The organism is Kitasatospora fiedleri (assembly GCF_948472415.1).
Taxonomy (GTDB): Bacteria; Actinomycetota; Actinomycetes; order Streptomycetales; family Streptomycetaceae; genus Kitasatospora; species Kitasatospora fiedleri.
Genome location: NZ_OX419519.1, coordinates 2105516 through 2161971 on the forward strand (window position 1 = coordinate 2105516; position 56456 = coordinate 2161971).

The window sequence follows — 56456 nt, forward strand, 5'->3', positions numbered from 1 at the left end:
GGGAACGGGCCGTAGATGTCGTTCGTCATGAGTGTGTGGGCCCCAGCCAGACGTAGCTCGCGAGCCGGCCGGTGCGCTGCTCCCCGCGGTAGGAGTAGTGGTCGGCGGACTCGAGGGTGCAGACGGATGATCGGACCACATCCTGCACGCCCGCCTCGGCGAGCTGTGCGGCGACCCCCGCCGGGACGTCCAGCGCGGGGGTGCCCCAGGAGGTCTCGGCGTGCGCGGCCGGGACGAGCGCGGCGACCTCGGCGCGCAGCGCCGCCGGCACCTCGTAGCAGCGGCCGCAGACCGCGGGGCCGATCGCGGCGAGCATCCGCTCGGGCGGGCGCCCAGTTCGCGCATCGCGGCGACCGCGGCGGGGACCACCCCGGCGGCCAGGCCCGGGCGCCCGGCGTGCGCCGCGCCGACCACTCCGGCGGCCGGGTCGGCCAGCAGCACCGGGGCGCAGTCGGCGGTCAGCACGGCCAGCGCCAGCGGGCGGTCGGTGACCACCGCGTCCACGGTCGGGGCGGTGCCCTCGGGCTGGCGCTCCGTCACCACCGCGACCTCGGCACCGTGCACCTGGTTCATCCAGACCACGTCGGCCGGATCGAGGCCGAGTTCCCGGGCCGCGAGGAAACGGTTCTGCTTGACGGATTCAGGCGAATCGCCCACTGCACCGCCGAGGTTGAGCTCCCCGTACGGCGCGGTGCTCACCCCGCCCCACCGGGTGGTGGAGGCGAAGTGAGCACCGTGTCGGGAGACCGTATGGATCACTTGAGGAAGTCCGGCACGTCGAGCTCCTCGGCGGGGCTCTCGACGTACGGCTGCCGGACCGGCTGCACCTGCGGCGGCACCGGCGGGGCGGTGGCCGTCGCCGGGGCCGGGGCCTCGGCGGCCCGGGCCGGCTCCTCGGCGCGGGTGACCGAGCCGATCGAGCCGTAGGACGGGCGGGAGGCCGGGCGCTCCGGGGCGGCGGCCGGGGTCGCGGACGAGGCGGAGGACGACGAGGAGGTCGACTTCACCACCGGCTCGCGGACGATGGCGGGCGGCTGGCCGCCGTCGAACCCGGCCGCGATCACGGTGACCCGGACCTCGTCGCCGAGCGCGTCGTCGATCACCGCGCCGAAGATGATGTTGGCCTCCGGGTGGGCGGCCTCGCTGACCAGCTGGGCGGCCTCGTTGATCTCGAACAGGCCGAGGTCGGAGCCGCCGGAGATGGAGAGCAGCACGCCGCGGGCGCCGTCGATGGACGCCTCCAGCAGCGGCGAGGAGATCGCCATCACGGCGGCGGCCTTGGCGCGGTCCTCGCCGCGGGCCGAGCCGATGCCCATCAGCGCCGAACCGGCGTCCGACATGACCGACTTGACGTCGGCGAAGTCCAGGTTGATCAGGCCGGGGGTGGTGATCAGGTCGGTGATGCCCTGCACGCCGGAGAGCAGCACCTGGTCGGCGGAGCGGAACGCGTCCAGCACCGAGACCTGGCGGTCGGAGATCGACAGCAGCCGGTCGTTGGGGATGACGATCAGGGTGTCCACCTGCTCGCGCAGGCTGGCGATGCCGTCCTCGGCCTGGTTGGCGCGGCGGCGGCCCTCGAAGGTGAACGGGCGGGTGACCACGCCGATGGTCAGGGCGCCGAGCGAGCGGGCGATGTTGGCCACCACGGGCGCGCCGCCGGTGCCGGTGCCGCCGCCCTCGCCGGCCGTCACGAAGACCATGTCGGCCCCCTTGAGGACCTCCTCGATCTCCTCGCGGTGGTCCTCGGCGGCCTTCCGGCCGACCTCGGGGTTGGCGCCGGCGCCGAGACCGCGGGTGAGCTCGCGGCCGACGTCGAGCTTCACGTCGGCGTCGCTCATCAGCAGCGCCTGGGCGTCGGTGTTGATCGCGATGAACTCGACGCCCTTGAGCCCGACCTCGATCATCCGGTTGATGGCGTTGACTCCGCCGCCGCCGATGCCGACGACCTTGATGACCGCGAGGTAATTCTGGGGTGCTGCCACGTCGGGGCCTCTCGCCTCGAATTTCCGGGTCGGCTCCCCTGGATTGTGAAGGCCGACGGATGTCGATGGGTGGGAAGCACGTGGTTCCAACCCGAACCCTAAACTTGAGGTTGAGGGTTATGGCTGTGCCCGTGTCACCTCGGTGTCGAGCACAGCTCGTTGACACAGGACAGTAGGTCGCAACCGGCGCGTGTTTCAACGAACACGCCGAGCTTCCCTTTTTCTTTTGAGCCTATGTGATCATCGACCCCGCGGTGAAACCGGGGTGACCACCAAGGGTCGGACCGGAGCCGTGGCCCCGTCAATACCGCCCCCGGGCACAGAACTTACCGGATCAACCCGACACCGCCGGGGCATCCGGCGCACTCACGTCGTAATTCGACGCCTTCTGACCGAGCAGGGCGGTCAGCACCTTCGCCTTCCGGCCGGTGTCCTCCGCACTGCCCCAGCGCACGGTCGCGCCGGAGGCCAGCTTCAGCCGGATGTCGTCGTAGGAGTAGACCGTGAGCGAACCGGCCTGCTGCGCCACCTCCGGCGGGAGGCCCGCGGCCACCGTGATCGCCGAGCGGACCAGGGTCGGGCGGTCGATCACGCCCACCGCGTCCTGGGCCGGCCGGCTCAGTTCGAGCGCCACCACCGGGACGCCGGCCGGGGGCTGCGGCTCGGTGGCGAACTCCACACCGTCCGCGTCGACCTGGACGAAGCCGCCGCCCTCGTGCTGGATCGCCGCCACCGGGCGGCGCTCGGTGACCTTCACCCGCAGGGTGTGCGGCCAGCCGCGCCAGACCTCGGCGTCGGCCACCCGGGGCACCTTCGCCACCTCGGCCCGGGCCTCGTCCAGGTCGACCCGGGCCAGCGGGCCGCGGGCCGTGCCGCCGAGCGCCCGCTCGACGTCCTGCTGGGTCAACCGGCCCGAGTCCAGGCCCTGGACGGCCACCCCGCGGACGTCCAGCGCGGAGGAGAAGAACACCGTCCAGCCGAGCGCCCCGGCCACCAGCGCGCCCAGCGCGACCAGCACCGCGACGCCCCGGCGGGAGAGTCGGAGCCGGGGCGGGCGGGCCGGGCCGCCCTCCTCCAGCTCCTCCTCGTACTCCTCGTCAGCCACGGCGGCGGCCGCCGCGGGCGGCCTCGATCGCCTCGTACACCATCTGCACCAGCAGGTCGTCGGCGTCCCGGCGGCCGAACTCGGCGGCGGAGCGCGACATCTCCCACAGCTTGGCCGGGTCGGTCAGCACCGGCAGCACGTTCTTCAGCACCCAGTCCGGGGTCAGCTCGGCGTCGTCGACCAGCAGACCGCCGCCCGCCTTGACCATCGGCTGGGCGTTCAGCCGCTGCTCGCCGTTGCCGATCGGCAGCGGCACGAACGCGGCCGGCAGGCCCACCGCGGCCAGCTCGGCCACCGTCATCGCACCGGCCCGGCAGAGCATCATGTCGGCCGCCGCGTACGCCAGGTCCATCCGGTCCAGGTAGGGCAGCACCCGGTACGGCGGCATGCCCGGGATGTCGTCGATGGTCGGCAGCTCGTTCTTCGGACCGACCGCGTGCAGGATCTGCACCCCGTACTGCTGGAGCCGGGGCGCGATCGCCTGCACCGTCTCGTTCAGACGCCGGGCGCCCTGCGAGCCGCCGGAGACCAGCAGGGTGGGCAGCCGCTGGTCGAGGCCGAAGTAGTGCCGGGCCTCCGGGCGGACGGTGCCGCGGTCCAGGGTGGCGATGGTGCGGCGCAGCGGGATGCCGATGTACCGGGAGTCGCGCAGCTTGGAGTCCGGGGTGGAGACCGCGACGAAGTCGCTGTAGCGGGCGCCGATCTTGTTGGCCAGGCCGGGGCGGGCGTTGGCCTCGTGCACCACGATCGGCACGCCGGCCCGCTTGGCCGCCAGGTAGGCGGGCATCGCCACGTAGCCGCCGAAGCCGACCACCGCGTCCGCGTTGACCCGCTCGATCACCTCCTGGGCGGCGCGCACGGTGCCGCGCAGCCGGCCCGGGACGGTGATCAGCTCCGGGGTGGGCTTGCGGGGCAGCGGCACGGCCGGGATCAGCGCCAGCTCGTAGCCGCGCTCCGGGACCAGCCGGGTCTCCAGGCCGCGCTCGGTGCCGAGAGCGGTGATCCCGACGGACGGGTCGTGCCTGCGCAGCGCGTCCGCGAGCGCCATGGCCGGCTCGATGTGACCGGCGGTCCCGCCGCCGGCGAGTACGACATGCACCGAAATTCACCGCTCCCTGCGCGGCGGCCGGGGGGCCTTGCGCGCTGTGGTTTTCCTACCTGGCAGCACCCGGTCCAGGACTGGCCCGAACCGGGAGTTGGCCCCTTTTCGCCATCTGCGGGGCCGGGCAGCCAGCGCTGCCTTCGCCGCCGGGGAGCTGCGTGCGAAGCACAGCAGCAGCCCGACGGCGCACATGGCCGACAGCATCGCGGAGCCGCCGTACGAGAACAGCGGCAGCGGGACGCCCGCGATGGGCAGGAGTCCCAGCGCCGACCCCAGGTTGACCACGGCCTGAGCCATGATCCACGTGGTGGCGGCGCCCGCCGCGTACCGCACGAACGGGTCCGTGGTGCCGAGGGCCACTCGGATACCCGCGTAGCCTAGTGCCGCGAAGAGGCCGAGTACCGACAGCGTCCCCACCAGTCCGAGTTCCTCGCCGGTCGCGGCGAAGATGAAGTCGGTGTGGGCCTCCGGCAGTTGCCCCCACTTCTCCACCCCGGCACCCAGTCCGGACCCGAACGGTCCGCCCGCGGCCAGGGCGTACAGGCCGTGCAGGGCCTGGAAGCAGTCCATCGAGGGGTCGGGCTTGGTGACGCCGACGCAGGAGAGCCGGCCGAGGCGGTGCGGCACGGTGATGATCAGCGCGGTGCAGGCGACCACCGCGATGCCCAGGGTGGCGGCGAACAGCCGCAGCGGGGCGCCGACCATCCACAGCAGGCCGAACAGCATGGCGATCAGCACCATGGTGGTGCCCATGTCGCCGCCGATCATGATCAGCATCATCAGCACGACGGTGCCGGGCACCAGCGGGACCAGCAGGTGCTTCCACCGGTCCAGCAGGTGGGTGCGCTGCTTGCGGGCCAGCAGGTCGGCCGCCCAGAGCAGCAGGGCGAGCTTGGCGAACTCGGAGGGCTGGATCTGGAAGAAGCCCAGGCTGATCCAGTTCCGGTTGCCGTTGATCCGCACGCCGACCCCGGGGATGGCCACCAGCACCAGCGCGCCCACCACCCCGAACAGCAGCGGGTAGGCGGCGGTGCGCAGCACCCGGACCGGGGCCCGGGTCAGCACCACGGCGATCGCCCCGCCCAGCAGCAGGGCGATCAGCTGCTTGCGGAAGAAGAACGTCATCGGCAGGCCGTACTCGACCACCACGCTCTGCGAGGCGGAGAACACCATCACCAGGCCCAGCACCACCAGCAGCAGCGCCGCGCCCAGGATCAGGTAGTACGGGGTCAGCGGGCGGGCCATCAGGTAGCCGAACCGCTCCCGGGCGGCCCGGAAGCGGGCCAACGGGCCGGCCGACTTGAAGGTGGTGGTGGTCGCCGAGATCAACTGGAGGCCCCGGGGCGGCTCCTTCTCCCTGGTCGGCACCACGGGCTCCTCACGGTTCGGGTCACGGACGGGAACGCGCCGGGGGTCCTCCGACGGCGAGGCCGCGCCCAGGCGGCGGACTGCCCGCGGGCGCGACCTCGTGGTGCGTGCTTCAGGGCCGCAGGGCCCGGACGGCGGCGGCGAACGCGTCCCCGCGCTCACCGTAGTTGGTGAACATGTCCATCGACGCGCAGGCCGGTGCCAGCAGGACGGTGTCGCCCTTCTCGGCGGCGGCGGCCGCGGCCGCGACGATCGCGGTCATCGCCTCGGCGCCAGTCTGGCCCGGGGCCGGCTCGAAGACCGGGACCTGCGGGGCGTGTCGCTCCAGCGCCTCGCGGATCAGCTGCCGGTCCTGGCCGATCAGCACGGCGGCCCGCAGCCGGGGGGCGGCGGCGGCGACCAGCTCGTCGAAGGTGGCGCCCTTGGCCAGGCCGCCGGCGATCCAGACCACCGGCCGGTAGGCGGCCAGCGAGGCGGCGGCGGCGTGGGTGTTGGTGGCCTTGGAGTCGTCGACGTAGCCGACGCCGTCGATCTCGGCGACGTGCGCGATCCGGTGCGCGTCGGGCGTGAAGGCGCGCAGCCCGTCCCGGACGGCCTTGGCGTCCACGCCGTAGGCGCGGGCCAGCGCGGCGGCGGCCAGCGCGTTGGCGACGTTGTGCGGGGCGGGCGGGCGCACGTCGGCGACGGCGCCGAGTTCGGCGGCGGCGTTGGCCCGGTCGGCGACGAAGGCCCGGTCGACCAGCAGGCCGTCGACCACGCCGAGGTGGGAGACGGCGGGGGCGTCCAGGCCGAAGCCGATCGCCCGGCAGCCCTCCTCGACGTCGGCCTCGCGGACCAGCGCCTCGGTGGCCGGGTCGGCCAGGTTGTACACGCAGGCGACCTGGTTGCCCTGGTAGATCCGGCCCTTGTCGGCGGCGTACGCCTCCATCGAGCCGTGCCAGTCGAGGTGGTCGGGCGCCAGGTTGAGCACCGCGCCGGAGTGCACCCGCAGCGAGGGCGCCCAGTGCAGCTGGTAGCTGGAGAGCTCGACGGCCAGCACGTCGTACGGCTCCGCGGCGAGCACCGCGTCCAGCACCGAGACGCCGACGTTGCCGACGGCGGCGGTGCGCTTGCCCGCGGCGGTGAGGATCGAGGCCAGCATCTGGACGGTGGTGGTCTTGCCGTTGGTGCCGGTGACGGCCAGCCAGGGGGCGGGCTCGCCGGTGGCGGGGTGCGGGGTGCGCAGCCGCCAGGCGAGTTCGACGTCGCCCCAGACCGGGACGCCGGCCGCGGCGGCGGCGGTGAACAGCGGGCTGTCGGGGGCCCAGCCGGGCGAGGTGACGATCAGGGCGGTGCCGTCCGGCAGGCTCGCGCCGTCGCCGAGGCGGACGGCGACGCCCTGCTCGGTGAGGGCGGCGGCCTTGGCGGCGAGGCCCGGGCCGTCGCCGCCGTCCACCACGGTGACGTGCGCGCCGAGCCCGTGCAGGACGCGGGCGGCGCTGACCCCGGAGAGGCCGAGTCCTGCGACGACGACCGGAAGGCCGGCCCACTCCGGGTTGTTCATCCGGTCACCCACCCCGCGTAGAAGAGTCCGAGTCCGACGGCGACGCACAGGCCCTGGATGATCCAGAACCGGACCACGATCAGGACTTCGCTCCAGCCCTTGAGTTCGAAGTGGTGCTGGAGCGGCGCCATCTTGAAAACGCGCTTGCCGGTCATCCGGAACGACCCGACCTGGATGATCACCGAAAGGGTGATGATCACGAACAGGCCGCCGAGGATGGCGAGCAGCAGCTCGGTGTGCGAGACGATGGCCAGGCCGGCCAGCGCGCCGCCGAGGGCCAGCGAGCCGGTGTCGCCCATGAAGATCTTCGCGGGCGAGGTGTTCCACCACAGGAAGCCGAAGCAGGAGCCCATCAGCGCGGCGGCGACCACGGCGAGGTCCAGCGGGTCGCGGACGTCGTAGCAGGAGGCGGTGGCCTTGAGCGCGTAGGCGCAGTTCTGGCCGTGCTCCCACAGACCGATGAAGGTGTACGCGCCGAAGACCATCACCGAGGCGCCGGTGGCGAGGCCGTCCAGGCCGTCGGTGAGGTTCACGCCGTTCGACATCGCGGCGATCATGAAGTAGGCCCAGATGACGAACAGCACCGGGCCGATCGCCCACTTGAAGTCCTGCACGAAGGACAGGTGGTCGGAGGCCGGGGTCAGGCCCCGGCTGTCGCTGAACTGCATGGCCAGGATCGCGAAGGCCAGGGCGACGAAGGACTGGCCGAGCAGCTTCGCCTTGGCCCGCAGGCCCAGCGAGCGGCGCTTGACCACCTTGATGTAGTCGTCCAGGAAGCCGACCAGGCCCAGGCCCGTGGTCAGGAACAGCACCAGCAGGCCGGAGGCGGTGGGGATCTCGCCCGTTATCGCCTTGGTCCCGAAGTAGGCGATCAGTGTCGCCAGGATGAAGGCGATGCCGCCCATGGTGGGCGTGCCGCGCTTGCTGTGGTGCGCCTTGGGGCCGTCGTCGCGGATGTACTGGCCGTAGCCGTGCTTGGCGAGCAGCTTGATCAGGGCGGGGGTGCCGAGCAGGGTCAGCACCAGGCCGATCATGCCGGAGAAGAGGATCTGCTTCACTTCGCGGCACCGTCCGCGAGCAGCGCCTCGGCGACCTTCTCCAGACCCACCGAACGGGATGCCTTCACCAGGACCACGTCCCCCGGCCGCACCTGACTGCGCAGCAGCTCGATCGCCGCGTCCGCGTCGGACACCAGCACCGACTCCTCACCCCACGAACCTTCGTTCCTCGCGCCCAGTTCCATCCGGGCCGCCTCGCGTCCGCCGACCGCCACCAGCTTGGTGATGTCGAGCCGTACCACGAGCCTTCCGATGGTGTCGTGCTCGTCGAGGCTGTCCTCGCCGAGCTCCCGCATCTCACCGAGCACCGCCCAGGTGCGGCGGCGCTCCGGGCCGGTGCCCGCCATCGTCGCGAGGGTCCGCAGCGCGGCCCGCACGGACTCCGGGTTCGCGTTGTAGGCGTCGTTGACGACGGTGAGGCCATCGGCCCGGTCGACCACCTCCATGCGCCAGCGGGACAGCGCACCCGCCTCGCTGAGTGCTTCGGCGACGCGGTCGACGGGCATCCCGAGCTCCACCGCCACCGCTGCGGCGGCGAGGGCGTTCGAGACGTGGTGCTCACCGTACAGGCGCAGCCGCACGGGTGCGGAACCGGCCGGGGTGCTGAGCGTGAACTGCGGCCTGCCGGTGGCGTCCAGGCGAACGTCGGTGGCCCGGACGTGGGCGTCCGGGGACTCGCCGAACAGCACGACGCGGGCCTTGGTGCGGCTGCTCATCGCGCGCACCAGCGGGTCGTCGGCGTTGAGGACGGCGACGCCCTCGGGCGAAAGGGCCTCCACCATCTCGCCCTTGGCCTCGGCGATCGCCTCGCGGGAGCCGAACTCGCCGAGGTGGGCGGTGCCGATGTTGAGGACGAGTCCGACGGTGGGCGGGGTGATGCCGGTCAGGTACTCGATGTCGCCCTTGTGCCGGGCGCCCATCTCCATCACCAGGTGACGGGTGGTCGGGGCGATCCGCAGCGCGGTCAGCGGGTGGCCGATCTCGTTGTTGTGCGAACCGGCCGGGAAGACCGTCTCGCCGTGGCCGGAGAGCAGTTGGCCGATCAGGTCCTTGGTGGAGGTCTTGCCGGCCGAGCCGGTCAGGCCGACGATCCGCACCTCGTCGGCGCGGGCCACCACGGCGCGGGCGAGCCGGCCGAGCGCGACCACCACGTCGTCCACCAGGATCGCGGGCACGCCGACGGGCCGGGTGGCGAGCACCGCGACCGCGCCGTCGGCGACGGCCTTCGCGGCGAAGTCGTGGCCGTCGACGCGCTCGCCGGCCACGCACACGAACAGCCCGCCGGGCTCGATCTGCCGGTTGTCGGTGACCACCGCGCCGGTGATGGACGCCTGCGGGTCCGCGCCGTCGAGCGTCCCGCCGACGGCGTGCGCGGCCTCGGCCAGGGTGAGAGAGATCATCGCTCCGCCTCCATCAGCTGCTCAATCGCGACCCGCAACACCTGGCGGTCGTCGAACGGGCGGACCTCGCCCTTCACGTACTGGCCCAGTTCGTGGCCCTTGCCGGCCACCAGCACGGTGTCCCCGGTGTGGGCCCGGGCGACGGCCAGGGCGATCGCCTCGCCCCGGTCGGGGACGGCGAGCACCTCGCCGCGCTCCTCCTCGGACACCTCGGCGGCGCCGGCCAGCATGGTGGCCAGGATCGCCAGCGCGTCCTCGGAGCGCGGGTTGTCGCTGGTGAGGACGGCGGTGTCGGCGAGCCGGGCGGCGATCGCGCCCATCGGCCCGCGCTTGTACGGGTCGCGGTCGCCGCCGCAGCCGACCACCACGTGCAGCCGGCCCTTGGTGACCTCGCGCAGCGAGGCGAGCACGGCGCTGAGCGCGTCCGGCTTGTGGGCGTAGTCGACCACGGCGACGTAGTCCTGCCCGGCCTCGACCTTTTCCAGCCGGCCGGGCACCCCGGCCACCGCGGCCACGCCCGCCACCGCGGCGTCCAGGTCGATCCCGGCGGTGACCAGCGCGGTGATCGCGCCCAGCGCGTTGGCGACGTTGAACGGGCCGGGCAGCGGCACCGCGGCGTCGGCCTGCTCGCCGTTCGGGCCGAGCACCCGGAACGTCGAGCCGGACGGGCCGAGTTGGACGTCGACGGCGCGCCAGTCGGCGGCCGGGTCGCCGGACGCGGAGAAGGTGGTCATCGGGATGCGGGCCTCGCCGGCCAGCCGGCGGCCGTAGGAGTCGTCCCGGTTGGCGACGCCCCGGCGGGACTTGCCCTCCTGGAAGAGCCGGGCCTTGGCCCGGTAGTAGTCCTCCATGTCGGGGTGGAAGTCGAGGTGCTCGGGCGTCAGGTTGTTGAACAGCGCCACGTCGTAGACCACGCCGTCGGTGCGGCCGTACACCAGCGCGTGGCTGGAGACCTCCATCACCACCGCGTCGGCCCCGGCCTCGCGCATCACGCCGAGCACGGCGTGCAGTTCGGTGGCCTCGGGGTGGTGCGCTCGGACTTGATCCGCTCCTCGCCGACCCGCATCTCGACGGTGCCGATCACGCCGGGCAGCCGGCCGGCCCCGCGCAGGCCGCCCTCCACCAGGTAGGAGGTGGTGGTCTTGCCGTTGGTGCCGGTCAGACCGATCATCAGCATGCTCTCGCTGGGCGCCCCGTAGACCGCGGCGGCCAGCGGGCCCATCGCCTCGCGCGGGCTGTCCACCACCAGCAGCGGGACGCCGGCGCCGGCGGCCAGTTCGGCCCCGGCCGGGTCGGTGAGCACCGCGACCGCGCCGGACGCCGCCGCGCCGGCGGCGAACGCCGCGCCGTGGTGGTTGGCCCCGGGGAAGGCCACGTAGACGTCGCCGGGGCGCACCGCCCGGGAGTCGTGGGTGACGCCGGTGACCTCGGGGCCCTCCTGGGGGCCAGGCCGAGCAGCCGGGCCGCCTCGGCGAGGGGCAGCGCCGCGGTGCGGCGGGGGCGGGGCGGGCTCGCGGGGGTTTGATCGGGTTTCGGCACGGCCGGAAGGCTATCGGCCCCGCGCCCCCCGGGGCCAAACCGGGCCTGCTCCGTGACGTTGCTCACAGGGCGCTGCGCGCGCCGGGGGGTGTCGCTCATCTCAGGGTTTCCAGTCGACGGGCAGGTTCGGCGCCTCGCTGCCGCTCGGCGGGACCTGGAGGGTCTTGAGGGTGAACTCCATCACCTGCTTGAAGACGGGCCCGCACAGCTGCCCGCCGAAGTGCCCGTTGACCGGGTCCTGGATGACGCAGGAGACCGTCACCCGGGGCTGGTCGGCGGGCGCGAAGCCGATGAAGGAGGCGGTGTACCCGGAGTACTTGCCGGTCTTCGGGTCCACCCGGTTGGCGGTGCCGGTCTTGCCCGCCACCCGGTAGCCGGGAATCTTCGCGGTGGTGCCGGTGCCCTGCTCGTCGGTGACGACGGACTCCAGCATCTCGGTCAGCGTCTTGGCGGTGCCCTCCGAGACCACCCGGTTCTGCGCCCCGGCCGCCGCGGGCGTGAAGGCGCCGTCCGGGCCGGTGGTCCCGGCCAGCAGGCTGGGGGCGACCCGGACGCCGCCGTTGGCGATGGTGGAGAACACCGAGGTGGCCTGCAGGGCGTTCACCGACAGGCCCTGGCCGAACGGGATGGTGTACTGCTGCGAGCCGCTCCAGTCCTCGGGCTTGGCCAGGATGCCGCGGGTCTCGCCGGGGAAGCCCAGGCCGCTGGGCTTGCCGATGCCGAACCGGTCCAGGTAGTCGGCCAGCACCTTGTTGGACTCGGCCTGGGTGGCGCCCAGGTGCTCGGCCGCCTCGATGGTGCCGATGTTGGAGGACTTGGCGAGCACGCCCGCCAGGGTCAGGTACCAGGTCTCGTGGTCCACGTCGTCGTGGAACACCCGGTCCGAGCGCTGGAGCGTGTTGGGCACCTCGACGTGGGTGTCCCAGTCGGCCTTGCCGGTGTCCAGCACCGCCGCCATGGTCATCAGCTTCGCGGTCGAGCCGGGCTCGTACGCGTCCTGGAGGGCCGGGTTGCCGAGCTGGTCGGCGCGGGCCGAGGAGAGGTCGTTCGGGTCGAAGCCGGGCGAGGAGGCCATCGCCAGCACCTGCCCGGACTTCACGTCCTGGACGATCACGTAGCCCTTCTCCGCCCCGGCGTTGGCGACCTGGTCGGTGATGGCCCGCTGGGCGGCCCACTGGACGTCGGGGTTCACGGTCAGCCGCAGGTCGGTGCCGGGCACCGGGTCCTGCCGGGCGCCGCCCGCGGTGGCGACCCGGTTGCCGCCCGCCGAGGCGTACGTGGAGTGGCCGTCCTGCCCGGCCAGCAGCTGCTGGTACTGGAGCTCCAGGCCGCCGGTGCCGACGCCCTCCGCGTTGACGAAGCCGACCAGGTTGGCGCCCAGGCCGCCCGCCGGGTAGCTGCGCCGGGTCGACTGCTCCCAGAACATCCCGGCCAGCGGGTTGACGCAGGCCGCGTCCAGGAACTGCCGGCCGCCCTTGTCGGCGGGCTTCTTGAGCAGTTGGACCTGGGCGCGGCAGGCCGCGGTGTCCACCTGCTTGGTGAGCGAGGACTTCAGGTCGGCGATCTGGTTCTTCGCCTCCGGGGTCTGCCGGGCCATCACCAGCGCGTACTGGCTCTTCGGGTTCTTGCTGTTCAGGTGCAGCTTCTCGGCGAGCTTCTCCTTCGGCTGCCCGAGGATCGGCGCGAGCAGCGCCGCGGCCTGCTCCGGCGCGTCCGGCAGGTGGGTGACCTCCGGGGTGAACATGGTCGGGTCGGCGGTGATGTCGTACGCGTCGACCGAGGTGGCCAGCACGGTGCCGTCCGCGGCGGTGATCGAGCCGCGCTCGGCGGGCAGCGCCACCCGCACGTACTTGTTGGCGCCCGCGGCGGCGGCCAGCGCGTCGGAGTCCAGCAGCTGCAACTGCACCAGCCGGCCCGCGAAGATCGCGAACACCAGCAGCAGGGAGACCGTCACCAGCCGCAGCCGGCGCCGCGGATCGGCCAGCTTGATGGTCCGCGCCCCGGACGGGGCGGGGCGGCGCGGCGCCGCCGGGCGGCGGGCCGGGCGGGTGCCCGGGCGCGGCGGGGCGACCTCGCGGTGTCCGGCGGCGGCGCGCGGCCGGGCCGGGCGGGCCGGGGCGCCGTCGGCGGCGCGGCGCGGTTCGGCGACCCGGCGGCGCGACGGCGGCGGCTCGGTGGGGCGGCGGCGCGGCGACTGTTCGGCGGGGCGGCCCGAGCCGGCCCGACCGGCGGCGGAGCGGCCCGAGCCGGAGCCCGAGCCGGACGGGGTGCGGCGCGGGCGGGGCGCGTCCCCGGGCGGGCGGCTCACCGCTGCGCCCCGGCGGACGGGCTGCCCGAGGGGCTGCCGGACGGGCTGCCCGAGGGGCTGCCGGACGGGCTGCCGGACGCGGCACCGGCCGGCGGGGCGGGCGCGAGGTCGATGCCCGGGTCGCCGGGGCTCGGGCTCGCGCCGGGCGAGGCGGCCGGGTCGGAGGGCGCGGCGCTGCTGGGGCGCGGCACCGGCGGCTTGTCCTCGGCGGCCCTGGCCTTGCCGGTGACCGAGCCGTCCGGGTTGAGGAAGACCGGGTCGCCGCCGGCCACCATGCCGAGCTCGCGGGCCCGCCGCTCCAGCGCGTCGGGCGCGGACTGCTCGGCGATCTGCTGCTGCAGGGTCTGCTGCTGGTCGGTGGCCTCGGTGGTCTGCCGCTTGAGCCGGGAGAGGGTGAACGATCCTTCGTTCAGGGCGGTGTTGAGCATCAGCAGGCCGAGCAGCCCGGCCGACAGCAGGGTGACCACCAGCACCGCGAACGGGGTGCGCCCCCGCATCGAGCGCGCCCCGGGCCGGACGGTGATCCGCGCCCTGCCCCCCTGCCCGGGGACGCTCCCCCGGGTCCGCTCGCCGGCCACCGGCACCGCTCCACTCCCCTTCGCTCCGCTGCTCCCGGCGGCTGGCTACCTCCGGGTCCGTCTGATCCTCTCCGCCACGCGCAGCCGCACGGGCGCGGCGCGCCGGTTCTCCTCGATCTCCTCCTCGGTGGCCAGTTCGGCACCGCGGGTGAGCAGTTTCAGCCAGGGCTGGAGCTCCTCGGGGATCACCGGCAGGCCCGGCGGGGCGGTGGAGGTCGCGCCCGCCTGGAGGTACTGCTTGACCAGGCGGTCCTCCAGCGACTGGTAGGACATCACCACGATCCGGCCGCCCACCGCCAGGGCGTCCAGCGCGCCGGGGACGGCCCGGTCCAGCACCTCCAGCTCGCCGTTGACCTCGATCCGCAGCGCCTGGAAGGTCCGCTTGGCCGGGTTGCCGCCGGTGCGCCGGGTGGCGGCCGGGATGGCGTTGCGGACCAACTCCACAAGACGAGCGCTGGTGGTGAACGGTTCCCGCTCGCGTTCCCGCAGAACGGCGGAGGCAATCCTCCCGGCGAACCGCTCCTCGCCGTACACCTTGAGGATGCGGGCCAGGTCGCCGTGGCCGTAGGTGTTGAGCACCTCGGCGGCGGAGATGCCGCGGGTCTGGTCCATCCGCATGTCCAGCGGGGCGTCCTGGGCGTAGGCGAAGCCGCGGTCGGCCTCGTCCAGCTGCATCGAGGAGACGCCGAGGTCGAACAGCACGCCCTGCACCTCGGGGACGTCCAACTCGTCCAGGACGCGCGGGATCTCGTCGTACACGGCGTGCACCAGGGTGGCCCGGTCGCCGAACCGGGCCAGCCGGGCGGCGGAGAGCTCCAGGGCGCGCGGGTCGCGGTCGACGGCGATCAGGCGGACGTCCGGGAAGCGGGTCAGCAGGGCCTCGCTGTGGCCGCCCAGGCCCAGGGTGGCGTCCACCACGACGGAGCCGGGCGCCGAGATCGCCGGGGCCAGGGCGTCCAGGCAGCGCTCCAGCATCACCGGGATGTGCCGGGGGGCGGGGCTGTCGGTACTCATACGGGGGCGGGGCCCTTCCTCAGGTGCGGTGTGGCCGGGCCATTCTCGCGCACCGGGCCGGCCGCGCCGCACACCGCCCGTGGTCCCCGCCCGCTCGCTCGGGGGAAGGAGCGACCGCCCGGCACCGGGGAAGGTGCGCCAGGTGGGCACGGAGCGGGAGGAGGCCGCGGGCTGCGTGCGGGACGGCCGGCCCGGCGCGGAGAGCGGCCCGCCCGCCCGTCCGCCGGGCGCCGTCCGCCGTGCTCCACTGCGCCTGCAGCCTATCGCCCGCGCCCCGCCAGTCAACGTTCCGCTCCGGCGCACCACCCGGCCGGCGGTATCGGTTCGCGCAGGTCGGACGGGTGGCCGGGCCGCCCGGGGGCCGGGGCGCGGGGCCGGGCCCCCGCGCCGGGCGAACCGGGGCGAAGCCGTCCGGACGGGCCCGGGGCCGGGAGCGCGGCAGCGCACCGCCCCCGGGCACCCGCACCGCGGTGGACGCCGACGTCCGGCGGGGGCGCGCCCCGCCGTTCCCGCCGCGCACCGGCGGCGTCCGGGGCTCCGGGTCCGACGTGCGCACCGGCCCGCCGCGGGAGATCCGCCGGGGCGGGCCGAAACCGCCCGGGCCGGTCCCTCGTCCCAAACCGGGACAGCCTTCGCGTCTCGCCCGGCCGGGTGACTTCTGGCCGTGGGACAGGGAAGAATGCGCCAGGTATTCGGGGTGGGCCGGGCTCGAACCAGCCGCCCGGCGACTGTGCAACATGGGAGCGTACGGGTGACGACGATCAGCGGGCAGGGCACGGACCAGCCGGAGCCGGACCGGTACGACCGGCGGGAACCGACCGGTCTGGCGGAGCTGGCGGCGGTGGTCGACCGGGTCCGGAAGTCCGTGGAGAGCGTGATCGAGGGCAAGCCGGAGGCGATCCGGATCGCCCTGACGGTGCTGCTCGCCGAGGGCCACCTGCTGCTGGAGGACGTGCCCGGCGTCGGCAAGACCATGCTCGCCAAGGCCCTGGCCCGTTCGGTGGACTGCACGGTGCGCCGCATTCAGTTCACCCCGGACCTGCTGCCCTCCGACGTCACCGGCACCAACGTGTTCGACCAGCACCAGCGGGACTTCGAGTTCCGGCCCGGCGCGATCTTCGCCCAGATCGTGGTCGGCGACGAGATCAACCGGGCCTCGCCGAAGACCCAGTCCGCGCTGCTGGAGTCGATGGAGGAGCGCCAGGTCACCATCGACGGCACCACCCACGAGCTGCCCTCGCCGTTCATGGTGATCGCCACCCAGAACCCGGTCGAGATGGAGGGCACCTACGCCCTGCCCGAGGCCCAGCGGGACCGCTTCATGGCCCGGATCTCGATCGGCTACCCCAGCGCCGACGCCGAGTTCGCGATGCTCGACCTGCACTCCGCGGCCAACCCGCTGGACGACCTCCAGCCGGTCGCGCACGCCGCCGACCTGCTCAAGCTGATCGACCTGGTGAAGACCGTCTACGTGGCCGACCCGGTCCGCCGCTACGCCGTCGACCTGGTCGCCGCCACCCGCACCACCTCCGAACTGCGGCTCGGCGCCTCCCCCGGGCCACCCTGCACCTGGTCCGGGCGGCCCGCGCGCACGCCGCCCTGGACGGCCGCGACTACGTGCTCCCGGACGACATCCAGGCGCTCGCCGTCCCGGTGCTGGCCCACCGCCTGCTGCCCACCTCGGAGACCCAGCTGAGCCGCCGCACGGTCGAGCAGGTGGTGCTCGACCTGGTGGCCCGACTGCCCATCCCGCGCCCGCAGGGCCGCTGAGGTGGCGCGCCCCGCCCGCGCCTCCGGGGTGCGCGCCGCGCTGCGCGGACTGACCACCCGGGGGCGCTCCTTCCTCGCGGCCGGCGCGACCGCCGCGGTCTGCGCGTTCGTGTTCGGCCAGACCGCGCTGCTCCAGGTCGGCGTGCTGCTGGCGGCGCTCCCGCTGGCCGCCGCCGCGCTGCTGGTGCGCACCCGCTACCGGGTGGCCTCCGGCCGCCGGCTCAGCCCGCAGCGGGCCGCGGCCGGCCAGGAGGCCCGGGTGCACCTGCGGCTGGACAACGTCTCCCGGGTGCCCACCGGCCTGCTGCTGCTGGAGGACAAGGTCCCGTACGTGCTGGGCCCGCGCCCGCGCTTCGTGCTGGACCGGGTCGAGCCGCGCGGCTTCCGCGAGGTGTCCTACCGGGTCCGCTCCGACCTGCGCGGGCGCTACCCGCTGGGCCCGCTCCAGCTGCGGCTGTCCGACCCGTTCGGGATGTGCGAGCTGACCCGCGCGTTCAGCGCCGCCGACGTGCTGACCGTCGTCCCGCAGGTCCAGGACCTGCCGCCGGTCCGGCTGCCCGGCGAGTCCGGCGGGCAGGGCGACTCCACCACCCACACCCTGGCGCTGGCCGGCGACGACGACGTCATCCCGCGCGAGTACCGGCACGGCGACGACCTGCGCCGGGTGCACTGGAAGTCCACCGCCCGGTACGGCGAACTGATGGTCCGGCGCGAGGAGCAGCCGCTGCAGGCCCGCGCCACCGTGCTGCTGGACACCCGGGAGGCCGCGCACCGCGGCTCCGGCCCGGCCTCCTCGTTCGAGTGGGCGGTGTCCTGCGCCGCCTCGGTCGCCGTCGACCTGGTGCAGCGCGGCTACCGCACCCGGCTGCTCACCGACACCGGCTTCTCGGTGCCCGGCCAGGGCGTCGGCGGCGGGGCGGGCGCCGCCGAGTCCGTCGGCCTGCTGCTGGACGCGCTGGCCGTGGTCGAGCACTCCGACGGCGGCACCCTGGCCCGCGCCGAGGAGGTGCTCCGGCTGGGCGGCGAGGGCCTGCTGGTGGCGGTGGTCGGCGAGCTCGACGAGGAGCAGGTCGAACGGCTGGCCCGGCTGCGCCGCCGCACCGGCGGCGCCGTCGTCCTGCTGCTGGACACCGGCACCTGGTCGGGCCTGCGGCACCTCTTCCCGGAGAGCGCGGACGAACCGGCCGACGCCCGGGTCGCCCGGCTGCGCGAGTCCGGCTGGACGGTGCTCCCGGTCCGGGCCGGGGACTCGCTGCCCGCGCTGTGGCGGGCCGCGGACCGCACCCAGAACACCACCGTTCCCTACCGAGACGAGGTCGGCGCGTGACCACCCGGGCCAAGTTGACGCTCTGCGCGGCCCTGGCCACCGCCCTGGCGGCGCTGTGCCTGTCCCCGCTGTTCCAGGACCCGTTCGCGCTCGCCCCGCACGGCCTGCTGCTGATCGCCGTCACGGCCGGCGCCGGGGCCGGGCTGCGCGCCCTGCCGCTGCCCCGGGCCCTGGTGCCGCCGCTGCAGCTGCTGGTGGTGCTGTACGTGCTGATGCTCACCACCGTGCAGTCCTCGATGAGCTTCGGCGTGCTGCCCGGCCCGGGCGCCCTGGACGCGGTCTCGACGCTGCTGAGCAGCGGCGGCAACGACATCCAGGCGTACGCGATCCCGGCCCCGGCCAGCGACGGCCTGCGGCTGATCGTGGTCGGCTCGGTCGCCCTGGTGGCCGTCCTGGTCGACACCCTGGCGGTCACCTACCGCCGGGCCGCCGCCGCGGGCCTGCCGCTGCTGGCCCTGTACTCGGTCTCCGGCGGCCTGGCCGACTCGCCCGGCGGCATGTGGCTGTGGTTCCTGTTCGGCGCCGCGGGCTTCCTGGCCCTGCTCTACACCGAGGGCCAGGACCGGCTCACCCGCTGGGGCCGGGTCTTCCACGGCGCCGGCCGCTCCGCCACCGCGCTGTCCAACGGCGGCCGCCGGATCGGCGTGATCGCGCTGGCCGCCGCCGTGCTGGTGCCGGTGTTCGCCCCGCGGTCGGCCCCGGCCTGTTCGGCGGCCTGTTCGGCCACGACGGCGAGGGCCGCGGCAGCGGGAGCGGCAAGGGCGACGAGCGCTCGCTCAACCTGGTCGTCGCGCTCACCGCCAACCTGCGCTCCAACGACGACACCCCGCTGCTGAGCTTCTCCACCGACGCGCCCGACGCCGACCAGCTCTACCTGCGGATCGCCGCGCTCAGCGAGTTCAACGGCCAGGAGTGGCTGCCCGGCCAGCAGAGCCCCCAGGCGCTGCCCACCACCGTGCCCGCCCCCGAGGGCCTGGCCCCGAACCTGCCCACCACCTCGGTCCGCACCAAGGTCACCGTCTCCGAGCAGCTGAGCACCGCCTGGCTGCCGATGCCGTACCCGATGTCCTGGCTGGAGCTGCCGAACACCGCGGACTGGCGCTTCGACCCGCAGGGGCGCACCGTCAGCGGCATCAACGGCCAGAAGAGCAAGGGCCTGACCTACTCGGTCGGCTCGGTCGACGTCAACGCCACCGCCGCCCAGCTGCGCTCCGCCGGCCCGGCGCCCGACGACATCGCCAAGCGCTACCTGGACCTGCCCGCCAACCTGCCGTCCGTGGTGGCCGACACCGCCCGGGACGTCACCAGGGGCAAGGACACCCCGTACGACCGGGCCGTCGCCCTCCAGCAGTACTTCACCAGCGGCGGCTTCACCTACAACACCAAGATCGACGCCCGCACCGGGCCGGACGCCATCGCCAAGTTCCTCCAGGACAAGGAGGGCTTCTGCGTGCACTTCGCCGCCACCATGGCCGCGATGTCCCGCTCGCTGGGCATCCCCGCCCGGGTCGCGATCGGCTTCACCCCGGGCACCGGCAACGGCACCGACCGGGTGGTCCGCAGCTCCAACTACCACGCCTGGCCCGAGCTGTACTTCAGCGGCTACGGCTGGATGCGCTTCGAGCCCACCCCGAACCGGGGCAGCACCCCGCTGTACTCCGTCCAGCAGGCCGCCCCCACCAACACCCCCAGCGCCGCCCCCAGCAGCGCCGCGCCGACCGGGCAGCCCTCCGCCCAGCCGTCCGCCTCCAGCAGCTGCCCCCGCAGCAGCAGCACCGGATCGGCGACTGCGCCGACGAGGCCGCGCTGACCGCGCACCGGGACACCGCGGCGCCCTGGTGGCGGAGCTGGCCGGCCCTGCTCACCGCCGCCGTCGTCCTGCTGCTGCTGGCCGCGCTGGCCTTCCCGATGCTCTGGCGCACCAGGCTGCGCCGACGCCGCCTCGGCGCCGGCCGCCACCTGGCCGGCGCGGACGGGCCGCGGCTCACCGACGAACAGGTGCTCGCCGCCTGGGCCGAACTCGTCGACTCCGCCTGGGACCTGGGCATCCCCCCGGACGAGGCCCGCACCCCGCGCAGCGCCGCCCGCCGGCTCGCCGAGGACGCCCGCCTCGACCCCGACGCCGCGGCCGCCGCGGGCCGGGTCGCCCTCGCCACCGAGCGCGTCATGTACGCCCGCGAGTCCGACGCGCCCGCCCACCTCGGCGGCGACGTCCGCACCGCCCGCGAGGCCCTGCTGGTCCGGGCCACCCGCGCCCGCCGGCTGCGCGCCCTGCTGCTGCCCGCCTCCGCGGTGCGCCTGTGGTGGCGCGCCCAGGACCGCGCGGCGGCCCGCCGGGAGCGCACCGCCGAACGGGTGGCCGCGCTCCGGGCGGCCGTGACCGGGCCGTTCCGGCGCCTCGGCCGGAACGGCGGGAGCGGCGGGAACGGCGGGAGCAGCGGGAACGACAAGAGCGGCAAGCGCGGCAAGGGCAGCGGCGGGAACGCGAACGGCTGAGCGCCGGAGGGCGCACGCGCAAGGGTCCGCCCCGGGAGAGGAGCTCTCCCGGGGCGGACCCTTTCACGTTGCGTTTCCGGTCGCTGCTACAGGCCGCTCTGTTCGTCGCGGCGCCGCTGCCAGCGCTGTTCCATTCGGTCCATGACGCCGGTCTTCCGGCGTGGCGGTGGCGCCTGCCGTGGACCGTGCCCGGCCGGGCCGCGCCGCCACGCGGTGACCGCGAGGACCGCACAGCCAAGCATGACCAGGAACCCGACGACACTGACCCAGATGACCTGCGTGACCAGGCCGCCCATGAGCAGCGCGATGCCCGCCACGAACCCCGCCACGGCCAGGTAGACCCGCCGACGGGTGTAGGTGCGCAGGCCGGTTCCCTCGAGCGCTGACGCGAACTTGGGATCTTCGGCGTACAGCGCTCGCTCCATCTGCTCGAGCAGTCGCTGCTCGTGCTCCGAGAGCGGCACGGAGTCCTCCTACTCGTCGGTCGCGGGGCGACCGGTCCGCCACCCCTGGCTCGGGCCTGTGTGGTCCATATGCCCCACCGGTCTGGCCGTCATGCTTACCGGCTTTACCCAGATCATACGGTCCACGGGCCTGGTTCGGCGTGGTCAATCAGGCGTGGCTGGGACCACCGCGGCGGCGGCCCCACCACTGCAACGAGCGGACCCCCTCCTTGGTGCCCCCCGACCCGGATCAGATCGCCTCGGCGAGCAGGTGCAGCTGGGTGGCGACGGCGTGGAAGGCGGGCTGTTCGGCGGCCGCGAGTTCGAGCTTGAGCAGGGCGTCGAGCGCGCCGGGCTCGGTGTCGACCAGGACGCCGGGCACCAGGTCGGCGAAGACCCGGATGCCGTGCACGGAGGTGACCCGCAGCCCGGCCGCGGCGGCCAGCTCGTCCAGCTGCTCGCCGGTGAAGCGGCGCGGCATCGGGTCGCCCGCGCCCCAGCGGCCGTCGGCGGCGTCCAGCGCGGTGCGGGCCTCGGTGAACTGGCCGGCCACCGCGCGGGCCAGCACCGCGCCGTTGCGGTTGGCGGCGAGCAGGCTGACCAGCCCGCCCTTGCCGAGGGTGCCGACCAGGTTGCCGAGCGCCTCGGCCGGGTCGTCGACGACCTCCAGGACGCCGTGGCAGAGCACCGCGTCGACCGAACCGGCCGGGACCAGCTCGGGCAGCGTCTGGGCGTCGCCCTGGACGGCCCGGACCAGCTCGGTGACCCCGGCCTCGGCGGCCCGGCGCTCCAGCGCGAACAGCGCGTCCGGGCTCGGGTCGACCACCGTGACCCGGTGGCCCAGCCTGGCCACGGGCACGGCGAAGTTGCCCGTGCCGCCACCGGTGTCGACGACCTCCAGCACCGGCCGCCCGAGCTCGGCGGAGCGCCGCTCCAGCGCCTCCCGCACCACCTCCCACACCACGGCGGTACGCAGCGCACTGCGGGGACGAGTCGGATACAAGGCGGCACCCCTCTAAGCAGGTTCTTCCACGGCGGGAACGCCTCCACCTTATCCGCCGGGGCCGGACGGATCAGGGGCGGCGCGGACGCCGGGGCGCCGGGTGCCGGGTCAGGGGTGCAGGGCCAGGATGCGCTCCACGATGCGCAGGTACAGGGCGGTGTTGCGGATCAGGTCGTCCGCGTCCCGCGGCCCGGCGGCGCCGGTGATGCCGGCCTCGGCGGCGGCCCGGCGGCGGGCCCCGGCCGCGAAGTAGGCCGCCCACTCCGCGAGTTCGGGGGCGACCTCGGGCAGCAGCTCCCAGGCCGGGCGGATCGCCTGGCGGCGGCGCGGGTGCCGCACCGGGCGGCCGCGGACGGCGAGCACGGCGGCGGTGGCCCGCAGCGCGGCGAGGTGGGCGGTGGCGTAGCGCTCCAACGGGTCCTGCCGGCCCCGGGCGTGCACCAGGGTGCGGTGCGCGTGCCGGAGGAGCTCCAGCGCGGCGGGCGAAGCCGTGCTCCGGCGCAGCACCGGGTGGACGTCCCCGGCGCGGCCGGCGGGCAGGGTGGGCTGTTCGACGGTGGGCCGCTCGGGCCGTTCCGTCCGCTCCGCCCGTTCGGCGGCGGGGCGGCGGGCGGCGGGTCGCTCGGCGGGGAACTGGTCGGCGGCGGATTGATCGACGGCAGGGCGGGCGACAGGCTCAGGACGACTGATGGTCATGGGTCTCCCCCGTTCACTCCGGACCTTTGCCCGAACCGGTCGGTCCGCGCATGCATCCATCGTGAACGGGGGGTGTGACAACGCGGAACCCCCGGTTCCGCGGGGCCCCGCCCCCGTCCCGCCGTCCCCGTCCGGCCGGCCCGCCCGGAACTCCCCCGCGAGGGGCCCGGAGGGAGAGGGGGCCGGGCTCCGCCGCCCCGTGTCGGCGGTGCCCGGCCCCCTCGCTCCGGCCGTTGGTCGCGCCCGGGCCTGTGGTGCGGACCGGCGTTCCCCCTGGTCGACGGCCTGCCCCGGGCGCTCCCGGGCGGCGCCGCCCGGCGGCGGCCTTCCCGGTGCGCACCACTCTGCCGCCAGCCGGGGCCGGCGGGTATCCGCGCGGGTACTCAACCGGCGATCTGAGTACGGATACTCAGTCCCCGCCGTCGGCGACCCCTGCCGCCCGGTCGGAGCGGCCGGGTACGGTGACCGGGTCCCGTCCGAGGTCCGGGCGGGCACGGGAAGGGGGGCCGCCGTGGAGGCCGTTCCGCTGATCTTCACCAGCGGCTGGGCGAGCGGGATCAACGCCTACGCCGTGGTGCTGCTGCTGGGCCTGTTCGGCCGCTTCGGCGGGGCCGACTCGGTACCGCCCGCGCTGGAGCGCACCGACGTGCTGATCGCCGCGGGCGTGCTGTTCCTCTGCGAGGCGGTCCTGGACAAGATCCCCTACGTGGACAGCGTCTGGGACGTGGCCCACACCTTCGTCCGCCCGGTCGCGGGCGCGACGGTGGGCGCCCTGCTCGCCGCGCACGACCCGGGCTCGCTCGGCGAGGTCGCCGCCGGAGCCCTCGGCGGCACCACCGCCCTGCTCAGCCACGGCGTCAAGGCGGGCCTGCGGATGGCCGTCAACACCTCCCCCGAACCCGCCTCGAACATCCTGCTCAGCCTCACCGAGGACCTCTCCGTCGCCGGCCTGGTCACCCTCGCCGTCTTCCACCCCTGGCTCGCCGCCTCCACCGCCGCGGTCCTGCTCGCCCTCGGCCTCCTGATCGTCTGGTTCGCCGTCTCCCGCATCCGCCGCTTCTGGCTCCGCCGCCGCGAACGCCGCCGGGCCCGGACGGCCGCCGCCTGACCGGCGGGGCCTGCCCGGTGCGGCACGGCCTGCCCGGTGCGGCACGGCACGGGCCGGGGAACGCCTGCGGCGGGCAATCGAACAGGGCCGAAAACCGCCCTCCGGCCGCGAGGCTCCGGACCGGCCCGGGCCGCAGCTGCCCGGCCGGGGCAGGGGCGGGCGGGCGGCGGGCAGGGGTGCGGGGGCGCATAGGATCTGCTGCCATGGCTCGGATCATCGTCGTCGGTGCAGGGATGGGCGGTCTGGCCGCCGCTTCGCGGTTGGGTGCGTCGGGGCACCGGGTGGTGGTGCTGGAGGCGGCGGGGACGTACGGGGGGCAGGTGGGGGCGTACCGGCGGGAGGGGTTCGGGTTCGACACCGGGCCGGGGCTGCTCGCGCTGCCCGCCGTGTACCGGGACCTGGCGTTGAAGACCGGGCGGGAGCCGCTGGAGGAACTGGTCGGGTTGCGGCCGGTGGACCCGGAGAGCCGGCACCTGTTCCCGGACGGGACGGAGCTGGTGCTGCCGAACGCCTCCCGGGGCGGGGTGGGGCAGGCGTTGGACGCCGCGTTCGGGGCGGGGGCGGGCGCGCGCTGGGGCGCGTTGGTGAACCGGGGGCGGACGGTGTGGGAGGCGACCCGGCGGCCGCTGCTGGAGGAGCCGCGCCCGGCGGTGGACCCGGTCGACCCGTACCCGGTGCCGCCGCGCCGCGGGCTGTCCCGGCTGCTGCCGCGCGGGCGGCACGCCCTGGCCGACGCGGCCCGCGAGCTGGGCGGCGGCCCGGGCCCGGCCGCGCTGCTGGGCGAGTACGCGCTGCGGTACGGCCTGGACCCGCGGTCCGCGCCCGCCTCGGCGACGGTGCTGCCGTACATGGAGCAGTCGTTCGGCGTCTGGTACGTGGACGGCGGGCTGCGGGCGCTGGCCGACGCGGTGTTCGCGCGGTGCGGCGCGCGCGGGGTGGAGTTCCGCTTCGACACCCCCGTGCGGGCCCTGGAGTCCGACGGCGGCCGGGTGGTGGGCGTGCGGACGGACGAGGGGGTGCTGGCGGCGGACGCGGTGCTCTCCGCCGTCCCGGGCCTGGGGGTCGCCGAGCCGGCCGCGCCCGCGCCGGGGCGGTTCACGGTGCTGCTGGCGCTGGACGGCGCCCGCCCGGCCGGTACCGCGCACCGCACCGTGGTGCACGCCGCGGACGGCGCGGCCGAGGCCCGGGCGGTGTTCACCGAGCGGGCGCTGCCGTCCCGCCCCACCGTTCAGGTGCTGCGTCCGGACGACCCGTCGCTGGTCCCCGGGCCGGACGCGGAGGCCGTCGTGCTGACCGTCACGGTGCCCGCCGACCTCGCCCTCACCGAGGCCGAACGGGACGCCTACGCCGGGGAGTTGCTCGACCACCTGGCCGCCGCGGGCCTCGACCTGCGGCCCCGGCTGCGCTGGCGGGAGACCCGGCTGACCGGCTCGGTACCGGTGCCCTCGCTGGCGGGCGGGCACCTCGCGCAGGCCAACCGGCCGGGCCCGCCGGGCCTGTACCTGATCGGCGCGCACGCCCACCCGGGCGGCGGGCTGGCCCGGGTCGGGATGTCCGCCTCGATCACCGCCGGGCTGGTCGGCCCGGCCTGACGGCGCGTCAGTACTGCTGCTGGTAGTACCAGTTCTGGTCCTGCGGCTGCTGCTGGGGCTGCGCCTGCTGCGGGATGTGGGGCTGCTGGTACTGCTGCTGGGTGTACGGGTCCTGGTAGACCGGCTGGCCGTACTGGTCGTAGCCGATCAGCTGCCACTGCGGCTGCTGCGGCTGCTGCGGCTGCTGCGGCTGTGACTGCTGCGGCTGCGACTGGTACTGCGGTTGCGGCTGGTACTGCTGCTGGGCGGCCCACTGGTCCTGGTAGCCGTAGCCGTGGCCGGGGTCCTGCTGGTAGCCGTAGCCCTGCTGCGCCTGCCCGTACTGGGGCTGCGGCGGGACCTGGTAGGCGCCCGGGTCGTCGGCGTAGACGCCCGCGTCGAGCTGCTGGAACTCCTCGTAGTCGGCGGAGTGGTCGGCGGACCGCCCGTCGAGGGGGTCGAACGGCTCGAACGGCTCGTCCTCGATCGGGCCGACCTCGCCGACCGGCACGACCGGTTCCGGTGCCGCTACGGCGGCGGCCGGCGCGCCGGTGGCCGCGGCCAGCAGCGGGACCTTCGCCAGCGGGCCGGGCAGGGCGCCGTCGGGGCGGCGCAGCGACCAGCCGACCGGGCGGCCGCGCTTGACCGAGCCGGTCACCCTCACCTGGCCGAGCGCGAACGCGGCGGCGCCCGCCGCTATCACCGGCAGCGAGGAGGTGCGCATCCCGGCGACCACGCCGAGGAAGCCGAGCAGGGCGAGCGCCCGCCAGTGCAGCGGGGCCCGGTGCTGGAGCAGGAGTTCGGCGGTCAGCCAGAGCGCGACCAGGGCCAGCGCACCGTAGAGGAGCAGGTATCCGATGCCCATCCCGCAACCTCCAGACGCCACCCTCACCGCGCGGTTGCGGGCGACTGTACAGCCTCCGGGCGAACACCACCTCATCCCGGACCGCCCCGTTCGCGCACCGGCCCGGCGGCCCGGCGCCGGGCTCGCGGCGGGCGGGCGCTCAGCGGGTGTGCAGGCCCAGGTTCTGGTAGATCTCCAGCGTCGAGGTGGAGTGGTTGAGCGTGATGAAGTGCAGGCCCGGGGCGCCCTCCGCGAGCAGGCGCTCGGCCATCGCGGTGGCGTGTTCGAGGCCGACCGCGCGGACCGCGGCCGGGTCGTCGGCGGCGGCCTCCAGCTTGCGCCGGAAGTCGACCGGGAAGTCGGAGCCGGACAGCTGCGGGAAGCGCACCAGCTGGCGGATGTTGGTGACCGGCATGATCTCCGGGATGATCGGCGTCTCGCAGCCGGCCGCGGCGACCCGGTCGCGCAGCCGGAGGTAGTCCTCGACCTCGAAGAACATCTGGGTGATCGCGTAGTCCGCGCCGGCCCGGCACTTGGCGACGAAGTGCCGGATGTCCTCGTCCCAGTCGGCCGAGCGCGGGTGCATCTGCGGGAACGCCGCGACGCCCACGCAGAAGTCGCCGATGTCCCTGATCAGTTCGACCAGTTCGGCGGCGTAGCTGACGCCCTCGGGGTGGCGCACCCACTCGCCCATCGGGTCGCCGGGCGGGTCGCCGCGGACCGCGAGCACGTTGCGCACGTTCTGGTCGGCGTACTGGCCGATGATGTTGCGCAGTTCGGCGACCGAGTGGTCGACCGCGGTGAGGTGGGCGACCGGGGTCAGGGTGGTCTCGGTGGCGATCCGGCCGACCAGGTCGACGGTGCGGCCGCGCGAGGAGCCGCCCGCGCCGTACGTCATGCAGACGAAGTTCGGCTCCAGGCACTCGACCCGGCGGATCGCGTCCCAGAGCCTGCGCTCGCCCTCCTCGTTGCGGGGCGGCATGAACTCGAAGGAGAAGGAGCGGTCGCCTGCCGCCAGCAGGTCGCGCACAGTTTGCGCGCGGTCGCTTCTGGTGGAGGGAATCCCGAGTGCCATGCAGGCAGGTTAGCCGTCGGCGGCGCGGCCCGGACAAACGACGTCCAGAAACTGAGACGGGACTTGAGATTTCCGGCCAGCCGGCTCCGGCGCCGCGGAGCACCGCCCGGAGCACCGCCCGGAGCGCGGGTCGCGGCGGGGTGACGGCAGGGGTGACGGCAGGGGTGACGGCGGAGGTCGCGGCGGGGTCGCGGCGCGGGTGGAACGGGGCACCCGGGCGCGCGCGTTAATCTGACTGTCAGCCTCTTGATCCGGAGTCCCAGGTGCCCTCCTCCATCCGTCTCCCCCGCAACCCCGTCGACGCGGAGGACGTGCGCGACCGCGTGAACGACGCGCTCGGCGTGTTCATGGCCGAGCGGACGGCCCTGCTCTCCGGCATCTCCGACCAGCTCGGACCGGTCGCCGACGCGCTGCGCGACTTCCTGCTCGACGGCGGCAAGCGGCTGCGCCCCGCGTTCTGCTACTGGGGCTGGCGCGCGGCCGGCGGCGCCGCCGACGAGCCCGGCATCGAACGGGCGGCGGCCGCGCTGGAGCTGCTCCAGGCCAGCGCCCTGGTGCACGACGACCTGATGGACCGCAGCGACACCCGGCGCGGCCTGCCCGCCGTCCACCGCCGCTTCGAGAACCTGCACCGGGCCGGCGGCTGGCGCGGCGACCGCGAACAGTACGGGGCGTCCGCCGCGGTGCTGCTCGGCGACCTGCTGCTGATCTGGTGCGACGAACTGTTCCAGCGCTCCGGGCTGCCCGCCGCCGCCGTGTCGGCCGCCAAGCCCGCCTTCGACCTGATGCGCACCGAGGTGATGCTCGGCCAGTACCTGGACGTGCTGGAGCCGGTCGCGGGCGACTCCACCGACGCCGGAGCGCTGGAGCGGGCCCGCACCGTCCTGCACTACAAGTCGGCGAAGTACACCATCGAGCGTCCGCTCCAGGTCGGCGCGCTGCTGGCCGGCGCCGGGCCGGACCTGGTGGACGCCCTCGGCGGCTTCGGGCTGCCGCTGGGCGAGGCGTTCCAGCTCCGCGACGACCTGCTGGGCGTCTTCGGCGACCCCGCCGTCACCGGCAAGCCGGCCGGCGACGACCTGCGCGAGGGCAAGCGCACCCTGCTCGTCGCGCACGCCATGCGCGGCCTGGGCCCGGCCGACGCCGCCCGCCTCGACGCCCGGCTCGGCGCGCCCGGCCTGGACGCCGAAGAGATCGGCGCCCTGCGCGACCTGATCACCCGCAGCGGCGCCCCGGCGCTCGTCGAGGCCCGGATCGACACGCTGCTCACCGAGGCCCTGACCGCCCTCGACGCGGCCCCGATCGCCGACGGCCCGACCCGCGAGGTGCTCCGGGCGCTGGCCGACGCGGCGACGGTCCGCAAGTACTGACAGGGCCGTCAGCCGGTCGGGCGCCCCCGCCACCAGCGGCGCGAGGCCAGCGCGGCCAGCGCGGCGCCGACCGCGTTCAGCAGCACGTCGTCGACCGAGGAGACCCGGTCCAGCCGCAGCACGTACTGGGCGGTCTCCACCAGCACCGAACCGGCCGCGCCCAGGGCCAGCACCCGCCACGCCGAAGCCGACGCGGCGAACCGGACCGGGACGAGGAAGCCCGGCGCGGCGAACACCAGCAGGTTGCCGACCACCTGCGCCACCGCGGTGGCGGGCGGCCCGGCACCGACCACCTCCACGAGGTCGTGCAGCGGCACCAGGTTCACCCGGCGGCGCGGACCGCCCGGATCGGCCCCCGGCAACAGGATCATCCACACCCACGGCGCCGTGCCGTACACCATCCCCACCTCCGCCACCGCCGAACGCCGCGCCCACCCCGGCTCGACCCCCGCGGCCCGACGGCGGCGGACCAGCGCCCAGACCAGCAGGACGGCCACCGGCAGGGCGACGGCGGCCAGGAAGACGATCCCGTTGACCGTGCCGACCCAGCCGCCCCACCCGGCGTGGTGGCGGCGGCCCAACGGCCGCTGGGCGACGAAGGCGACAGCGGCTGCGCCGAGCAGCACCGGAACGAGCAGCACGATCCGGCGGGCACGGCGGACGGCGGGAGCGACGGGGTCCATGCCCGCACGGAGTACGAACGCCTCCGGCGCGGTTCCCGACCGAGGCGGGACCACCCCGTGACGGCCGGATCTTGCCGAGGTGCCCTCCGACCCGCGCAGTTCCCCGCGCCCCTGTCGGGGCGAGGGGGCCGCTCTCCCCTACCGCGCGCAGCCCGCACGGAGTGCGAACGGCTCCGGCACGGCTCCCGACCGGGGGCGGGACGACCCTCTCGGAACGGATCTTTCCCGACTGCCCTCCGACCCGCGCAGTTCCCCGCGCCCCTGTCGGGGCGAGGGCGCAGGGGTGCGGTAGCGCTTCCCTAGCTGTCTTCTGCCATGGGCAGCCCGCACGGAGTGCGAACGGCTTCGGCGCGGTTCCCGACCGAGGCGGGACCACCCCGTGACGGCCGGATCTTGCCGAGGTGCCCTCCGATCCGCGCAGTTCCCCGCGCCCCTGTCGGGGCGAGGGCGCGAGGGGCGGCGCTCCCCCTGTCGGGGCGAGGCGCGGGGGTGTGGTGGTGCTTTCCCGGCCGGGAGGGCGTCAGTGGAGGCGGGCGGCGAGGGTGGCGGCGGCGGTGGCCGGGTCTTCGGCGGCGGTGAGGGCGCGGACGACGACGATCCGGGTGGCGCCCGCGGCCAGGACCTGGTCGAGGTTGGCGGTGTCGATGCCGCCGATCGCGAACCAGGGGCGTTCGGGGTGCCGGGCGGCGGCGTGGCGGACCAGGTCGAGGCCGGGGGCGGGGCGGCCGGGCTTGGTGGGGGTGGGCCAGACCGGGCCGGTGCAGAAGTAGTCGACGCCGGGTTCGGTGATCGCGGTGTCGACCTCGTCCGCGCTGTGGCAGGAGCGGCCGATCAGCACGTCCTCGCCGAGGATGCGCCGGGCGACGCGGACCGGCAGGTCGTCCTGGCCGAGGTGCAGCACGTCGGGCCGGGCGCCGTACGCGACGTCGGCGCGGTCGTTGACGGCGAGCAGCTTGCCGTGGCGGCGGGCCGCGTCGGCGAAGACCTCCAGGTACTCCAGTTCCTGCCGGGCCTCCAGGCCCTTGTCGCGGAGCTGGACGACGTCGACGCCGTTGGCGAGCACCGCGTCCAGGAACGCGGGCAGGTCGCCCTGTTCGCGGCGGGCGTCGGTGCAGAGGTAGAGCCGGGCGTCGGCCAGCCGCTGCCGGGCGGTGGGGACGGCCGTCACAGGGCCATGGCCTGGGCGCGGCGCTTGACCTCGGTGGCGCGGTTCTCGCGCAGGGCCTGGATCGGGCTGCCGGGCAGGGAGTCGTCCTCGGTGAACATCCACTCCAGGATCTCCTGGTCGGAGAAGCCGGAGTCGCGCAGCACGGTGAGGGTGCCGACCAGGTGCTTGACCGGGCCGTCGTCCTCGATGAAGTCGGCGGGGACCTGCAGGGAGTTGTTGGGGCCGCGGCGGACGGCCAGCAGGGTGCGGTTCTTCACCATGGCGCGGACTTCGGTGATCACCACGCCCCACCGCTCGGAGATGTCGGGCAGGTACAGCCACGCGGGGACCAGGGCGTCAGTCTTGGGATCAATCTCGCTCACGACCCCAGCCTACCCACCGGCTACCGCGCCGCGGCCTTCAGCTGGACGGCCGGGTCGGCGGCGCGGGCCGGGTCGAGCGGCGCGGCGCGCTCGATCAGGCGGCGGCCCTGGGCCAGGTCGCGCGGCCGGTCGACGGCGAGCAGGGCGACCAGGGCGCCGTCGCGCAGCCACAGCACCGTCCAGTCGGCCTCGGACGGGGAGCCGCGCCAGAGCAGGTGGTCGGCCCCGGCGTGGCGGCCGGCGTACTGGACCATGCGGCCGAACTGCTCGGACCAGAAGTACGGGACGGGGTCGTACGGGGCGTCGAGGGTGCCGAGCAGGGCGGCCGCGGCGGCGGCGCCGGAGTGCAGGGCGTGGTCCCAGTGCTGGACGGCGAGCCGGGTGCCGGAGCGGGCGGAGGGGTAGGAGGCGCAGTCGCCGGCCGCGAGGACGCCGGGCAGGGCGGTGCGCAGCCGGTCGTCGACCGGGACGGTGCCGTCGGGGGCGAGGGCGAGCGGGCCGTCGGCCAGCCAGTCGGTGGCGGGGCGGGCGCCGACGCCGAGCACGACCTCGTCGGCGGGCAGGTGGGTGCCGTCGGCGAGCAGCACCCCGCCGTCGGCGGCGCCGGCGACGGCGGCGCCGCAGCGCAGGTCGACGCCGGCGGCGGCGTACCAGTCGGCCATCAGGGCGCCGAGTTCGGCGGGCAGCGCGCCGGCCAGCGGGGTGGCGGCGGCCTCGACCACGGTGACCTCGCAGCCGAGTCCGCGGGCGACGGTGGCGGTCTCGGCGCCGATCCAGCCGGCGCCGACCAGCACGATCCGGCGGCCGGGGGTGAGTGCGGCGCGCAGCGCGTGGGCGTCGTCGACGGTGCGCAGGGTGCGGGCGCCGGGCAGCTGGGGCAGGGTGCGGGGGGCGGCGCCGGTGGCGATCACCAGGGCGTCGTAGGGCAGTTCGCCGCGGTCGGTGCGCAGGACGCCCGGGGCGAGGCCGGTGGCGCGGCGGCCGGTGAGCAGGTCGACGCCGAGGCCGTGCCAGTCGATCTCGAAGGCGGTGGCGTCGGCCTTGCCGAGCAGCACGTCCTTGGAGAGCGGGGGGCGGTCGTAGGGGAGGTGGAGTTCCTCCCCGACCAGGGCGAGCGGGCCCTGCCAGCCGCCCTGCCGCAGGTTGAGGGCGGTCTGGGCGCCCGCCATGCCCGCGCCGACCACGACGACCCGGTCCGTTGCCTTCAGCTCAGCCACGGCGCCCACCCTACCCAGGGGCGGCGGGCGGTCACCCCGCGCACGCGCCTTCGGGTGCCGGTCGGCCCGGCGTTAAGGTGGAGGTACTACGTCACACGGGAGCCCGGCGCACCGGGCTGAGAGGCGGGCTGTGGCGGCCCGCGACCGTCCGAACCTGATCCGGGTCATGCCGGCGAAGGGAGAATCAGCCGCTGTGGCACCTTCCCGCGCGTTGGACGTGCTGGTGGTCGGCGGGGGCATCATCGGCCTCGGGGTCGCCTGGCGCGCCGCGCAGCGCGGCCTGTCGGTCGCGGTGGTCGACCCGCACCCGGGCGGCGGCGCGGCGCAGGTCGCCGCGGGCATGCTCGCCCCCGTCACCGAACTGCAGTACGGCGAGGAGCCGTTGCTGCGCCTGGGCCTGGCGTCGAACGAGCGGTACGCCGCGTTCGCCGCCGAGCTGACCGAGCTGACCGGGCTGGACACCGGCTACCGGCCCACCGGCACGCTGGCCGTCGCGCTGGACGCCGACGACCGTGCGGAGCTGCGCGAACTGCACGCCTTCCACGGTCGGTTGGGCCTGGCCTCGGAGTGGCTGACCGGTCGGGAGTGCCGTCGGCTGGAGCCGATGCTGGCCCCGGGCGTGCGCGGCGGCCTGCACGTCGCCGCGGACCACCAGGTGGACGGCCGCCGGCTGGCCGCCGCGCTGGTCGCCGCCGGGGAGCGGCTGGGCGTGGTGTTCCACCGGGCCGAGGCCGCCGAGCTGCTGGTCGAGGGCGGGCGGGCGGCGGGCGTCCGGCTGTCGGACGGGGAGCGGCTGACGGCGGGGCGCACCGTGCTGGCCGGCGGTTCGCGCAGCCACCTGCTGCCGGGCCTGCCGCCGGGGGTGCTGCCGGCGATCCGCCCGGTCAAGGGCCAGGTGCTGCGGCTGCGAATCCCCGGGCGGTACGCGCCGTTCCTGTCCCGCAACGTGCGGGCCGTGGTGCGCGGGCAGCACCTGTACCTGGTGCCGCGGGCCGACGGCGAGCTGGTGGTCGGCGCGACCACCGAGGAGCAGGGCCACGACACCACCGTCACCGCGGGCGGCGTCTACGAGCTGCTCCGGGACGCGCACGAACTCGTCCCGGGCATCACCGAGTTGCCGCTGGTGGAGACCTGCGCGGGCCTGCGCCCCGGCTCCCCCGACAACGCGCCGCTGCTCGGCCCCACCACGCTGGACGGCCTGGTCGCCGCGACCGGGCACTACCGCAACGGCGTGCTGCTCACCCCGGTCACCGCCGACCTGCTCGCCGACTACCTGGCCACCGGCGAGCTCCCCGCCCTGGCCGCCGACTTCACCCCCCGCCGCTTCACCCCGAAGGTCCCCGCATGAACACCATCGCCCTGACCGTCAACGGCGCGCCGCGCACCCTGCCCGCCGCCACCACGCTGGACGTGGTGGTGGCCGAGGTGTCGGCCGCCAACACCGGCGTCGCCGCCGCCGTCAACGAGGCGGTGGTGCCCGCAGTTCGTGGCCCGCCACGGCGCTCGGCGAGGGCGACCGGGTCGAGATCCTCACCGCCGTCCAGGGAGGCTGAACCATGGCGGACGACGCGCTGGTCATCGCCGGCACCACCTTCTCCTCCCGCCTGATCATGGGCACCGGCGGCGCCCCCAGCCTGGAGGTGCTGGAGCAGGCGCTGAAGGTCTCCGGCACCGAGCTGACCACGGTGGCGATGCGCCGGGTCGACACCGCCACCCAGGGCTCCGTCCTGGAGGTGCTCTCCCGCAACGGCATCCGGGTGCTGCCCAACACCGCGGGCTGCTACACCGCGGGCGAGGCCGTGCTGACCGCCCGGCTGGCCCGCGAGGCGCTCGGCACCGACTGGGTGAAGCTGGAGGTGATCGCCGACGAGCGGACCCTGCTGCCCGACCCGATCGAGCTGCTGGACGCCGCCGAGACGCTGGTCGACGACGGCTTCACCGTGCTGCCGTACACCAACGACGACCCGGTGCTGGCCCGCAAGCTGGAGGACGTGGGCTGCGCGGCGATCATGCCGCTGGGCTCGCCGATCGGCTCCGGCCTGGGCATCCGCAACCCGCACAACTTCCAGCTGATCGTGGAGGCGGCGGGCGTCCCGGTGGTGCTGGACGCGGGCGCGGGCACCGCCAGCGACGTCGCGCTGGCGATGGAGCTCGGCTGCTCCGCCGTCATGCTGGCCTCCGCGGTGACCCGCGCGCAGGACCCGGTGCTGATGGCGGAGGCGATGCGCAAGGCGGTCGAGGCGGGCCGGCTGGCCCACCGGGCGGGCCGGATTCCGCGCCGCTACTACGCCGAGGCGTCCTCCCCCGGCGCGGGCCTGGCCGACACCCGGGAGCGCCCGGCGTTCTGACGCCCGTCCGGGGGCGAACCGGCCACCGCCGGGGGGCGTCCCTGGGGTCGGGGCGGTTCGCCGATCCGCCCCGACATCCGGTCCCTCCCGGTGGGCGACCGGTCCGGCCCCTAGACTCCTCGGGTGGACATGACCCTCGACGACCCCCTGCACGGCGTGCTGCTCGACGGCCGCTACCGGATTGAGCAGCGGATCGCGGTGGGCGGTATGGCGACCGTCTACCGGGGCACCGACACCCGGCTGGACCGGACGGTGGCGCTGAAGCTGATGCACCCCTCGCTGATCGGGGACGCCGACTTCACCGCGCGCTTCATCCGGGAGGCCAAGGCGGTGGCCCGGCTCGCCCACCCGAACGTGGTGAACGTGCTGGACCAGGGCGCCGACCCGCGGGCCGTGTTCATGGCCATGGAGTACGTGCCCGGCCGGAACCTGCGCGACGTGCTGCGCGACCGCGGGGCGCTGTCGGTGCGGGCCGCGCTGGACGTGCTGGAGCCGGTGCTGGCGGCGCTCGGCGCGGCGCACCGGGCCGGGCTGGTGCACCGGGACGTCAAGCCGGAGAACGTGCTGATCACCGACACCGGCCTGGTGAAGGTCGCCGACTTCGGCCTGGTCCGGGTGCTGGCGGGCGCCGACTCGGCCGTCACCTCCGGCACCGAGGCCGGGCAGCTGCTGGGCACCGTCTCGTACCTGGCGCCGGAGCAGATCCGCCAGGAGCCCACCGACCAGCGGGTGGACGTCTACGCGGCGGGCATCCTGCTGTTCGAGATGCTGACCGGCGGCAAGCCGCACACCGGGGAGAACGCCGCCCAGGTGATGTACCTCCACCTGCACGAGGACGTCCCGCCGCCGTCCCGGACCGCCCCCGCGGTGGGCCCGGAGCTGGACGCGATAGTGGCCGCCGCGACCGCCCGCGACCCGCTGGCCCGGCCGTGGGACGCGGTGGAGCTGCTGGCCGCGGTGCAGCGGGCCCGCCGCTCGCTGCCGGACGCCGAGCTGGACGCCGAGCCGCCCGCCTCGACCCGGCCCACCCCGCGCTACAGCCCGGGCGAGGCCACCGCGGTGCTCGCGCAGGCCCCGCCGCTGGAGCGCACCAGCGTGCTGGAGGTCCCGCCGGAGCTGCTGCCGCCGGTGCGCCCGGCGGTGGAGGGCGACGCCCCGCCGCGGGCCCGCCGTCCGCGCCGGGCCCGCCGTCCGGGCTTCGGCCGGCACCCGGCGGTCTGGACGGCGGTGCTGGTGGTGGTGCTGCTGGTGGTCGGCGCGGTGACGTACACGCTGTCCAACGCGGTGTACGCGACGGTGCCGAGCGTGCTGGGGCAGAGCCGGGAGCAGGCGTCGGCGACGCTGGACGGGCAGGGCCTGCACGGGGCGTTCAGCGAGCAGTTCAGCGAGTCGGTGGCGGCCGGGCAGGTGATCTCCACCGATCCGGGGGTGGGCGCCCGGGTCCGCAAGAGCGACTCGGTCAAGGTGCTGCTCTCGCGCGGCCCCGAGCGGGTCGGGGTGCCGGACGTGGCGGGCCGCCCGCTGGCGGACGCCGTCAAGGCCCTGGAGGGGGCCCGGCTGGTGGCGGGCGCGACCGGCGAGCAGTTCAGCGACAGCGTGCCGAAGGGCTCGGTGATCTCCACCGACCCGGCGGCGGGCGGCGGCCTGTCGCCCGGCTCGGCGGTGGCGCTGACCGTCTCCAAGGGCATGCACCTGGTGCCGGACGTCACCGGGATGAGCCGGGAGGACGCCTCGAAGGCCCTCCAGGACGCCGGGTTCGTGCCGCAGGTCTCCGGGCTGATCCCGATCGGCAAGGTCACCGGCCAGTCCCCGGCGGCGAACACGCCGGGCAAGCAGGGCAGCACCGTGACGATCAGCGTCAGCCTGTTCTGACCCCGCTGACCCCGCTGACCCCGCTGGCCGCGCTGACCCCGCCAACCGTCCCGGGTGCGGGGCCCGCTCAGCGCAGCGGGCCCTCCCCGGGCCGCTCCTGGTAGGAGTAGCGCTGCTCGCGCCACGGGTCGGCCAGGTTGTGGTAGCCGCGCTCCTCCCAGAAGCCGCGCCGGTCGGTCCGCATGTACTCGACGGCGCGCACCCACTTGGGGCCCTTCCAGGCGTACAGGTGGGGCACCACCAGGCGGACCGGGAAGCCGTGTTCGAGGGTGAGCGGGCGGCCGTCGTGGTGGGTGGCGAAGACGGTGGCCGGGTCGGCGAAGTCGGCGAGCCGCAGGTTGGCGCTGTAGCCGTACTCGGCCCAGACCATCACGTGGGTGACGGTCGGGTCGGGCGGGACGAGGTCGAGCACGGTCTTGGCGGCGACGCCGGTCCAGGTGTTGCCGAGCATCGAGAACTTGGTGACGCAGTGCAGGTCGCCGCGGACGGTGGTCTTGGGCAGGGCGTGGAAGGCGGCGAAGTCCCACCCGGCCTTCTCCGCGTCGGCGGTGGCCCCGAACACCTGGAAGTCCCAGCTCAGCGGCTTGAACCGGGGCACCGGCCCGTAGTGCAGGACGGGCCAGCCGCGCTGCGGGCGCTGGCCCGGGGGGAGCCTCGGGTCAGTCGGCGGCTGCGGTTCCGGCTGGTGCTGACCCATGCCCCCATGGTGACAGACGGCGGGCGGCGAATCGCGCGCGCCCCCGTCGCGCGCCCCCGGGGAAATGCGCCCCGCCGGAGGGGGGCGCGAAACCGGGAATCCGCGCACGCGTTCGGGCCGGATACCGCCGAACGGCCCAATCCGCCCGACGTCACCGCAGCTCAGCGCGGTGCGGGGCGGGCGGGAAAACCCGTCGGCGCGGCGACTGTAAGCGTGAACTTACTGGAAGTGCACCCGTTCAACTGCCACGATGCGGGGCATCCGGACACCGACCGGAATGCGGACAGGAAGGCAGGCCATGCAGGGCGACCCCGAGGTCATCGAGTTCCTCAACGAGCAGTTGACGGCCGAACTCACCGCCATCAACCAGTACTTCCTGCACGCGAAGATGCAGGAGAACTTCGGCTGGACCAAGCTCGCCAAGTACACCCGGCACGAGTCCTTCGACGAGATGAAGCACGCCGAGATCCTGACCGACCGCATCCTCTTCCTGGACGGCCTGCCGAACTACCAGCGGCTGTTCCACGTCCGGATCGGGCAGACCGTCAAGGAGATGTTCGAGGCCGACCGGCAGGTCGAGGTCGAGGCGATCGACCGGCTGCGCCGCGGGATCGTGGTGATGCGCGCCAAGAACGACGTCACCTCGGCGAACATCTTCGAGGACATCCTCGCCGACGAGGAGCACCACATCGACTACCTGGACACCCAGCTGGAGCTGCTGGACAAGCTCGGCGAGGCGCTCTACATCGCGCAGCTCATCGAGCAGCCCGAGAGCAGCTGAACCGGGACGGCCCGGCCGCTAGGCGGCCTTCGGCGCCCGGCTCGGGGCGGCGCCGGGGGCCGCGGCGGCCGGGTCGGCCAGGCCGAGGCGCTCGGCCAGCCGGGCGGTGGGGCAGGGGCGGGCGCCGTGCTCGCCGAGCAGCGCCTGGATGCGCCGCACGCAGGAACCGCAGTCGGTGCCGGCCTTGCAGCCCTGGGCTATCTGGCGCGGGGTGCTGGCCCCCTCGTCGATCTTCTGCCTGACCTGGGCCTCGGTGACCGCGTGGCACATGCACACGTACATGTGCGGCCCCTTCCACGATTGGTGCGGTTTGCTGAGGCTTACCTTACCTGGCGCTCCGGGTACGAAGAAGGCCCCTCCGCCTCGGATCACCCGAAAGCGGAGGGGCCTTCGTCACACCGGCCCCGGGGGCCCGGTGCTCGCCGGTCCTACTGGCCGCGGTACATCTCGGCGACCAGGAACGCCAGGTCCAGCGACTGGCTGCGGTTCAGCCGCGGGTCGCAGGCCGTCTCGTAGCGCTGGTGCAGGTCGTCGACCAGCACCTCGTCGCCGCCGCCGACGCACTCGGTGACGTCGTCGCCGGTCAGCTCCACGTGGATGCCGCCCGGGTGGGTGCCCAGCGCGCGGTGCACCTCGAAGAAGCCCCGGACCTCGTCCAGCACGTCGTCGAACTTGCGGGTCTTGTGGCCGCTGGAGGCCTCGAAGGTGTTGCCGTGCATCGGGTCGGTGATCCACACCACCTGGGCGCCGGACGCGGTGACCTTCTCCACCAGGGCGGGCAGGTGGTCGCGGATCTTGCCCGCGCCCATCCGGGTGATGAAGGTGAGCCGGCCGGGCTCGCGCTCCGGGTCGAGCCGGTCGATCAGGGTCAGCGCCTCGTCCACCGTGGTGGTCGGGCCGAGCTTGACGCCGATCGGGTTGCGGATCTTCGACGCGAACTCGATGTGCGCGTGGTCGAGCTGCCGGGTGCGCTCGCCGATCCACACCATGTGGCCGGAGACGTCGTACAGCTCGCCGGTGCGCGAGTCGGTGCGGGTCAGCGCCGTCTCGTAGTCCAGGATCAGCGCCTCGTGCGAGGAGAAGAACTCGACCGTCTTGAACTCCTCCGGGGCCACCCCGCAGGCGTTCATGAAGGCCAGCGCCTGGTCGATCTCCCGGGCCAGCTGCTCGTAGCGCTGCCCCGCCGGGGAGTTGCGCACGAAGTCCTGGTTCCAGGCGTGCACCTGGCGCAGGTCGGCGTAGCCGCCGGTGGTGAAGGCGCGCACCAGGTTGAGCGTCGCCGCGGAGGCGTTGTACATCCGCTTGAGGCGCTCCGGGTCCGGGACGCGGGCCTCGGCGGTGAACTCGAAGCCGTTCACCGAGTCGCCGCGGTAGGTCGGCAGGGTCACGCCGTCGCGGGTCTCGGTGCTCTTCGAGCGGGGCTTGGAGTACTGGCCGGCGATCCGGCCGACCTTCACCACCGGCACGGACGCCGCGTAGGTGAGCACCGCCGCCATCTGTAGCAGGGTCTTCAGCTTGTTCCGGATCTGGTCGGCCGACACGGCGTCGAACGCCTCGGCGCAGTCGCCGCCCTGGAGCAGGAACGCCTCACCACGCGCGACGGCCGCGAGCCGGGCGCGCAGCTGGTCGCACTCGCCGGCGAAGACGAGGGGCGGATAGGAGGCGAGCTCCGCAAGGGTCTTGCGCAGAGCCTCTTGGTCCGGCCATTCAGGCTGCTGCGCCGCGGGCAGGGACTGCCAGGTGTGGTTAGTCACGGTCACAGGGCAAGGCTACGGGGTGGCGCGAGCGGATCGGTGCCGCCGCCCGCTGGGTGAGACGGGTCGTGGACAACTCCGCGGCCTCCTCCCGCGCCGCCCTCCGGTGGGCTAGGGTCTGCTCCGTGACCGCGACGCACACCTTCTCCTGGTGGTGGGCCAGCCCGTTGGGCGGCCCACTGATCGCGCGTCCCTAGCGACGAACGACGGCCGCCCTCCGGGGCGGCCGTCGACGCGTGTGTGCAGCGTCACGGCCTCCCGGAGGCGGCGGAACCCCGCAGCCACCTCCCGGAAGGAAACCCGCAGCCGTGACCCCCCGCCGCCGACCTGCTCGCCCGACCTGCTCGCCCGGCTCACCGCCCCGGCGCCCCGGCCTTCGCCCTGCTGCACCGCCGCGCCCCCCGGCTCGCCCCGGACACCGTCGAGCTGCTGATCGGCGAGGTCTCCGACCACGCGGCGCTGGCCGACCTGCCCGTCCCCGCCGGCGTCCCCGCGGACGGCCCGCGGCACGACCTGCTCGCCCTCGTCCCGTACGCGCAGATCCGCGAACGCGGCTTCGCCGCCCGCCAGGACGGCACCCCGCTGCGGGCGCTGTCCGTCGCCGAGCAGTACGCGCTGCCGCTGGCCGAGGTGCTGGCCGCGCTGCCCGACGCCCCGGTCGAGCTGCGCGGCGGGGAGTTCGACGTCGACGACGAGGAGTACGCGGAGATCGTCCGCCGGGTGATCCGGGACGAGATCGGGCGCGGCGAGGGCGCCAACTTCGTGATCCGGCGCGACTTCCGGGCCGAACTGGCCGGGTACTCCACCGCCACCGCGCTCACCCTGCTGCGGCCGCCTGCTGGAGCACGAGCGCGGCGCGTACTGGACCTTCCTGGTGCACACCGGCGACCGGGTGCTGGTCGGCGCCTCCCCCGAGGTCCACGTCCGGCAGTCCGGCGGCACCGTGGTGATGAACCCGATCTCCGGCACCTACCGCTACCGGCCGGCGGCCCGACCGCCGGGTCGCTGCTGGAGTTCCTGCACGACCCCAAGGAGCTGGAGGAGCTCACCATGGGTGGTCGACGAGGAGCTGAAGATGATGTGCGCGGTCGGCGACCTCGGCGGGCCACCGTCACGGCAGCCCGGCTGCAGAACGCCACCCGGGTACGATCGACCGCTACGTCCGCGAGCTGCGGCGGACGCGGCTACTACTCCGGCGCGCTCGCCGCTGATCGGCCGCTCCGCCAGCGGCGGCCAGCAGCTGGACTCGCCGATCTGCATCCGGGCCGCCGACATCGACCCGCCGACGGCTCGCTGGTGGTCCGGGTCGGCGCCACCCTGGTCCGGCACTCCGACCCGGACTCCGAGGTCGCCGAGACCCACGCCAAGGCGGCCGGCGTGCTCTCCGCGCTCGGCGCCCGCCCGGCCCGCTCCGCCCGGCAGTCCGCCGCCCGGCCCCGGCTCGGCGAGGACCACCGGGTGCAGGCCGCCCTGGACGCCCGCCGGGCCGGCCTGGCCCCGTTCTGGCTGCGGATGCAGCAGCCCGCCGCACCGCTGCCCGGCGCCGACACCCTGATCGTCGACGGCGAGGACACCTTCACCGCGATGCTCGCCCACCTGCTGCGCTCGCTCGGCCACACCGTCACCGTGCTCCGCTACGACGCCCCCGGCCTGCGCGAACGGGCCGCCGCCCACCCCGGCCCGCTGCTGCTCGGCCCCGGCCCCGGCGACCCGGCCGACCCCGCCGACCCGAAGATGGCGCTGCTGCGCCCGGTCGTCGCCGACGCGCTGACCGCCGCCCGCACCGGGACCCGCACCGCGCCGCTGCTCGCGGTCTGCCTCGGCCACCAGCTGCTCTCCGCGCGGCTCGGGCTGCCGCTGGTCCGCAAGGACGTCCCGTACCAGGGCGCCCAGGAGCGGATCGACCTGTTCGGCACCCGCCGCACCGTCGGCTTCTACAACACCTTCACCGCCCGCTGCGACGACGCGGCGGCCGCCCGGCTGGCCGCCGAGGGCGTCGAACTCTCCCGGGACGCCCGCACCGGCGACGTGCACGCGCTGCGCGGGCCGGGCTTCGCCGGGCTCCAGTTCCACCCCGAGTCGGTGCTCACCCGGGAGGGCGTGCGGATCGTCGCCGACCTGCTGCCCGCCACCGCGGCCGTCGGCGGCTGAACCCACCGGGCGCGGACGGACCGCCCGGGCCGACCCGGCCGGGCCGCCCGCGCCGTCCGTTCCGCTTCCGTCTCGCTTCCGGAAAGGTCTGGATCTCACCGAACCTGACTGGTATTCATGACCTGCCGCACAGTCATGAATTGGGGGATGCATGACGTACTCGTCCGGGCCCGGCACCGTCGAGATCACCATGGACGACGGCAGCATCGTGCACGCCGCCGTCCGGGCGGGCTCCCGCCCGCCGCGGGGGACGCGCGGCGCGGTCGCCAGCGCGGTCACCCACAGCCTCGGCGAGGTGCGGCGCACGGTGCGCGCGGTCGGGCGGTGGCCCGCGAGACGGCCCGCGAGGCGGGCGACCCGGACGGGTTCGAGGTGGAGTTCGGCCTGAACCTGGGGTGAAGTCCGGCCGCCTGATCGGCGTCCTGGCGGAGGCCAGCGGCGAGGCGAGCCTGGTGGTCCGGCTGAGCTGGCAGCGGCCGGACGACCGCCCCGCCGAGTGAGCCCGCGCACCGCACCGCCGCCGCCGGCGGTACGGCTCACCGACCCGGCCGGGGCCTTCCTCGGCAGCGGCTTCCACCTCGGCGCGGGCCTGCTGGTCAGTTGCGCGCACGTGGTGCACGGTCGCCCGGAGCTCACCGCCCGGCACGGCGCCGACGCCCACCCGGTGCGCGCCGCCCGGCTGTTCCCGCCCGAGCCCGCGCCCGGCGCCGCCGCCTACCCGGCCCCGGACCTCGCGCTGCTCACCGCGCCCGGCCTGGCCGGCGCCCCGGCGGTGCCGCTGGGCCGCGCCGACCCGGCGGGCGACACCTCCGTCCTGGTGCACGGCTTCGCGGTCAACCCGGTGACCGGCGAGGTCGGCCCGGAGTCGGCGCTGCTGGCCGTCGCCGGGCCGTCCGGCCTCGGGCTGCGGGTCCAACAGGGCTGGATCCAGCGCGGGTTGAGCGGCAGCATGGCGGTCGACGGGCAGGGCCGGGTGGTCGGCGTGGTCAAGGCCACCGCGGACGGCGGCGGCCCGGCGGGCGGCTGGATCACCCCGCTGTCCGCACTGCTGCCGCTGCTGCCCCCGGCACTGGCCCCGGTCCCCGCGCCCCCGGCCCGCCCGGCGGTGACGGCCGGCGAGATCGCCCGGCTGCTCGGCACCCCGGCGCTGTTCCAGGACCCGGCGGCCCGGCTGGAGCTGGTCCAGGCGGTCGGCGAACGGCTCGGCCCCGGCGAGGAGATCAGGGTCCCGTACCACCCGCTGGCCGCCCTGCACCTGCGCGCCGTGGCCGCCGCCTGCCTGCACCACCGCAGCCCCGACCGGGCACTGCGCGCCCTGCTCGCCGGGGCCCGCGAACTGTGCGGCCCGCACCGGGCCCTGGACGAGCTCGGCGCCCTGCTCGACCCCGGCCCGGAGGAGTGAGGATGGACCGCTGCACCTGGGAGACCCGGCAGATGCTGCAGCGCATCCTGTCGGGCTGGCACGAACTCGCCCCCGTCCTGCCGGACCTGGAGCGGCACCTGGCCGAGACCGTCGGGTACCCCGTCCAGGTGCAGCACCACGAGCTGTCGGTGTCGGCCGCCCGGATCGCCCGGTTCCTGGCCGAGGAGCACGGGCAGCCGGCCGCCGCGATCGGGCACCTGCACGACTGGCTGGTCGGCGTCACCGGGGCGCAGCTGCGCGGCGACTGGGTGGCGTTCCTGGCCCGGGTCCAGGGCGCCCCCGGGCTGACCGTCCACGAGCGGGCCGACCTGGTGGTGATCGCGGGCGTGCTGTGCTTCCCGCCGGTGACCCCGGTGCGGGCCGACGGGCGGCGGCTGGTCGAACTGGCCACCCACGCCCTGGTGATCGGCAGCCCCACCCTGCTGCTGGAGGACCTCGCCGCCCAGCAGGAGCAGCTGCTGGCGCAGTTCGCCCGGCAGGCGGTGGAGAAGTCCCGCACCGGCCCGCCGCCGCTGCCCGAACCGGAGCCGCCGAAGCCGAAGCCGGACCCGCCGCGGCTGCCGCGGGTGCTGGCCGCCGCCGTGGCCCTGCTGGCGGCGGCCGCCCTGGGCACCGTGCTGCTCTGGCCGGACGGGCCGCCCCCGCTGGAGGGCCGGGACACCATCTGGATCAAGCCCCGGATCGCTCCGGGCGAGCAGGTCGACACGGTGATCGACGTCCCGGAGGGGGCCGACCTGCTGAGGACCCGCCTGCTGCTGAGCGACCCGAACCCGGACACCGGCACCTGCCACGGTCTGACCGCCGAACTCAGCACCGACCAGGGCGGCCGGAGCGGCCGGCACGACCTGGGCGCCGCGGTCTCCCTCCCGGTGCCCTCCGGCCGCACCAACCTGCGCCTGACCCTGGAGCTGAAGGGCGATCGCGGCTGCGACCGGCAGATCGACATCCAGCGCGTCGAATTCACCCGCTAGGAGGCCCCCGTGCACAACCCGCGCTCCGTCCGCCTGGCGGCCGGCCTGCTCCTGCTCGCCACCGCCGCGTCCGGCTGCTCGGACGACACCTCGAAGCCGTTCGAGGACCTGCCGGTCAAGGTCGGCTTCAAGACCGACCGGCCCGGCATGTCCGAGTTCACCGACAAGGGCGTCTACGACGGCTTCGAGCCGCACCTGACCATGCGGGTGCTCGGCTCCCGCACGATCGACTACACCTCGCTGACGGTGACCACCGCCAACTGGGAGGACGCCCTCACCGACGGCTCCGCCAACCACAACAAGGTCGACCTGGTGGTCGCCGACATCTCCGAGCGCGACAGCCTCAAGCAGGACTACGACCTGGCCGGGCCCTACCTGCAGACCCCGCTGGGCGTCCTGCTCAAGGCCGGCGACACCCGGACGGTCGCCAAGTCCGACGACCTCAAGCCGCTGCGGGTCTGCGTGTCGGGCGGCACCACCGCCGAGGCCCAGCTCAAGGACATCGGCCCCCGGGTCACCGTCACCGGCGCCGACCTCAAGGAGTGCCTGGCCCGGGTCGACGACGACACCGCCGACGCGGTGCTCTCCGACTACCTGGTCCTGCAGGGCGTCGCCGCCAACTCCGGCACCGGCGGCCAGCGCGCCTACCGGGTCGCCCGGGACGCGCACATCGGCAAGACCCAGTTCCTGATGATGGTGCTGCCCAAGGGCCACCGGAAGGCGTGCGAACTGCTCCGCGAGGCCATCAACGACTACCTCCAGGACCCGGACTGGATGAACACCCTGCGCAGCTCCTTCGCCTTCGGCCCGGACTTCACCGACAAGGAGCTGCGCGACACCTTCAAGCCGGTCACCACCTCGGCCGGCGACCGCTGCTCGGCCTGAGCGCCCCGGCGGCTCGGCCTGAGCGCCCCGGCGGCGGCGCGCACCGGCCCGCCGCTCAGCCCAGTTCCTCGTCCAGGCCCTGCTCGATCGCGTACCGGACCAGCTCGACCCGGTTGTGCAGCTGGAGCTTGCCCAGGGTGTTCTGGACGTGGTTCTGCACGGTGCGGTGCGAGAGCACAAGGCGGTCGGCGATCTGGCGGTAGGACAGGCCCTTGGCGACCAGTCGCAGCACTTCGGTCTCGCGCGGGGTGAGCTGCGGGGCGGCGGGCTGCGCGGGGGTGCCGGGCTCGGTGGCCAGGCGGCGGAACTCGCCGAGCACCAGGCCGGCCAGGCCCGGGGTGAACACCGGGTCGCCGACGGCGGTGCGGCGCACCGCGTCGAGCAGTTCCTCGCGGCCGGCCGACTTCACCAGGTAGCCGGTGGCGCCGGACTTCACCGCCTCCAGCACGTCCCCGTGCTCGCCGCTCGCGGAGAGCACCAGCACCCGCACCGCCGGGTCGGCGGCCACCACCCGGCGGCACACCTCCGCGCCGGACAGCGACGGCAGGTTGAGGTCCAGCACCACCACCTGCGGGGCGCTGGCCCGGGCCCGGCGGACCGCCTCCTCGCCGTCCCCGGCGGTGGCGACCACCGCGAACCCGGCCTCCGCCAGGTCCCGGGCGACCCCGTCGCGCCACATCGGGTGGTCGTCCACCACCATCACCCGCACCGGCTGATCAGCCGTCATGTCCCCTCCTCGGCCACCGCAGTTCCACCTCGACGCCCTGGCCGGGCACCGCGTACAGCTCGGCGCTGCCGCCGAGGTCCAGCATCCGGCCGCGGATCGACTGCGCGACGCCCAGCCGGCCGTCGCGCTGCGCCTCGGCCAGCCGGCCGGCCGGGAAGCCCGGCCCGTCGTCGCGCACCGAGACGGTGACCGCGTCCGGCTCGTCCTCGACCAGGATCCACGCCCGGGCCGCCTCCCCGGCGTGCCGCCGGACGTTGTCGAGCGCGGCGGCCACCGCGGCGGCCAGTTCGGCGGCGACGGCCGCGGGGAGCAGCACGGGGGTGGCGGGCGCGGCGAGGGTGATCCGCTCGTCGGCGTGCCGGGCCAGCAGCGGGCGCAGGTCCTGCTCGCCGTCCGGTGCGGGCTGCCCGGGCAGCCGCCCGCCGGCCATCAGGGCCCGCAGCGCGCGCTCCTGCTCGCCGGCCAGCCGGCCGAGCTCGGCGGCGTCGCCCTGCTGGCGGTGGACCAGGGCGAGCACCTGGAGCACCCCGTCGTGGATGTCCCGGGAGAGGCGTTCGCGCTCCCGGGTGGCGGCCTCCACCTGGAGCGCCCGGGTGAGCACCGCCTCGCTGGCCCGGGCCAGTTCGATCACGTAGCCGATGGCGCAGCCCGCGAGCAGCAGCAGCACGATGTTGTGCAGGTTGTCGGGGCTGACCCCGCCGTGGCCGAGGATGTTGGCCGCGCCGATCACCGCCCCGGCGAACGCGGCGGCCCGCCAGCCGCCCTTGCCGGCGAAGCCCAGCACGGTGCCGGCCGCCCAGATGGTCGGCAGGGTCGGCGCGCCCGCGTGGACCGGGCCGGGGTGTCGATGAACCCGCTCATCACGATGCCGGTGACGGCCGCGGTCAGGTCGGTGCCGAGCACGAGCCAGGTGCAGCGCTGCGGCCCGGCGAAGGCCCGGATCGAGGCCAGCGTCCAGAGGCTCAGCGCGCCCAGGAAGATCCAGCCGGACACCGGGTGCAGGAACTCCCGGTACGCGGTGAGGTACCGCAGCACCGCGTACGCCAGCGCGAGCACCCGGAAGTACCCCATGGCGCGCCAGAGCGGCAGCTCCACCGACATCCCGCCGGCCGCCACCGCTGCCGCCACCCCGGCCGGCGCGGCCGGGACCGGCACCCGGGCCGGGCCGCGGTGCGGCGCGGCGACGGGTCCGACGGGTCCGACGGGTCTGTGGTCCTCGCTCACCCCGAGCCCCCCTCGTGACGGGCCGTCAGGCCCCGTCGTCCTTCGCGTCGCCCGGCTCCGGGTCGTCTGGCTTCGCGTCCTCCGGCTTCGCGTCCGGGTCCGCCTCGCCGTCGGCCCCCGCCCCCGCCTCCGCGTCGGCCTTCGGCTTCGCCCTGGCCGCGGCCTCCGCGTCCGCCTTCTGCTGGGCCTTGCGGTCGGCGTCCGCGGCCTTCTTCTCCTCGGCGAGCTGCCGCTTGGCGGCGGTCGCGTAGATGTCCACGTACTCCTGGCCCGAGAGCCGCATGATCTCGTACATCACCTCGTCGGTGACCGAGCGCAGGATGAACCGGTCGTTCTCCATGCCCCGGTAGCGCGAGAAGTCCAGCGGGCGGCCGATCCGGATGCCGGGCCGGACGCCGAAGTTGGGGACCACCTGGCCGGGCGGCTGCACCTTCTCGGTGTCGATCATCGCGACCGGGATCACCGGCGCGCCGGTGGCCAGCGCGACCCGGGCCAGGCCGCCGACCTTGCCGCGGTACAGCTTGCCGTCGGGCGAGCGGGTGCCCTCCGGGTAGACGCCGAAGACCTCGCCCCGCTCGATCACCGCGATGCCGCTGCGGATCGCCGCCTCACCCGCGCCGCGGGCGCCCGAGCGGTCCACCGGCAGCTGGCCGACGCCCTTGAAGAACGCGGCGGTCAGCCGGCCCTTGAGGCCGGGCGTGGTGAAGTACTCGGCCTTCGCGATGAAGGTCACCCGGCGTTTGAGCAGCGCGGGCAGGAAGAACGAGTCGGAGAACGACAGGTGGTTGCTGGCGAGGATGGCCGGGCCCTCGTCCGGAATGTTCTCCTCGCCCTCCATCCACGGCCGGAAGAAGATCCGCAGCAGCGGCGCGACGATCATCTTCATCAGTCGGTAGAACAACCGGGGCCTCCTGTGGTGCGGACCGGACGATCCTAATGCCCCCGTCTCCCGCCCGGTGCACCGGCGAACCGCCGGTCCCCGCACCGGGCCCCTGTACGGCGCATCCCGCCCGTGGGACCATCGAGCCACCCTCACCCTGCCCGCACCTCCAGGAGTCCTGCATGCCGCTGCTACCGGGAGCCGAGCCGTACCGCCGAGCGGGCGGTCCGGTCGGTGTGCTGCTGGTCCACGGTTTCACCGGTTCCCGCAGTCCATGCGCCCCTGGGCCGAACACCTGGCCGAGGCGGGCCTGACCGTCTCCGTCCCGCTGCTGCCGGGCCACGGCACCCGCTGGCAGGACCTCCAGCCGACCCGCTGGGAGGACTGGTACGCCACCGCCGAGACCGCCTTCGAGGAGCTGGCGGCCGACTGCGAGCAGGTCTTCGTCTGCGCGCTGTCGATGGGCGGTTCGCTGGCCCTGAAGCTCGCCGCGAAGCACGGCGGGCGGATCTCCGGACTGGTGCTCGTCAACCCCTCGGTGCGTTCCGACAACCCCGCGACGGTACTTCTCCCGGTCCTGCGCCACCTGGTCCCCTCGCTGCCCGGCGTGGCCGGGGACATCGCCCTGCCGGGCGCCACCGAGGTCGGCTACGACCGCGTCCCGCTGCACGCCGCCTGGTCGCTGGCCCGGCTGTGGGAGAGCGCCCGGGCGGGAATGCCGGCGGTGACCCAGCCGGTTCTGCTGATGCACAGTCCGCAGGACCACGTGGTCTCGCCGCGCAACTCGGCGATGGTGCTCGCCCGGATATCCTCGACCGATGTGACGGAGCTGCTGCTCGACCGCAGCTTCCACGTGGCCACGCTGGACCACGACGCCGGTCTGATCTTCGAGGCGAGCCTCGACTTCGTCCGGCGGCTGGCCCCGGCAGCGGCGGTCGATGCCGGGAACCACTCGGGCTGAAAGGCCGAATGTGAACGAGACCAGCAAGGCGAACGACGACGAGGACCTGCCCCGCGAGGACGCCCAGGCGGCCGGGCCGGAGGCCGCCGGGGCCGGGCCCGAACCGGCTCCGCGCCGCCCCGCCGCGGGCAGCCAGGCCGAGCAGGACGCGATCTTCGCCGCGCTGGTCGCCCAGTTCGACGATCCGGTCGACCTCACCGATCCGGCCTGGCCCGAGGTGGAGAACCTGCGGGCGCAGAACGAGCGGGAGCGGGAGCGGCGCGGCCCGACCGCGCCCACCACCAGCAACGGCGGCCTGGGCGACTTCACGCCGCGCCCGGTCCCCGGCCGGGGGACGGGCCGCGCGACTACACGCCGGCCGAGGACGAGGACGAGGGCCACTTCGTGCCGCCGGAGCCCCCGCCGCTGCCCGCCGCCGACACCACCGCCAAGTTCGCCTGGCTGGCGGTGCTGGGCGGCCCGGCGCTGCTGCTGTTCGACGCGGTGGTCTGGCGCGAGGTCTCCGGCTGGCCCGCCTGGGTCGGCATCCTGTCCTTCCTGGGCGGCTTCGGCACCCTGGTGGCCCGGATGAAGGACCGCGACGAGGACGAGCCGGAGGACCCGAACGGCGGCGCCGTGGTCTGAGCCGGCCGCACCGCCCGGGGCCGGACGACCGCCCGGCCCCGCTCGCCACGACCCGGCTCGGCCCGGCTCGGCTCGGCCCGGGCTCACCAGGGCCCACCGCGGCTCACTGCGGCTCACTGCGGCTCACTGCGGCGCGGTCTGCTCCGGGGCGGGGATGCGCAGCGTCGCCAGCACCGGCAGGTGGTCGGTGGCCGCCCGCAGGTCCGCCTCCGTGACGCCCGGCAGCGGGTAGGGCACGCCGCAGCCCAGCACCTCGACGTCCGGGGTGGCGAACACCCCGTCGATCCGCTGGTAGGGCTGCTTGGGCACCGAGGTGTACGTCCCGCCCCAGGGGGCCTTGGCGTGCGCGTCGGTGAGTTCCGCCGCGAGGGCGCGCCAACCCGGGCCCTCCGGCGGCTCGTTGAAGTCTCCGGCGATCACGCCCGGTTCGCCGGGGCGGAGTTGGGCCCGCAGCAGGGCGAACTGCCTTAGCCGCTCGGCCGGTTCGAGGCTCAGGTGGCAGCTGGTCACCGAGAACGGCCGGCTGCCGCCGATCTGCAGCAGCGCGCCGGCGAAGCCGCGCGCGTGCAGCCCGCGGGTCTTCGGCAGCAGCACGTCCCGCAGCTCCAGCAGGTCGACCCGCAGGTTCCCCAGCAGCAGCGGCCCGGCCGCCACCCGTCCGCCGCCGGCCAGGATCACCGTCCCGGTCCGGTGGGCGAGCCAGGCCGCCGCCTTCTCGGTCTTCCAGTACCGGGGCGACTCCTGCACGCACACCACGTCCGGCTCGCAGGCCCGGATCACCCGGGCCACCGCGGCCCGGTCGTCCCGCAGCGACCGCACGTTGTAACTCAGCACCCGCACCCGACGCGCCCCGTCCGGCTCCACCCCGGAGGACGCCAACCCAGCCTCAGTGTCCGTCACCTGACCGACAGTAACAGGCGCCGGGCGCGCGCAGCGCGAAGAACCGGGCGCCCGGGGAGGGGCGGGCGGCGGTGCGCGGGCAGGGGGGCGGGGACGGGTGCGCGGCGTTCACCCGCCGCCGCGTGCCCGTCCCCGCACCCCTGTGCTCCGCGCGGTGCGCCCGCGCGTCAGATCCGGGCCAGGTCGGCCGCGCCGGCGATGCCCGCGGCCGAACCCATCGACGCCAGCACCACGTTGGCGCGGGGCCGGGCCGGGCCGCCGGTCAGGTACGTCTCGAAGCTCGCCGCGACCGGGTCGAGCAGCAGGTTGCCGGAGTCGGAGACGCCGCCGCCGAGGACGAAGACGCCCGGGTCGAACAGCGCGGCGAGGTCGGCCATGCCGCGACCGAGCCAGTCGGCGAGCTCGGCGTAGCAGGACAGCGCCAGCGCGTCGCCCTCCTCGGCGGCCTCGGTGATGTGGATGCCGCGGATGGTCTCGGCGACGCCGTCGTTGAGTTCGAGCATCCGCTTGCCGGCGATCGGGTCGGCGGCGGCGCGCTCGCGGCCGTAGCGGCGCAGCGCCCGCCCGGAGCCGTACTGCTCCCAGCAGCCGTGGCCGCCGCAGCCGCACTCCAGGCCGTCGGGGACCATGTTCAGGTGGCCGATCTCGCCGGCCACGCCGAACCGGCCGCGGTGCAGCCGGCCGTCGAGGACGATGCCGCCGCCGATGCCGGTGCCGACGGTGATCAGGACCATGTCCTCGTACTCGGCGGCGGCGCCGAACCGGAACTCGGCCCAGGCGGCGCAGTTGGCGTCGTTCTCGACGACGGTCTCCAGGCCGGTGAGTTCCTCGACGCGCTGCTTGAGGGGCTCGTTCTCCCAGGCGATGTTGGGCGCCATCAGGACGGTGGAGCGGTCCCGGTTGACGAAGCCGGGGGCGCCGACGCCGACCGCCGCGACGTCGGGGAACTGGTCCTTCAACTCCCGTACGCCCTGGGCGATGGCGTCGACCGCCCACTGGGGGTCGGCCGGGGTGGGCACCCGGGTCTTGGCCAGAATCTCGCCGGACTCGTCGACCACGCCTGCTGCGATCTTGGTACCGCCGACGTCCACGCCGATGGTCAGAGCCATGTGTCCCTCAGCTATTCACTCGTTCCCGCTCAGCGGAACCGTACCCGCTGAGGGGTACCCACGTATACAGCCTGGCGTACATTATTCGAAGGCAATTCCCGACCCATTGGTCATGGTGCCTTCAGAAGTCATACCAACGGTACCGTTCGGTAATGTATTGTCACCCTAGCGTGACAATGCCATTCGACCGCCTTAACTACTTGTCGGGGGCCTCCGCGGCCCCGTCCAGGTCCACCCGTTCGGTCTCGGCGTGTTGGGGCGCTGACCAGCTCCGTTCGTGCCCGGCCACGGCGGCCCGGTAGGCGGCCAGCAACTCCCCGCCGGCGGCGGCGAGGTGGCCGTACACCTCGGGGTTCGACTCGCGCAGCCGGCCGCCGAACTCCACGGCCTTGCCGCCCAGTGCGGTGGCGAACTTCCGCACCTCCTCCACCAGCGGCGCGAACTCCCCCGCACCGCCGGGCCGTTCCTGTTCCCTGCCCTGCTCCTGGTCCTGCTGTTCCGTGCTCACCGCGCCACTCCTCGTCCCTCGGTACCGGCTAGCCCCGCGGCCACAGCGCGGGATCGGGCGTGAACCGCACCGACAGCACCCCGTCCGCCAGCCCGGCCCCGCTGACGGTGCAACGGCGCAGGGCGGACGGGAGTGCCAGGACCCGCCGGTAACCTCCGACGCCGAGCACCAACTCGTCGCCGCGGCGCAGCAGTTCCAGGTCGCCCCGGTCGGCGCCGGGCAGCGGCAGGTGCCAGAGCAGCCGGTTCTCGGCGGCCAGCCGGTCCTCGACCCGCGGGTCGGCGGGGGCGGGCGGCCGGGGGGCGCCGGCGGCGTAGAGCCGTTCGGCCAGCGCCTCCGGGCCGCCGTCGGGCTGCCGGGCGACCAGCACCGGGACTTCGCCCAACTGCTCGGCGACGGCGGCCAGTTGCTCGTTCTGCCGGGCGGCCGTGGCGGCCAGCCAGGGGTCCGCGGAGCCGAGCGCGGCGGCGGGCAGCGCGCCGTGTGCGACGACGGCGTCCAGCGGCAGGCCGTGCAGGGCCAGCCCGGCCCTGATCCGGGCCAGCGCCCGGGGGGCGGGCCGGGCGGCGTCCAGCACCAGGCGGACGGTGGTGCCGGGGGCGGTGATCGCGGCGGCGGCCTCGGCGAGCGCGGCGGAGGCGGCGGCCCGGGCCTCGAACAGCCGGTCGGTGGGCATCGGGACGCCGGCCAGGTTGGCCAGCAGCGGGCGCAGCGCGCGGGCGGCCTGGCGCTGCTCGGGCAGCAGCCGGGCCAGGTAGCGCTCCAGTTGGGCGGGCAGCGCGAGGGTGGCGATCAGTTCGGCGGGCGGCGGGGCGGCGACCACCAGCACCTCGGCCTTGGCCCGGGGCAGGGCGCGCAGCAGGGCGAGGGCGCGGGTGCCGGGCAGCGGGGCGAGTTCGTCGGGGTCGAGCGGCTGGGCGCCGATCAGGTCGAGCGCGGGGGCGAGCCGGTCGCGGTAGCCGTCGAGGGCGGCCCGGAAGGCGGCCTGCTCGTCGAGCCGGGCGGCGGCCAGGTGCGGTTCCAGCTCGACGGGCTCGGGGCCGAGCCGGACGCCGAGCAGGTCGTCGGCGGCGCGGTGCGGGTCGTCGGCGGCCAGCAGCAGGGTGTCGCTGCCCCGCCGGGCGTGGTGCAGGGCGGTGGCGGCGGCGATCCGGGCGGACTCCGGGCCGCTGACCAGTACGGTGCGGGTGGCCACGAGCCGGATCAGCCCTCGACGCGCTTCTTCAGGCCGGCCAGGGCCCGGTCGATGATGACCTTCTCGGCCTTGCGCTTGATCATGCCGAGCATCGGGATCTTGACGTCCACGGCCAGCTGGTAGGTGACCTCGGTGCCCTTCCCGGCGGCGGCGAGCGCGTACGAGCCGTCCAGGGCGCGCAGCATCTGGCTGCTGACCAGCGTCCAGCCGACCTCGCGGTCGCCGTCCCAGGTGTAGGCCAGGGTGTGCTCGTCGCGGATCGCACCGGCGTCCAGCAGCAGCCGCACCTTGGCGGCGCGGCCGTCGGGGCCGGTCTCCAGGACGTCGATCTCCTTCACCTCGCCGGTCCACTCCGGGTAGGCGGCGAAGTCGGCGATCACCGCCATGACCTCGGCCGGGGTGGCGTCGATGACAATGCTCGACCTGGTGTGCTCCGCCATTGCGGCCTCCGCGATCTCCCTGTGCTGCTGTGCGCCCAGCAGAGGCTATCGCGGGCGGGGCCGCCCGCTTCCCGCGCGGGCACCTACCGGCGGGTCACCTCCGCGCTGCCGTAGGGTTCGGTTCGGTCCACCCGCACTTCCGACCTGCGGTGTGACGATCGGAACACCCGGGCCGACCCCCCTGGCCGAACCTGCCTACCCGGCAGTAACGTCCAGTCGTCCCGCAGCGTCGCAGACGAGGAGCAGTCTTGCTCGACGAGTTCAGCCTTCCGGCCCGCTACCAGGTACCGAGCGACGGCAACCTCGCCGACCTGGTCCACCAGAACGCGGAGCGGCACCCGGGCGTCGCTGTGCTCAGCCGCAAGTCCGCCGGACAGTGGCAGGACCTCACCGCCGCCCAGTTCCTCGCCGAGGTGCACGCCGTCGCCAAGGGCCTGGTCGCCACCGGCGTCGGCCCCGGCGACCGGGTCGCCGTGATGTCCCGCACCCGCTACGAGTGGACGCTGCTCGACTTCGCGATCTGGACCGCCGGCGCGATCACCGTCCCGGTGTACGAGACCTCCTCCGCCGAACAGGTGCAGTGGATCCTCGGCGACTCCGGCGCCCTCGCCGTCGTCACCGAGACCGACCAGCACGCCGCCGTGGTCGACGACGTCCGCGGCGCCCTGCCCGGGCTGGCGCACACCTGGCAGATCGAGCGGGGCGGCATCGCGGCCCTGACCCTGGCCGGCGCCGGCGTGGACGACGCGGTGATCGCCGAACGCCGGGCGCTGGCCGGACCGGACTCGATCGCCACCATCGTCTACACCTCCGGCACCACCGGTCGCCCCAAGGGCTGTCAGCTCACCCACGGCAACTTCCTCGCCGAACTGGGCAACGTCACCGCCCGGATGCCCGAGCTGTTCCGCACCGGCGAGTCCTCCGTCCTGCTGTTCCTGCCGCTGGCCCACGTGCTCGGCCGGATCGCCGAGATCGCCGCCGCCATCGCCCCGGTCAAGCTCGGCCACGTCTCCGACGTCAAGAACGTCACCGAGGAGCTCGGCTCCTTCAAGCCGACGCTGATCCTCGGCGTCCCCCGGGTCTTCGAGAAGGTCTACAACACCGCCCGCGCCAAGGCCCAGTCCGACGGCAAGGGCAGGATCTTCGACCGGGCCGCCGACACCGCCGTCGCCTACAGCCGCGCCCTCGACACCGGCCGCCCCCGCTCGGCCTGCGCGTCCGGCACGCGGTCTTCGACCGGCTGGTCTACAGCAAGCTCCGCAACGCCCTCGGCGGGCGCTGCCGGTACGCCATCTCCGGCGGCGCCCCGCTCGGCGAGCGGCTCGGCCACTTCTACCGCGGCATCGGCTTCGTCGTCCTGGAGGGCTACGGCCTCACCGAGTCCTGCGCCGCGACCGCCTTCAACCCGAACGACAAGCCGAAGATCGGCACCGTCGGCCAGCCGCTGCCCGGCTCCGCGGTCCGGATCGCCGAGGACGGCGAGGTCCTGCTCAAGGGCCCGCAGGTCTTCACCGGCTACTGGAACAACCCCGCCGCCACCGCCGACGCCCTGCGGGACGGCTGGTTCGCCACCGGCGACCTCGGCTCGCTGGACGACGAGGGCTACCTGACCATCACCGGCCGCAAGAAGGAGATCATCGTCACCGCCGGCGGCAAGAACGTCGCCCCCGCGGTGATCGAGGACCGGATTCGCGCCCACGCGATCGTCGGCGAGGTCATGGTGGTCGGCGACCGCAGGCCCTTCATCGCCTGCCTGGTCACCGTGGACGACGAGTTCTTCCCGCGCTGGAAGGCCCTCAACGGCAAGCCCGCCGACGCCACCGTCGAACAGCTCCGCGACGACCCCGACCTGCTCGCCGCCGTCCAGGCCGCGATCGACGACGGCAACCAGGCCGTCTCGCACGCCGAGGCGGTCAAGAAGTTCCGCCTCCTCACCACCACCTTCACCGAGGCCGGCGGCCACCTCACCCCCTCCCTCAAGCTCAAGCGCAACGTCGTCCTCAAGGACTTCGCCGCCGAGATCGAGGCGCTCTACACCAGGTGAGGCGAACCCGGGGGCGCAGTTCCCCGCGCCCCCGGGTTCGCCTCCCGCTCCGCCGGCCTACCGCTCGGGCGACAGCAGCCCCGTGAGCCGCTCCGCGAGCATGTCCCAGCGCCAGGCCGCGTGCACCCACGCGCGCCCGGCCTCGCCCATCTCGCGGCGCAGCCGCTCGTCGCCCAGCAGCCGCACCAGCCGTTCCGCGAGCAGCGCCTCGCCGCCCTGGCCCGGCACCACGTACCCGGTCTCGCCCTCGCGGACCGCGTCCGGCGCCCCGCCCGAGTCCCCGGCGACCACCGGCAGTCCGGTCGCGGAGGCCTCCAGGTAGACGATGCCCAGGCCCTCGACGTCCAGGCCGCCCCGGCGGGTGCGGCAGGGCATGGCGAAGACGTCGCCGGCCCCGTAGTGCGCGGGCAGTTCCTCCCAGGGCACCGCGCCGGTGAAGACCACCGAGGAGCGGACGCCCACCGTGTCGACGAGCTTCTCCAGCTCGGCCCGGTACGGCCCGCCGCCGACGATCAGCAGCACCGCGTCGGGCTGGGCGGCCAGCACCCGCGGGAGGGCCCGGATCAGCGTGTCCTGGCCCTTGCGCGGCACCAGCCGCGACACGCACACCACCACCGGCCGCTCGCTGAGCCCGAGCCCGGCCCGCACCGCGTCCCCGCCGGAGTCCGGCCGGAAGGTGGACTCGTCGACGCCGGGCGGCAGTTGGACCATCCGGCGGGCGGCGTCCGGGCCGACCGCCCGGGCGATCCGGGCGCGGGTGTACTCGCCCAGGTAGGTCAGCACGTCCGTCCCGGCCCCGATCCGGCGCAGCAGCTGCGCGGAGACCGGGAGT

General features: G+C 74.9%; 48 protein-coding genes, 8 pseudogenes and 1 riboswitch (2 of these 57 running past the window's edge). Of the genes and pseudogenes, 22 read left to right on the forward strand and 34 right to left on the reverse strand.

Annotated elements, in window-relative coordinates:
- The 13 genes and pseudogenes from QMQ26_RS09905 to rsmH all read right to left on the reverse strand — a co-directional run.
- Positions 1–29 carry the start of a YggS family pyridoxal phosphate-dependent enzyme gene (locus QMQ26_RS09905; RefSeq protein WP_282205457.1) on the reverse strand. 760 nt of this gene lie to the left of the window's left edge, so 29 of the gene's 789 nt are visible here — the first part of the coding sequence; its start codon is at positions 27–29; its stop codon lies off the left edge, out of view.
- Positions 26–759, reverse strand: a pseudogene (gene pgeF, locus QMQ26_RS09910) (peptidoglycan editing factor PgeF). Before pgeF ends, QMQ26_RS09905 begins: the two are co-directional and overlap by 4 nt.
- Complete coding sequence (gene ftsZ, locus QMQ26_RS09915) at positions 756–1982, reverse strand: cell division protein FtsZ (RefSeq protein ID WP_100835794.1); 1227 nt, start codon at positions 1980–1982, stop codon at positions 756–758. Before ftsZ ends, pgeF begins: the two are co-directional and overlap by 4 nt.
- Positions 1983–2316: 334 nt before the next feature.
- Positions 2317–3087 (reverse strand): cell division protein FtsQ/DivIB, encoded by a 771-nt coding sequence (locus tag QMQ26_RS09920; RefSeq protein ID WP_100835795.1) that lies wholly within the window; start codon positions 3085–3087, stop codon positions 2317–2319.
- Positions 3080–4186 (reverse strand): undecaprenyldiphospho-muramoylpentapeptide beta-N-acetylglucosaminyltransferase, encoded by a 1107-nt coding sequence (murG, locus tag QMQ26_RS09925; protein ID WP_100835796.1) that lies wholly within the window; start codon positions 4184–4186, stop codon positions 3080–3082. Before murG ends, QMQ26_RS09920 begins: the two co-directional genes overlap by 8 nt.
- A gap of 6 nt (positions 4187–4192) precedes the next feature.
- Positions 4193–5560, reverse strand: a complete 1368-nt coding sequence (gene ftsW, locus QMQ26_RS09930; protein ID WP_404814105.1) for a putative lipid II flippase FtsW — start codon at positions 5558–5560, stop codon at positions 4193–4195.
- Positions 5561–5669: 109 nt separating this feature from the next.
- Positions 5670–7100: a UDP-N-acetylmuramoyl-L-alanine--D-glutamate ligase gene (murD, locus tag QMQ26_RS09935; RefSeq protein WP_282205458.1), complete on the reverse strand. Its 1431-nt coding sequence runs from the start codon at positions 7098–7100 to the stop codon at positions 5670–5672.
- Positions 7097–8158 (reverse strand): phospho-N-acetylmuramoyl-pentapeptide-transferase, encoded by a 1062-nt coding sequence (mraY, locus tag QMQ26_RS09940; RefSeq protein WP_282205459.1) that lies wholly within the window; start codon positions 8156–8158, stop codon positions 7097–7099. Before mraY ends, murD begins: the two co-directional genes overlap by 4 nt.
- Positions 8155–9558, reverse strand: coding sequence for a UDP-N-acetylmuramoyl-tripeptide--D-alanyl-D-alanine ligase (locus QMQ26_RS09945; RefSeq protein WP_100835800.1), 1404 nt, complete (start codon positions 9556–9558; stop codon positions 8155–8157). The genes mraY and QMQ26_RS09945 overlap by 4 nt, the downstream gene beginning before the upstream one ends.
- Positions 9555–11196: pseudogene (locus QMQ26_RS09950) on the reverse strand (UDP-N-acetylmuramoyl-L-alanyl-D-glutamate--2,6-diaminopimelate ligase). Before QMQ26_RS09950 ends, QMQ26_RS09945 begins: the two are co-directional and overlap by 4 nt.
- A gap of 1 nt (position 11197) precedes the next feature.
- A complete protein-coding gene (locus tag QMQ26_RS09955; protein ID WP_282205460.1) occupies positions 11198–13405 on the reverse strand; it encodes a peptidoglycan D,D-transpeptidase FtsI family protein in 2208 nt (735 codons plus the stop codon).
- Positions 13402–13983 (reverse strand): cell division protein FtsL, encoded by a 582-nt coding sequence (locus tag QMQ26_RS09960; RefSeq protein ID WP_318552225.1) that lies wholly within the window; start codon positions 13981–13983, stop codon positions 13402–13404. Before QMQ26_RS09960 ends, QMQ26_RS09955 begins: the two co-directional genes overlap by 4 nt.
- Positions 13984–14028: 45 nt before the next feature.
- Positions 14029–14997 carry a 16S rRNA (cytosine(1402)-N(4))-methyltransferase RsmH gene (rsmH, locus tag QMQ26_RS09965; protein WP_282205462.1) on the reverse strand — a complete coding sequence of 323 codons (969 nt, stop codon included), beginning with the start codon at positions 14995–14997 and terminating at the stop codon, positions 14029–14031.
- 823 nt (positions 14998–15820) lie between these two features.
- On the opposite strand from rsmH, the pseudogene QMQ26_RS09970 reads away from it, so the two are divergent.
- The 6 genes and pseudogenes from QMQ26_RS09970 to QMQ26_RS09995 all read left to right on the forward strand — a co-directional run bounded on the left by QMQ26_RS09970 (position 15821) and on the right by QMQ26_RS09995 (position 20590).
- Positions 15821–16767 (forward strand): annotated as a pseudogene (locus tag QMQ26_RS09970) (AAA family ATPase).
- Position 16768: 1 nt separating this feature from the next.
- Positions 16769–18094, forward strand: coding sequence for a DUF58 domain-containing protein (locus QMQ26_RS09975; RefSeq protein ID WP_100835805.1), 1326 nt, complete (start codon positions 16769–16771; stop codon positions 18092–18094).
- Positions 18091–18930 carry a DUF3488 domain-containing protein gene (locus QMQ26_RS09980; protein WP_282205463.1) on the forward strand — a complete coding sequence of 280 codons (840 nt, stop codon included), beginning with the start codon at positions 18091–18093 and terminating at the stop codon, positions 18928–18930. The genes QMQ26_RS09975 and QMQ26_RS09980 overlap by 4 nt, the downstream gene beginning before the upstream one ends.
- Positions 18834–19229 (forward strand): annotated as a pseudogene (locus QMQ26_RS09985) (DUF3488 domain-containing protein); the annotation flags it as partial. The gene QMQ26_RS09980 and the pseudogene QMQ26_RS09985, both read left to right, overlap by 97 nt.
- Positions 19230–19373: 144 nt before the next feature.
- Positions 19374–19904 carry a transglutaminase-like domain-containing protein gene (locus QMQ26_RS09990; RefSeq protein WP_282206483.1) on the forward strand — a complete coding sequence of 177 codons (531 nt, stop codon included), beginning with the start codon at positions 19374–19376 and terminating at the stop codon, positions 19902–19904.
- Positions 19905–20002: 98 nt separating this feature from the next.
- Positions 20003–20590, forward strand: a complete 588-nt coding sequence (locus QMQ26_RS09995) for a DUF4129 domain-containing protein (RefSeq protein ID WP_282205464.1) — start codon at positions 20003–20005, stop codon at positions 20588–20590.
- An 86-nt stretch (positions 20591–20676) separates the two neighbouring features.
- On the opposite strand, the gene QMQ26_RS10000 is transcribed toward QMQ26_RS09995, so the two are convergent.
- The 3 genes from QMQ26_RS10000 to QMQ26_RS10010 all read right to left on the reverse strand — a co-directional run bounded on the left by QMQ26_RS10000 (position 20677) and on the right by QMQ26_RS10010 (position 22732).
- Positions 20677–21054, reverse strand: coding sequence for a DUF3040 domain-containing protein (locus QMQ26_RS10000; protein ID WP_100835807.1), 378 nt, complete (start codon positions 21052–21054; stop codon positions 20677–20679).
- A 229-nt stretch (positions 21055–21283) separates the two neighbouring features.
- Entirely contained in the window at positions 21284–22036 is a 753-nt protein-coding gene (locus QMQ26_RS10005; RefSeq protein WP_282205465.1) for a methyltransferase domain-containing protein, read from the reverse strand.
- A gap of 108 nt (positions 22037–22144) precedes the next feature.
- A complete protein-coding gene (locus tag QMQ26_RS10010; protein WP_282205466.1) occupies positions 22145–22732 on the reverse strand; it encodes an SAV_6107 family HEPN domain-containing protein in 588 nt (195 codons plus the stop codon).
- A gap of 511 nt (positions 22733–23243) precedes the next feature.
- Here QMQ26_RS10010 and QMQ26_RS10015 point away from each other — a divergent pair.
- Both QMQ26_RS10015 and QMQ26_RS10020 read left to right on the forward strand, forming a co-directional pair.
- Positions 23244–23840 carry a DUF4126 domain-containing protein gene (locus tag QMQ26_RS10015; protein WP_282205467.1) on the forward strand — a complete coding sequence of 199 codons (597 nt, stop codon included), beginning with the start codon at positions 23244–23246 and terminating at the stop codon, positions 23838–23840.
- A gap of 203 nt (positions 23841–24043) precedes the next feature.
- The gene (locus QMQ26_RS10020; protein WP_282205468.1) at positions 24044–25432 is read left to right on the forward strand and encodes a phytoene desaturase family protein; all 1389 of its coding nucleotides are present in this window, start codon (positions 24044–24046) and stop codon (positions 25430–25432) included.
- Positions 25433–25439: 7 nt separating this feature from the next.
- Here QMQ26_RS10020 and QMQ26_RS10025 read toward each other — a convergent pair whose 3' ends face one another.
- Entirely contained in the window at positions 25440–26276 is an 837-nt protein-coding gene (locus QMQ26_RS10025) for a hypothetical protein (protein WP_282205469.1), read from the reverse strand.
- A 139-nt stretch (positions 26277–26415) separates the two neighbouring features.
- Positions 26416–27330 carry a methylenetetrahydrofolate reductase [NAD(P)H] gene (gene metF, locus QMQ26_RS10030; protein ID WP_100835812.1) on the reverse strand — a complete coding sequence of 305 codons (915 nt, stop codon included), beginning with the start codon at positions 27328–27330 and terminating at the stop codon, positions 26416–26418.
- 263 nt (positions 27331–27593) lie between these two features.
- On the opposite strand from metF, the gene QMQ26_RS10035 reads away from it, so the two are divergent.
- Positions 27594–28700: a polyprenyl synthetase family protein gene (locus QMQ26_RS10035; protein WP_282205470.1), complete on the forward strand. Its 1107-nt coding sequence runs from the start codon at positions 27594–27596 to the stop codon at positions 28698–28700.
- 8 nt (positions 28701–28708) lie between these two features.
- Here QMQ26_RS10035 and QMQ26_RS10040 read toward each other — a convergent pair whose 3' ends face one another.
- The 4 genes from QMQ26_RS10040 to QMQ26_RS10055 form a co-directional block, all read right to left on the reverse strand.
- On the reverse strand, positions 28709–29383 hold the full coding sequence (locus QMQ26_RS10040) for a VanZ family protein (RefSeq protein ID WP_282205471.1): 675 nt from the start codon (positions 29381–29383) through the stop codon (positions 28709–28711).
- A 520-nt stretch (positions 29384–29903) separates the two neighbouring features.
- A complete protein-coding gene (gene thiE, locus QMQ26_RS10045; protein ID WP_282205472.1) occupies positions 29904–30551 on the reverse strand; it encodes a thiamine phosphate synthase in 648 nt (215 codons plus the stop codon).
- Positions 30548–30913 (reverse strand): Rv2175c family DNA-binding protein, encoded by a 366-nt coding sequence (locus tag QMQ26_RS10050; protein WP_100835815.1) that lies wholly within the window; start codon positions 30911–30913, stop codon positions 30548–30550. Before QMQ26_RS10050 ends, thiE begins: the two co-directional genes overlap by 4 nt.
- 20 nt (positions 30914–30933) lie before the next feature.
- Positions 30934–32139 carry an NAD(P)/FAD-dependent oxidoreductase gene (locus tag QMQ26_RS10055; protein WP_282205473.1) on the reverse strand — a complete coding sequence of 402 codons (1206 nt, stop codon included), beginning with the start codon at positions 32137–32139 and terminating at the stop codon, positions 30934–30936.
- Between the two features lie 76 nt (positions 32140–32215).
- A riboswitch (TPP riboswitch) is annotated at positions 32216–32328 on the forward strand.
- Here QMQ26_RS10055 and thiO point away from each other — a divergent pair.
- The 4 genes from thiO (at position 32324) to pknB (ending at position 36350) form a co-directional block, all read left to right on the forward strand.
- Positions 32324–33478, forward strand: a complete 1155-nt coding sequence (gene thiO / locus QMQ26_RS10060; RefSeq protein ID WP_282205474.1) for a glycine oxidase ThiO — start codon at positions 32324–32326, stop codon at positions 33476–33478. Its footprint overlaps the riboswitch before it by 5 nt.
- Positions 33475–33738, forward strand: coding sequence for a hypothetical protein (locus QMQ26_RS10065; RefSeq protein WP_282205475.1), 264 nt, complete (start codon positions 33475–33477; stop codon positions 33736–33738). The genes thiO and QMQ26_RS10065 overlap by 4 nt, the downstream gene beginning before the upstream one ends.
- Positions 33687–34478, forward strand: coding sequence for a thiazole synthase (locus QMQ26_RS10070; protein ID WP_282205476.1), 792 nt, complete (start codon positions 33687–33689; stop codon positions 34476–34478). The genes QMQ26_RS10065 and QMQ26_RS10070 overlap by 52 nt, the downstream gene beginning before the upstream one ends.
- A gap of 129 nt (positions 34479–34607) precedes the next feature.
- Positions 34608–36350: a Stk1 family PASTA domain-containing Ser/Thr kinase gene (pknB, locus tag QMQ26_RS10075; RefSeq protein ID WP_282206484.1), complete on the forward strand. Its 1743-nt coding sequence runs from the start codon at positions 34608–34610 to the stop codon at positions 36348–36350.
- Between the two features lie 67 nt (positions 36351–36417).
- Here the strand turns inward: pknB and QMQ26_RS10080 are convergent, their stop codons facing one another.
- Positions 36418–37047: a sulfite oxidase-like oxidoreductase gene (locus tag QMQ26_RS10080; RefSeq protein WP_282205477.1), complete on the reverse strand. Its 630-nt coding sequence runs from the start codon at positions 37045–37047 to the stop codon at positions 36418–36420.
- Positions 37048–37345: 298 nt separating this feature from the next.
- On the opposite strand from QMQ26_RS10080, the gene bfr reads away from it, so the two are divergent.
- Positions 37346–37828 (forward strand): bacterioferritin, encoded by a 483-nt coding sequence (bfr, locus tag QMQ26_RS10085; RefSeq protein ID WP_100835822.1) that lies wholly within the window; start codon positions 37346–37348, stop codon positions 37826–37828.
- Between the two features lie 18 nt (positions 37829–37846).
- Here the strand turns inward: bfr and QMQ26_RS10090 are convergent, their stop codons facing one another.
- Positions 37847–38110 (reverse strand): (2Fe-2S)-binding protein, encoded by a 264-nt coding sequence (locus tag QMQ26_RS10090; RefSeq protein ID WP_100835823.1) that lies wholly within the window; start codon positions 38108–38110, stop codon positions 37847–37849.
- A 146-nt stretch (positions 38111–38256) separates the two neighbouring features.
- Positions 38257–39588, reverse strand: coding sequence for a class II 3-deoxy-7-phosphoheptulonate synthase (locus QMQ26_RS10095; protein WP_100835824.1), 1332 nt, complete (start codon positions 39586–39588; stop codon positions 38257–38259).
- Positions 39589–39922: 334 nt separating this feature from the next.
- On the opposite strand from QMQ26_RS10095, the pseudogene QMQ26_RS10100 reads away from it, so the two are divergent.
- The 5 genes and pseudogenes from QMQ26_RS10100 to QMQ26_RS10120 all read left to right on the forward strand — a co-directional run bounded on the left by QMQ26_RS10100 (position 39923) and on the right by QMQ26_RS10120 (position 45012).
- Positions 39923–41733, forward strand: a pseudogene (locus tag QMQ26_RS10100) (anthranilate synthase family protein).
- Between the two features lie 151 nt (positions 41734–41884).
- Positions 41885–42121, forward strand: coding sequence for a hypothetical protein (locus QMQ26_RS10105; RefSeq protein WP_282205478.1), 237 nt, complete (start codon positions 41885–41887; stop codon positions 42119–42121).
- 108 nt (positions 42122–42229) lie between these two features.
- Positions 42230–43135 carry a trypsin-like peptidase domain-containing protein gene (locus QMQ26_RS10110; RefSeq protein WP_282205479.1) on the forward strand — a complete coding sequence of 302 codons (906 nt, stop codon included), beginning with the start codon at positions 42230–42232 and terminating at the stop codon, positions 43133–43135.
- 2 nt (positions 43136–43137) lie between these two features.
- Positions 43138–44127, forward strand: a complete 990-nt coding sequence (locus QMQ26_RS10115) for a hypothetical protein (protein ID WP_282205480.1) — start codon at positions 43138–43140, stop codon at positions 44125–44127.
- A gap of 9 nt (positions 44128–44136) precedes the next feature.
- Complete coding sequence (locus QMQ26_RS10120) at positions 44137–45012, forward strand: transporter substrate-binding domain-containing protein (protein ID WP_100835828.1); 876 nt, start codon at positions 44137–44139, stop codon at positions 45010–45012.
- A gap of 55 nt (positions 45013–45067) precedes the next feature.
- Here QMQ26_RS10120 and QMQ26_RS10125 read toward each other — a convergent pair whose 3' ends face one another.
- The 3 genes and pseudogenes from QMQ26_RS10125 to QMQ26_RS10135 all read right to left on the reverse strand — a co-directional run bounded on the left by QMQ26_RS10125 (position 45068) and on the right by QMQ26_RS10135 (position 47849).
- Positions 45068–45739 carry a response regulator gene (locus QMQ26_RS10125; RefSeq protein ID WP_282205481.1) on the reverse strand — a complete coding sequence of 224 codons (672 nt, stop codon included), beginning with the start codon at positions 45737–45739 and terminating at the stop codon, positions 45068–45070.
- A pseudogene (gene macS / locus QMQ26_RS10130) lies at positions 45729–46840 on the reverse strand (MacS family sensor histidine kinase). Before macS ends, QMQ26_RS10125 begins: the two are co-directional and overlap by 11 nt.
- Positions 46841–46988: 148 nt before the next feature.
- Entirely contained in the window at positions 46989–47849 is an 861-nt protein-coding gene (locus QMQ26_RS10135) for a lysophospholipid acyltransferase family protein (RefSeq protein ID WP_282206485.1), read from the reverse strand.
- A gap of 176 nt (positions 47850–48025) precedes the next feature.
- Here QMQ26_RS10135 and QMQ26_RS10140 point away from each other — a divergent pair.
- Positions 48026–48804 (forward strand): annotated as a pseudogene (locus QMQ26_RS10140) (alpha/beta hydrolase).
- A gap of 384 nt (positions 48805–49188) precedes the next feature.
- Positions 49189–49428 (forward strand): hypothetical protein, encoded by a 240-nt coding sequence (locus QMQ26_RS10145; RefSeq protein WP_318552226.1) that lies wholly within the window; start codon positions 49189–49191, stop codon positions 49426–49428.
- Between the two features lie 123 nt (positions 49429–49551).
- Here QMQ26_RS10145 and QMQ26_RS10150 read toward each other — a convergent pair whose 3' ends face one another.
- The 5 genes from QMQ26_RS10150 to QMQ26_RS10170 all read right to left on the reverse strand — a co-directional run bounded on the left by QMQ26_RS10150 (position 49552) and on the right by QMQ26_RS10170 (position 53580).
- Positions 49552–50328, reverse strand: a complete 777-nt coding sequence (locus QMQ26_RS10150) for an endonuclease/exonuclease/phosphatase family protein (RefSeq protein WP_282205482.1) — start codon at positions 50326–50328, stop codon at positions 49552–49554.
- A gap of 167 nt (positions 50329–50495) precedes the next feature.
- A complete protein-coding gene (locus tag QMQ26_RS10155; RefSeq protein WP_100835832.1) occupies positions 50496–51437 on the reverse strand; it encodes an ROK family glucokinase in 942 nt (313 codons plus the stop codon).
- Positions 51438–51633: 196 nt separating this feature from the next.
- A complete protein-coding gene (locus QMQ26_RS10160) occupies positions 51634–51945 on the reverse strand; it encodes a DUF5304 family protein (RefSeq protein WP_282205483.1) in 312 nt (103 codons plus the stop codon).
- 28 nt (positions 51946–51973) lie between these two features.
- The gene (locus tag QMQ26_RS10165) at positions 51974–53140 is read right to left on the reverse strand and encodes an ArsA family ATPase (protein WP_282205484.1); all 1167 of its coding nucleotides are present in this window, start codon (positions 53138–53140) and stop codon (positions 51974–51976) included.
- A gap of 8 nt (positions 53141–53148) precedes the next feature.
- Positions 53149–53580, reverse strand: a complete 432-nt coding sequence (locus QMQ26_RS10170; protein ID WP_100835835.1) for an SRPBCC family protein — start codon at positions 53578–53580, stop codon at positions 53149–53151.
- Between the two features lie 248 nt (positions 53581–53828).
- Between QMQ26_RS10170 and QMQ26_RS10175 the strand changes: the two are divergent.
- Positions 53829–55624: pseudogene (locus tag QMQ26_RS10175) on the forward strand (AMP-dependent synthetase/ligase).
- A 57-nt stretch (positions 55625–55681) separates the two neighbouring features.
- Here the strand turns inward: QMQ26_RS10175 and QMQ26_RS10180 are convergent.
- A protein-coding gene (locus QMQ26_RS10180; protein WP_282205485.1) for a glycosyltransferase family 4 protein crosses the window boundary here: on the reverse strand, positions 55682–56456 show its 3' portion. Its footprint extends 371 nt past the window's final position; only the last 775 of its 1146 coding nucleotides appear in the window; its start codon lies beyond the right edge, outside the window; its stop codon occupies positions 55682–55684.

Coding starts and splice junctions, on each gene's coding strand:
- QMQ26_RS09995 (WP_282205464.1), top strand. CDS start 20,003: ATGCTCTGGCGCACCAGGCTGCGCCGACGCCGCCTCGGCGCCGGCCGC.
- QMQ26_RS10170 (WP_100835835.1), bottom strand. CDS start 53,580: ATGGCGGAGCACACCAGGTCGAGCATTGTCATCGACGCCACCCCGGCC.
- QMQ26_RS10010 (WP_282205466.1), bottom strand. CDS start 22,732: ATGACCATCAGTCGTCCTGAGCCTGTCGCCCGCCCTGCCGTCGATCAA.
- QMQ26_RS10125 (WP_282205481.1), bottom strand. CDS start 45,739: ATGACGGCTGATCAGCCGGTGCGGGTGATGGTGGTGGACGACCACCCG.
- murD (WP_282205458.1), bottom strand. CDS start 7,100: ATGAACAACCCGGAGTGGGCCGGCCTTCCGGTCGTCGTCGCAGGACTC.
- QMQ26_RS10065 (WP_282205475.1), top strand. CDS start 33,475: ATGAACACCATCGCCCTGACCGTCAACGGCGCGCCGCGCACCCTGCCC.
- QMQ26_RS10025 (WP_282205469.1), bottom strand. CDS start 26,276: ATGGGCATCGGATACCTGCTCCTCTACGGTGCGCTGGCCCTGGTCGCG.
- QMQ26_RS10115 (WP_282205480.1), top strand. CDS start 43,138: ATGGACCGCTGCACCTGGGAGACCCGGCAGATGCTGCAGCGCATCCTG.
- QMQ26_RS10070 (WP_282205476.1), top strand. CDS start 33,687: ATGGCGGACGACGCGCTGGTCATCGCCGGCACCACCTTCTCCTCCCGC.
- pknB (WP_282206484.1), top strand. CDS start 34,608: ATGACCCTCGACGACCCCCTGCACGGCGTGCTGCTCGACGGCCGCTAC.
- QMQ26_RS10040 (WP_282205471.1), bottom strand. CDS start 29,383: ATGGACCCCGTCGCTCCCGCCGTCCGCCGTGCCCGCCGGATCGTGCTG.
- QMQ26_RS10135 (WP_282206485.1), bottom strand. CDS start 47,849: ATGAAGATGATCGTCGCGCCGCTGCTGCGGATCTTCTTCCGGCCGTGG.
- QMQ26_RS09945 (WP_100835800.1), bottom strand. CDS start 9,558: ATGATCTCTCTCACCCTGGCCGAGGCCGCGCACGCCGTCGGCGGGACG.
- bfr (WP_100835822.1), top strand. CDS start 37,346: ATGCAGGGCGACCCCGAGGTCATCGAGTTCCTCAACGAGCAGTTGACG.
- QMQ26_RS10080 (WP_282205477.1), bottom strand. CDS start 37,047: ATGGGTCAGCACCAGCCGGAACCGCAGCCGCCGACTGACCCGAGGCTC.
- metF (WP_100835812.1), bottom strand. CDS start 27,330: ATGGCACTCGGGATTCCCTCCACCAGAAGCGACCGCGCGCAAACTGTG.
- rsmH (WP_282205462.1), bottom strand. CDS start 14,997: ATGAGTACCGACAGCCCCGCCCCCCGGCACATCCCGGTGATGCTGGAG.
- QMQ26_RS10155 (WP_100835832.1), bottom strand. CDS start 51,437: ATGGCTCTGACCATCGGCGTGGACGTCGGCGGTACCAAGATCGCAGCA.
- QMQ26_RS10105 (WP_282205478.1), top strand. CDS start 41,885: ATGACGTACTCGTCCGGGCCCGGCACCGTCGAGATCACCATGGACGAC.
- QMQ26_RS10090 (WP_100835823.1), bottom strand. CDS start 38,110: ATGTACGTGTGCATGTGCCACGCGGTCACCGAGGCCCAGGTCAGGCAG.
- QMQ26_RS10020 (WP_282205468.1), top strand. CDS start 24,044: ATGGCTCGGATCATCGTCGTCGGTGCAGGGATGGGCGGTCTGGCCGCC.